We start from the raw sequence: 57671 nt of genomic DNA, 5'->3' as shown, positions 1-57671 counted from the left end.
CGTTCATCCCCGGCACGATCACCGAGGACTGGACCGGCGACGAAGTCACCTGGCAGAAAAACCCGCCGTTCCCGATCAAGCTGTACGGCCAGACCTACACCTCGGCCTGGATCAACTCCAACGGCCTGGTGACCTTCAAGGACCCGCTGTTCTTCGGCTGGATCGGCTCCAACCCCAACGAGGTGCCGACCCAGGCGGCCGAGGGCCTGCCCGACGCGGCCGTCTACGCGCACTGGGACGACTGGGTCCTGGACGCCCAATCACGCATCGCGACGACCACCACCGGCACCGCCCCGAACCGCAAATGGGTCGTGGAATGGCGCAACGTCCACCTCTGGGAGGACGTCAACGCGAGGGCCACCTTCGAGGCGGTGTTCTCCGAGAACGGCGAGATCACCATCGCCTACTCGTCGATCCCCGCCGGCTCCGCCGTCGCGCGCGGCGCCGGAGCCACGGTGGGCATCGAGAACGCATCCGGCACGGTGGGCTTCCAGTACCTGCACAAGCAGGCGCTGCTCGACTCCGGCAAGGGCGTGACCTTCGTACCCGGCCAGCCGGGCGTGGGGACGGTCAGCGGCACGGTGACCTGCCAAGGTGCTCCGGTCGCCGGGGCCGGCGTAGTGGTGGCCGGCAGGTCGGCCACCACGGCTGCCAACGGCACCTACCGGATCACCGACGTCCCTGCCGGCGAATACGCGGTGATCGCCACCCAGACCAGCGGAGGATGCACCGGCTCCGCGGTCGACCAGGTGACAGTCGCCACCAACACCGAACCAACGGCAGACTTCACCACCGGCACCACGGCCACAGCCAGCGGCTACACGGTCACCGAGGAACCCGTGACCTGGACGCCAGCCGACGCCACCGTGCTGCCGCTCACCGGCGACGACGCGTACACCTCGACGAGTCTGCCGTTTCCGGTGACCCACTACGGCAAGACGTACACGAAGGCCTGGGTGGACAACAACGGGCTGCTGGCCTTCACCGACCCGGGGGAGTCGTCCTCGGACGCCTGGCCGATCCCGTCGGTACGTAACCCCGAAGAGCCGAACAACGCCATCTACCCGTTCTGGCACGACTGGGTGGTCGACGCCAACGCGAGCGTCCGCACGGCTACCAGAGGTACCGCATCCCAACGACAGTTCGTCATCGAGTGGCGCAACGTGGCGTCCTACGAGGATCCGAACACCCGCGTCTCGTTCCAGCTGATTCTCGACGAGGCCGGCGGCTACCGGTTCGCGTACAACGAGATCGACGGCACGTTCCTCGAACTGGGTGGGGGCGCCACCATCGGCATCGAGAACGAAGACGGCACCGTCGCAATCCAGTACACCTACCGCGCACCCGTCCTACGTCCGGGCCTCGGCCTGCGCATCTCGCCGCCCGTCTCCTGACCAGCACCTGTGCTCACCACCGAAAGCGGAGGAAACCCGTTGAGCGACCACGAGGTCATCGAGCATTCGTACTCTCGCCGATCGCTCGCTCGTCGGCTGCGCGGCATGCTGGCCGCAGCTGTTGCCACCTCGCTGGTCCTGACGCTGTCCGCACAGGCCTCGGCCGCAGCGCCGGCCCAGCAAGGGTTCAGCCCACCGAAGGCGAAGTCGATCGCCAGCGTTCCGGTCAAGGGCGTACCGCCGGTTGCCGAAGCCCCCGCATTCACCGCCAAGCCTGAAGTCGCTCCGCCGGCCGCGAGCTGGCCGACAGCTGGCACTGCCGACTTCGCAGTAGCGGCGGGTGCGACGCCGGCGCAGTCCCGTCCAGGTGGGCTCCGAGTGCAGGCTCGTCCGTCAGCCGCGGCGAACAAGCGGCCCGCGACGGCGGCCGCGCGCATGCGCGTCACGGTGCTCGACCGGCCCACGACCGAACGGGCACACGTGCGCGGCGTCGTGCTCGACGTCAGCCGCACTGACGGCGTGACCACCGACGCGTCGGTGGATCTCTCCGTCACCTACGCCGGTTTCCGGTCTGCGTACGGCGGCGACTGGGCGTCCCGGCTGCGGCTGGTGTCGCTGCCCCGATGCGCCCTGACCACCCCCGGCAGCGCCGACTGCCGGGGGACGCCCCTGGCGACGCGCAACGACACGTCGACCGGAGTCCTCACCGCCACGGTCGCCGTGCGCAGCACTACGTCGCTGATCGCGGTCGCGGCCGCAGCCTCCGGGCCCTCCGGCAGCTACAGCGCCACCTCCCTGACCGCATCAGCGACCTGGTCCGCGGGCAGTAACTCGGGCAACTTCTCCTGGTCGTACCCGATGCAGGTGCCGCCCCCGCCCGGCGGCCCGTCGCCGACGGTCGGCCTGTCGTATTCGTCGCAGTCGGTCGACGGGCGGCACGCGGCGTCCAACAACCAACCGTCGTGGATCGGCGAAGGATTCGACGCCTGGCCGGGATACATCGAACGTCGCTACCGCAACTGCACCGACGACATGGACGGCACCAACAACAACACCGTCAAGACCGCCGACCAGTGCTGGGCTACTGACAACGCGACGATGTCGCTGGACGGCCACGCCGGAGAACTCATTTACAACGCCACCGAGAACCGGTGGCACCTGCGCAACGACGACGGCAGCTCGATCGAGCGGCGACCCGGCGCCAGCAACGGCGACGACGACGGCGAACACTGGGTGCTCACCACCGTCCAGGGCACGCAGTACTGGTTCGGCCTCAACAAGCTCCCGGGAGCCGGCACACAGCGTACGGAATCGACCTGGACCGCGCCGGTGTTCGGCAACCACCCGGCTGAGCCGTGCCACAAGACCGCGTTCAAGGATTCGTCCTGCACCCAGGCGTACCGGTGGAACCTGGACTACGTCGTCGACCGCCGAGGCAACACCGCGTCGTACTGGTACGACAAGGAAACCAACAAATACGGGCGCAACATCGACCAGAACGACGTCGTCACCTACGACCGTGGGGGATTTCTCACCCGAATCTCCTACGGCACCCGGCAGGACGGCGGCATCGACAGCGTCTTCACCGGCAATGCACCGGCCCAAGTCGTCTTCGGGGTCAAGGACAGGTGCGAGAGCGACTGCGCCACCCACGACGGGGCGCACTGGCTCGACACCCCATGGGATCAGGAGTGCACCAAGGCGCCGTGCATGCAGTTCTCTCCGACGTTCTGGTCCTCGAAGCGACTCGACACCATCCTGACCCAGGTCTGGAGCGGTTCGGCGTATCGCGATGTCGACCGGTGGACGCTGCACCAGAAGTATCCGGACCCGGGCGACGGTACCCGGGCCGGCCTGTGGCTCAGCAGGATTTCCCACGAGGGCCGGGTCGGAATGCGCACCACCGTGCCCGACGTCGAATTCACCGAGGTCCAACTCTCCAACCGCGTGGACACGATCGACCATTCGCCCGCGATGAACTGGATGCGAATCGCGAAGATCCGCAACGAGTCGGGCGGCACGATCAACGTGACCTACTCACCAGAGGAGTGCAGCGCCGATCCGGCCAACCGCAAGATCCCGGCCGATCCGTCGACGAACACCATGCGGTGCTACCCGGTGCGGTGGACGCCCGAGGGATACACCGCCCCCGTCACAGACTGGTTCCACAAGTACGTCGTCACCACCGTGTACGAGATCGACCAGACCGGCGGTGCGCCGCCGAACGGCAGCCCACGGATCGTGCACACGTACGGCTACTCGTCCCCCGCATGGCACTACACCGATGACGACGGCCTGATCGACGCCAAGAACAAAACCTGGTCCGACTGGCGCGGCTACCGGACCGTCACCGAAACCACGGGCGATCTCGGCGAGCAGACATTCACCGAGAGCCGCTTCTTCCAAGGTATGCACGGCGACAAGCTGCCGTCCGGGCGCCGTACCGTCACCCTGCCCGGCGCCGGTGTGCCCACCGTCAACGACGAGGACGAGTTCTCCGGAATGGTCCGGGAAGCAATCACCTACAACGGCCCCGGTGGCGCCGAGATCTCCCGTCAGGTGTCGGAGCCTTGGCGGTCCGCGCCGACCGCGTCGCGGACCATCAACAAGGACACCGCCGAGTCTCGCTTCACTGATGTCCAGGCCAGCCACGAGCGCGAGCAACTGGACGGCGGCCGGGCACCGCGGGTCAGCAGCGTGCGCAAGACCTTCGACGCCTACGGGATGGTCACCGCTACAGACGATGCCGGCGACGTGGCTGTCACGGGCGACGAGACCTGCACTCAGAACACCTTCGAACCGCGCAACATCACGGCCTGGGTGATGGGGGTGACCCACCGCATCCGGACCTTTGCCGCCACGTGCGCCCAGGCGGCCAACCCCGCGGCGCTCACCGAGGCACAGGTGATTTCCGACAACCGAACGTCATACGACGGCCACGACTGGGGCGTCGCCGCCGACGTCGGCGCGGCGACCCGGATCGAGCGGATGGCGGCCTGGAACAACGGCACGCCCACCTTCGAGACGATCGCCCGGTCCGACCACGACATCCACGGCCGGGTCCGCCATCAGTGGGACGCTCTGGACAAGGAGACCGTCACCGAATACACCCCGCCGACCGGCGGACCCGTCACCCAGACCACCGTGACGAACCCGCTCGGGCACGTCACGAAGGTCACAGCTGAACCGGCCTGGGGCGTAGCGCTGACAACGGTGGACGCCAACGACAAGTCCACGACCACGGCCTACGACGGTATGGGCCGGTTGCTGAAGGTGTGGCTGCCCGGCCGCGATGCGTCGTCGCAGACGCCGAACATGACCTACACCTACCTGGTGCGCGACGACGCGGTGAGCGTCGTGACCACCAGTGCCCTGAACGCGAAGGGCGAGTACTCCACCAGCTACGCCATGTACGACGGGCTGCTGCGCCTGCGGCAGACCCAGTCGCCCTCGCCGTCCGGCGGCCGGCTGCTGACCGACAAGTTCTACGACACAGTCGGCCGTCAGGCAAAAACGTACGATGCGTACTACAACGCCAGCGCGCCCGGCACGACGCTGGTCACCGCGACCGACCGCACGTTCGTGCCCAGCCAGACCCGGATCCTGTATGACGGTGCCGGCCGGACGTCGTCGACCATCTTCCAGCCGTACAACGTCGAGCGCTGGCGTACTCGAACGTCCTACGGCGGCGACCGGGTGGATGTCACCCCGCCGGCGGGTGGCACGGCGACGTCCACCGTCGATGACATCCAGGGCCGGGTCCGCACGCTCCGGCAGTTCCACGGCTCCGTTCCCACCGGCGACAGCGACACCAGCACGTTCTTCTACAACCGCAAGGGCCAGCTCGAACGGGTCACCGACCCGGCTGGGAACAAGTGGACGTACGGCTACGACCTGCGCGGCCGCCAAGACTCGGTGACCGATCCCGACCGCGGCACCTCGTCGACGACCTTCGACACAGCTGACCGTCCCGCCACGTCGACCGATGGCCGCGGCGAAACGCTGGCCTTCCAGTACGACGCGCTGGGCCGGAAGACGGCGGTCTTCGACGATGTGATCTCGGCCAGGCCGCGAGCGCGGTGGATCTACGACAGCATCGCGAAGGGCCAGCTCACCCAGTCGATCCGGTACAAGGGCACTACCGCCTACATCACCAAGATCACTGGGTACGACAACCATTACAAGCCGACCGGCATGGACGTCGTCATCCCCACCTCCGAGACCGGGCTCAACGACACGTACCACTTCGACAGCACGTACAAGGTCGACGGGAGTCCCGCTTCGGCGAGCTATCCGGCCAAGGGCGGGCTGGAAGCCGAGACCGTCAGTTACGTGTACGACGAGACCCTCGCTCTCCCGAACCGAATGACCACCATCCTCGGTGCGTCCGAGTTCAGCTACGTTGCCGACACCGACTACAACGCTCTGGGCCAGGTCGACAAGCTCGACTTGTACACCGGTTTGTACAGCAAGACCGGTAAGCACACGTTCGCGTCGTACACCCACGAGCTGGAGACGAGGCGCCTCACCGGCGTCCGGACTGATCGCGAGGCGCTCAGCCCATACACAGTCACCGACATGCAGTACACCTACGACAACGCCGGCAACATCACCCGGGTCAATGACGCGGCTGCCGCCGGTTCGCCGGACTACCAGTGCTTCGGCTACGACGGCCTACGGCGATTGGGTCAGGCGTGGACCCCGGCCAGCGGCGACTGCACCGCCGCGGCCAGCACGTCAACCCTGGGCGGCCCCGCCAAGTACTGGCTTTCCTGGAAGTACGACAGTGTCGGCAACCGCACGGAGGAAGTCGACCGCAGTACGGGCACCTCCCGAACCACCACGTACCGGTATCCGGCTCCGGGCACGCCGCAGCCCCACGCACTGGCCGACACCACCACGACCGTCGGCACCGCACCGGCTAGCACCGTCGCGTACGGCCATGACCTCGCCGGCAACCTGAAGACCCGCCCCACGGCCGGCGGCACCACGCAGACCTTGACGTGGGACTCCGAGGGGCGTGTGGAGACCGTCACGGAGGGCACGGCTACAACGTCATACCTGTACGACGCGGACGGCAACCGGCTGATCAGCTCCGACCCGGCCGGAAAGACCCTCTACCTGCCGGGCCAGGAGATCCGCTTCACGGCCTCCACTGCCGCCCGTACGGGCACCCGCTACTACGCTTTCGCCGGGCAGACCGTGGCCTCCAGGAACAACAGTGGGCTCACCTGGTTGACCGCTGACCGGCAAGGAACGGCGCAAACCTCCCTCGACCCGGTCAGCCAGCAGGCCACCATCCGCCGCCAAACACCCTTCGGGGTGCCACGAGGCGCCGCCACCGTCTGGCCGAACACGAAGGGGTTCGTCGGCGGCACCACCGACAACACCGGCCTTACCCACCTGGGCGCACGGGAGTACGACCCGCAGCTCGGCCGGTTCATCTCCGTCGATCCGATCATGGACCTCGCTGATCCTCAGCAGTGGACCGGTTACAGCTATGCCAGCAATTCCCCCGTCACCCTGAGCGATCCGACAGGTCTGATCGCCGACGACTGCAGTAAGTTCGACTGCTTCGGGTACAACCCGAAGACGGGCTGTAAGCATGGTTGCGGCAGCACCAAGAACGTTGAGTGGGGTCGCAAGACCGGCAAGACGTCGACGGCGCCCAACTCCAAGCGCAAGCACTACAGCGGCCACACACCGGACGGCCGCAGCGTCCCGGACAAGGGCAAGGGCGAACGGTGGACCCTGCAGGACTACGCGGAGTTCCGGTATAACACGTCGTACGCGGACGCCCTGGCCAACCACCTGGTCCAGCAAGACCTGTGTACCGACTTCGGCGAGATGTGCAGCGGCCTGGAGGAGCCCACCGGAATCAGTGTGGCGCGCACGCTGGAAGGCGGCATGGCGCTGCTCGCGATTGCGGCGGGCCCGGAAATCCTTGCGGCGTGTGCGGTCGCGCCTATTACTTGTGCCTATGGCGTGGCCGATGACGCTGCGGCGTTCTACGGTTCGGGCAGTCTGGTCGGCGGTGTCGGCATGGGCCTGGCCGGGAAGACCTCCGCGGCCGGCCGGGCGGGTGGACCCTGCAGCTTCAGCGGTGACACCCGGGTACTGCTCGCCGACGGGACCAGCAAGAAGTTCAAAGACCTGGAAAAGGGCGACCTGGTCCTTGCGACGGACCCGGAAACCGGCAACGAGGGCGGTCGGCTTGTCGATCACGTCTGGGTGCACTTCGACGATCTGTACGAACTGTCGGTCGGCGGCAAACGGCTGGTCACCACGGAGGACCACCCGTACTGGAACGCCACGGACCAGAGCTGGGAACGCGCGGACGAACTGGATGACGGCGACCTTCTGCAGACGCCGGACGGACGCTGGGCTCGCGTCGGTGGCATGATCCCCGGAAGTCACCGGACGGCCCTCGCCTACAATCTCACCGTCCAGGACCTCCACACGTACTATGTGCTCGCCGGCAAAACCCCAGTGCTGGTTCATAACACTCCGTGCGGGCCGTCGTCGTACTACCGTGGCGCCAGAGACGAAGCGCCGAGCTTTGTGCCCCGGCCGAACGATTACAAGGTCGACCCGGCGACTGGATTCGTGAAGGAAACACACGGTGTATCGCTGTTCGATAACGCTGGAAGCATTTCGAGTAAGGGTTTCGAGCCGCATGGCCTCGACATGAATTCGGTGCCCAGCACGCTGCGCATAATCCAGCGGGGAAGGGACTTGAATCATTACGAAATCGTGCCCGCGCCGGGGGCGAATCTAACCCCTGGAAGATATACCGAAGAGCTATCGAAGATCCAATGCATGTGCGGTGGGGGCGGGTGACGTGGCAAAGTCGTACGAGATCAGATTTCCCGAGTACCTCGATGGCTATGAGGCCGAGACTGAGGCGAAAGGATACTTGGTGGGAGTGGCAGTCATCGCGGACGGTCGGACGTTCGACCTAACGGTCTACGACCGATCCCGCTTGGTTCAGGAACTCGATGACGAACTAAACTCGGATCTCGCCTATTTTGCGGTGTCTAATATGCTCGTCGTTGCGTCTGTAACTAAGAATGAGATCTCAATGGCGGTAGAGGCTCTGGCGAAGGGGCAATTTCGAGAGTTGATGCCGAGCCCGCGGAATAGTAACCCGCCGTAGCCGGGCCATCGGCGATCACGCCTCGTAGCGGTTGATCGCCGTGGCCTGTGGCTATCTTTGTGGGTTGCCGTCACGGTTGCCGTCACCGATCGCGCGGTATCGAGGTATCTCGATGAGTTCTGTTGCGCGCTTGTCGGCATCGGCATCCTCCCGCTGGCGTGCCGCGTAGCGGTGCGGCGTCGATCTGTGGAACCAGTTGCCGGGCAGCCGCCGCTCTGGTGGCACTGGTGTGGCTCGGCGCGCACGCCGTCCGATATCTGGTGGCGGACGAGCCGGTTCGCCCGGTGCTGCGGGCGGCGTGGCGGATCAAGTACACGTGGCGGCGTACCGCCCGCCGGGTGGGTTCGGTGCAGGTCGAGCGGCGCCGGCCACCGATCTGGTCGGCGACCCCGTACACGACGGTGATCACCCGGGAGCTGCGTCCGGCGATCACTGTCCACGCCGAGCGGTGGGGCGTGCGTGTCGACGCGTCCACCGTCGGTCGGCTGGGAGTCAAGGAGTTCACCGACGCCGCCGGTATTTGGCCGATGTGGCGGGTGCCGCTGGTCCGGGTCGAGCAGACCCGGCCCGGTCGGGTACCGCTTCGCGCGTTGCTGTCCGACCCGCTCACCGAACTGTCCACGTGGACGGGCCTATCCGGCGGCGACCCGGCGGTTTGGGCAGCGGGGATCGACGCCGACGGGCAGCCGGTCACCATCCGCAGCTCCGGGGTGTCCGGGGTGGTGGTTGCGGGCCTGGCCGGTTACGGCAAGTCCAGCTTCCGCAACGCCCGTTTCTGCCAGCTCGCCCCGTCGTCGGCGGTGCAGTTCGTGCTCATCGACGGCAAGGGCGGCCCGGACTACGACGACCTGTTCACCCGCGCCTGGCTGGCGGCCAAGGACGACCCGCAGCTCGTGCGGGATCACCTTGCGCGGGTGCGGGACCTGATGACCGCTCGGCAGCGTTCGATCCGGGCGGTGCTCGGGGTGAAGAACCTGTGGCACGTCGGCCCGTCCGAGACGTGGCCGCTGGTCGTGGTGGTGGTCGATGAGGCGCACACGTTCCTGAACGAGACCAAGGGCACCGACGCCGACTCCAAGCGCCTCGACGCGCTCGCCCGGAAGACGGATCGGCTGGTGGAGGAGTTGATCCGTAAGGCCGCAACGTCGGTATTCAGGTTGTCCTGGCCACACAGAAGGCGACTGGTGACGCGATCCCTACGAAGATCCGGGACAACTGCCAGGTGGCGGTGTCGTTCGCGCAGCGCACCTCGGAAGCGGCTACGGCGGTGCTCGGCTCGGACATCGGCGGCTACCCGGATGAGCATCCCCGCCGGTTGCAAGACCCGGCCTACGTCGGGGTGGGTTCGGGGTGGCGTCGATGGTCGCCGAGGGCCGGGCGGGGTTCACCCTGGTCCGCACCCCGTACGTGCTGGACGCTGTCGCCGATCGGATCGCTGGCGAGACGGCGGATCTGGTCCGTGACCCGATCGAGCTGTTGACCGCGTGCGAGGTGACGGCCGATGCCTGAACCTGCGCGGATACCCGGGCAGAGCGGCGGCTCATTCCGCCAAGAACACTCCGCCGCGCTGCCCGGGTCCAGTCTCTGTCCCAGCAGTGAGATAGAACCACCCCGGATGATGTCAGCCACCCCCGAGCACGCGGAGGCGGGCTGGCTGGCCCGGCTCGCCGAGTCCGCCGACCTGCTGTCAAGGTTGATGTCACTTGATCAAGTAAACTTGCAGCCTTCGATCGATGCTGTTCGCGTCGCTGAAGGCTTGTGTTGCGTTTCGGAAATGACGGGCGTGCGCGCGGAGCCGTAGGCCTTGAGCGCGTACGCGCGGCCCGGCTTTGGCCGAGCCGCTTCTTGATCCTGTATAGCTTTTTCTTAGTGAGTGTTTGAGAGTGGTGTCGCACGGCGTGTCTCCGCCGGTGGCCGTTACGGCGTGAAGCTGGCGTGGTGGAGCGTGAGCGACGGTATCCCTCGGACCTGACTGATGCGCAGGTGCGAACCGCCCCGGGTTTGGTAGCGGCTATTTGGGTTGGGATGTCGCCTCGGTGAGGCGGGGTTCGGTGGGCTGGTGCAGGCTTTCGAAGTCGGCTGGTGGCAGGTCCGCAGCGCCGCTGCGCAAGCGGCGATGGTTGTACCAGTCGACGTACTCCAGGGTGGCGATCTCGACCTGGTCACAGGTCCGCCACGGCCCGCGCGGTTTGATCAGTTCGGTTTTGAACAGCCCAATTGTGGACTCGGCCAGAGCATTGTCGTAGGCATCCGCGACCGTGCCGACCGACGCGTCGACGCCGGCCGCGGCGAGGCGTTCGGTGAAGGCAATCGAGGTGTATTGACTGCCCGCATCGTGGTGATGGATCAGGCCGGACAGGTCAGTGGCGCCGTGCCGACCGCGGGCCCAGATCGCCATCTCGAGAGCGTCCAGGACCAAGGCGGTCTTCATGCTTGTCGCCGCACGCCAGCCGAGAATGCGCCGGGAGTAGACGTCGATGACGAACGCGACGTAGACCATGCCGGACCAGGTTGGCACGTAGGTGAAGTCCGCTACCCACAACCGGTTTGGCCGGTCCGCGCTGAACCGGCGCTGCACCAGGTCCGCCGGCCGCGAAGCGTGCTGGTCCGCGATCGTGGTGCGGCGGGTCTTGCCCCGCACGACACCGCGAAGGTCAAGCTGGCGCATGAGCCGTTCGACGGTGCACCGGGCCACCTCGACGCCCTCGCGGTTCAAGGCCAGCCACACCTTTCGAGCCCCGTAGACGCTGTAGTTCTCTGCGTGGACGCGGCGGATCTGCCCGGACAACCAGGCATCTCGGCGGGCCCTGGACGAGGGCAATCGCCGACAGGCGGCGCGGTAGGTGCTGGACGCGATCGGCCACCCGAACGAGGTCAGAGCCTGGCAGATCGGCTCGACGCCGAATAGGTGTTTGTGCTCGTCGATGTAGGTCACGAGCGATGTTGTGGCCGGTCGAGCTCGGCCGCGAAGAAAGCCGACGCGCTCTTGAGGATCTCGTTCGCCCGTCGCAGCTCGGCATTCTCCCGCCGCAGCCGTTTCAACTCGGCGGACTCGTCGGTGCTGAACCCGGCCCGCTGACCGCCATCAACCTAGTCCTGACGGACCCATTTACGCAGCGTCTCGGCAGTGCCGATGCCCAGTTTCTGAGCTACCGCGGTGATCGCAGCCCAGTCGGACTCGTAGTTCGGCCGCACCTCAGCGACCATCCGCACCGCCCGCTGACGCAACTCAGCGGGGTACGGGGAAGGGCGTGACATGACTCGATCCTCCACAAGAGGCCGGGCCGATATCAAACCCGGGGCGGTTCAGTGGGAGATCGTGGAGCCGATGCTCCCTCTGATCAAGTCGCCGGGACGGATCCCGAAACATCCCCGCCGAGCGATCGTTGACGCAATCTTGTACGTGGTCCGCAGCGGTTGCTCGTGGCGCCAGTTGCCGGTCGATTTCCCGTCGTGGCAGACGGTGTACTGGCAGTTCCAGCAGTGGGAACAACGCCAGGTCACCGAACGGGTCCTGGAAGAGCTGCGCGAGCAGGTCCGCATCGCTGAAGGCCGTGAACCCGAGCCGTCTGCCGGGATCATCGATTCGCAGTCGGTCAAGGGTGCCGACACGGTCGGGCGGGAATCCCGCGGCTACGACGCGGGCAAGAAAATCAACGGCCGTAAGCGGTTCATCGTCACCGACACCCTCGGCCTGCTGGTCGTGGTCTGCGTGGTGGCCGGGTCGTGGCAGGACCGCGACGGCGCGAAGACGACCCTGCTCAGCACCTACCTGACGACGCCGATCCGGTTCGTCTTCGCCGATCAGGGGTTTGCCGGCCGGCTTGTCGACTGGGCCGCCAGTCGGCTCCGCATGCGCGTGGAGATCGTCCGTAAGCCTGCCGAGCAGCGCGGTTTCGCGGTACACCCGAAACGCTGGGTCGTCGAACGCAGCCTGGCCTGGCTCACTGGGCATCGGCGGCTGGCGCGTGACTACGAACGCGATCCCGCCGTCTCGGAAGCGTTCATCCGCTGGGCCGCGATCAACACCATGATCCGCCGTCTCGCCCGCGGTGGGCCGGCCAAGCGCCAGACCCGACGCCTACAGAACGCGCCCGAATAGAAGCTCTCTCAAACACTCACTTAGCCAATCAGTCGCCACGGCCGCGTTCCCCCATACGGGCAGCGGCTTCACGGGCAAAGACCGCGTCTGCCCCGTCCGAGCTCCACGTCGGAGTGACCTGATAGCTCTTGATGTGCCGCTCAAGCTCATCGTGGAGCTATCCGATCGAGGGAGGCGTGGCGATGAGCGGCGGAGTGTTCAAACGGTGCGGATGTCGATCCTCAGAAACCGGCCGGTCGCTGAGCTCGGCCTGTCCGCAGCTAGCCCAGCGGGGTCATGGGAGCTGGTACTTCGACTGTGCCGTTCCGGTGCTGCCCGGTCGGCGGGAGCGGCTGCGTCGGGGCGGCTACCCGACCCGGCGCGAGGCGATCGCCGTCCGAGATGCGCTACTGGGCGACGGTGACACGGCCACCGCCGAAGGCTGGACGGTGCAGCGCTGGCTGCGCTATGGCTGACGACGCGTACGCAGATCCGGCCGACCACGCTGCGCTCGTATGAGGTGCACATCGAGCGGCATCTGATCCCGCATCTGGGCCGGCTGCGGCTGAGCGAGCTGACCGGCCGGCACCTCACCGACATGATCACGACCATCGCCGTGACCACGGACAGGTACGGGCGCACGCCGACCCCGTCGACGCTGCACCGCATCCGGGCCACCCTGCGCTCGGCATTGAACGCCGCCATTCGTGAAGGCCTGCTGCGGGACAACCCGGCCCGTTAAGTCGAGGTGCCTTCACCGCGGCGCCCGCACGCTATGGTCCGGCCGGCGGTCGCGGTGTGGACCGTTGAGCTGACCGCGACGTTTTTGTCCTTCGTGGCGAAGGACCGGCTGGCGGTGATGTGGTGGCTGATCTCTGCGTGGCTTGCGCCGTGGTGAAGCCGCCGGGCTGCGCTGGGCCGATGTCGACTTGGACGCCGGGGTAGCCCTGATCGAGCAGCAGCGCATCGCGAACGGCCACCTAGTCACGGTCGGTCCGCCGAAGACCGCGAGCCGCCGGCTGGTCGCCCTCGACCGGCACACCGTGCGGCTGCTGCGTGAACACCGCCGTCGGCAACGGGCTGAGCAACGCGCAGCCGGGCAGGCGTGGCAGGACTCCGGCTACGTGTTCGTCACCGAGGACGGCGCTCCGCTGCACCCGGACTATCTGACCCGCCGCTTCCACCACCTCGTGCTGGAGTCCGGGCTGCCGCCGATCCGACTGCACGACCTGCGCCACGGCGCCGCCAGCCTCGCCCACTGCGCCGGCATCGACCTCAAAACCGTGCAGGCCCAGCTCGGGCACAGCAGCATCGTGCTGACCGCCGACACCTACACCAGCGTCCTGACCGACCTGCTCGCGTATGCGGCCGAGGCCACCGCCCGGCTGGTGCTCGCCGCAGCGGCCCGTAACCCCGGCCGTCGGCACCGCCGCAGGGACCATCCGGCGAAATCCGCTGCACCGGCTCAGATCGCCTCCACGGAACGCTCGCTGAGCAGGCCCTCCAACCGTCAGAAGACTCCGAAACGGAGGCGCCCACACACGTCCCACCGACGTCCCACAAAGATCAAGGCCGCATAGCTCGAAAGCTATACGGCCTGGTGAAGCATGGTGCGCCGCGTAGGACTTGAACCTACAACCCGCGGATTAAGAGTCCGCTGCTCTGCCAGTTGAGCTAGCGGCGCTCGCTGACAACGCAGAAACATTAACACGGGCTTCCCGGGAGCCTGAAATCGGCACCCCCGCATGATCGTCTTGGCGAGTCTCACCGTCGGGATGACCCCTCGCGTTGCGCGGGTAGGGCAGGATGTGCCCGCGGAACGTGGGATCGAGGATCAAGGATGGTCAGCATGCGGCGCTCGCTCGTGGCGGTTGTGGCGGTTGTGGTGGTCACGCCGCTGGCGCTGGCTGCTTGCAGTGGTGATGAGGACAAGCCCACCCCGGCTGCCTGGGTCGGCTCCTCGCCCTCTGCCGCCGCCTCCGGTGGGGTGCCCGAGTCCGGTGTCGCCGAGTCCGGCCAGCCCGGCGGCTCCACCGCCGTCTCGCTCACTGTGACTCCTGCCACGGGCAAGAAGGGTGTCCCGGTCGCCACCGAGATCGGTTTCAAGGTCTCCGGCGGCAAGGTGACGACCGTCGCCCTCAAGGACGCTTCCGGCAAGACAGTGGCCGGGTCGCTGCGTGACGACGGCTCGGCCTGGGTGCCGAGCAAGCCCCTCAAGACCAACAAGAAGTACGACGCCACGGTCACCGCCGTCGACTCCGCCGGTGGCACCAAGACCGCCAGCACCTCTTTCACCACGATGGGCAAGCCCGGCAAGAAGACCGGCACCGGCCTCTACCTCTTCGACGACCGCACGTACGGCGTGGCCATGCCGGTCGTGGTCGAGTTCAACCCGGGCGTCAAGAAGAAGGACCGGGCCGCCGTCCAGAAGCGGATGTTCGTCAAGACCACCCCGGAGCAGCCCGGCACCTGGTCGTGGACCGCGAGCGGCACTCAGGCCTACTACCGCGCCCCGAACTACTGGAAGACCGGCACCGAGCTCAAGGTGCGGATCGCCGTCGGTGGTCTGCCGACCGGTGGCGGCCGGTACGGCGACCAGGACCGCGGCGCGACCGCCAAGATCGGCCGCAGCTTCGTCATGAAGGTCGACAACAAGACCAAGAAGATGATCGTGGAGCAGGACGGCAAGACCGTCCGTACGATGCCGGTCAGTCTCGGCAAGAAGAGCACTCCTTCGTCGAGCGGCACGATGGTCGTCATGGAGAAGAAGGCGGCCACCGTCTTCGACACCACGGCCGAGCTGGGCCCGAACGAGGGCTACCGCACCGAGATCGAGTACGCCCAGCGCATCACCTGGAGCGGCCAGTACATCCACTCCGCGCCGTGGTCGGTCGGCTCGCAGGGCCGCCGGAACGTGTCGCACGGCTGTGTCAACGTGTCCCCGTCGAACGCCCGCTGGCTTTTCGACAAGACGCTGATCGGTGATCCGATCACCGTTCGGGGTACTGAGGACAAGCTCGACGCCGGTAACGGCTGGACGGCGTGGGACATGAGCTGGAAGGAATTCATCAAGGGCAGCGCGCTGCCGGTGCCGGCCGAACTGGCCGCCCAGGCAGGCGCCTGAAACTTGAAGCGTAAAGTGGGTCCGGTCGCTTGAACCCGCGTCGCGGCGCCACCCTCCGGGCGCCGCGGCACGAAACCGGGATTGGTGGCCCGGCATTCATGGGGGAAGATGGGCGCCGGGACGACAGCGCGGTGAGAGGGATCATGGGACTTCGTGGAGAACGGTCGACGGGTGCGCGAGCGCTCCGGATGACCAGCCGGGCCGGGCGACGGCCGTGGCAGGTCGCCGTGGCGGCTCTGGCGACCGCGACTGTGCTGGTCACCGCCGGTTGCAGCGGTGACAAGGCCGACACCCCCTCCTGGCAGGGCGGCGCGCCGGGCGACGGCTCCGCGGCCTCGGGTGCCCCCTCGCCGCAGCCCACGCTCAGCACGGTGGCAGTGACCTCGCCCGCGGCGGATGCCAAGGACGTCGAGGCGATCGCCGACATCAAATACGACACCGAGGACGCCGAGAACACGTCCGTCGAGGTCAAGGACGCCGACGGTGCCGAGGTCAAGGGCACCCTCGACAAGGACAAGAAGGTCTTCACGCCGGCCAAGGCGCTCGGCTGGGGCAAGACCTACACGGTGACCGTCAACGGCACCCCTTCGGGCGACAAGGGCGGCTCCACCACCAGCTCGTTCACGGTGATGAAGAAGCCGTCGAAGCTGGTCCGGGTGACGAGTTTCCTCGGTGACGGCAACGTCGTCGGCGTCGGCATGCCGATGATCGTCCGCTTCGGCCGCTCCGTCCCGGAGAAGTACCGCGACGACGTCCAGCGCCGCATGACGGTGACGGCGACGCCGGCCCAGGAGGGCATCTGGCACTGGACCAGCCCCACCGAGGTGCACTACCGCCCGAAGACGTACTGGAAGGCCTACACCAAGATCTTCTACAAGGTGCAGCTCGCCGGGGTGCCGATGGGTGACGGCTGGTACGGCCGCTCCGACCTGACCGTGGACCTCAAGGTCGGCCGCTCGTTCGTGATGACGGTCGACAACAAGTCCAAGAAGATGACCGTCAAGCAGGACGGCAAGGTCGTCAAGACCATCCCGGTCAGCCTGGGCAAGAAGAGCACCCCCTCCTCCAGCGGCACGATGGTCGTGATCGAGAAGAAGGAACACACCGTCTTCGACACGACCGACGAGCTGCCCGAGGGCGAGGGCTACAAGACGAAGATCGACTACGCCCAGCGGATCACCTGGAGCGGCCAGTTCATCCACGCCGCGCCGTGGTCCGAGGGCGTGCAGGGCAAGCGCAACGTCTCGCACGGCTGCGTCAACGTCTCGATGGCCATGGGCAAGTGGCTGTTCTCCCGCACGATGCTCGGCGACCCGATCACGGTCAGCGGCACCGAGGAGAAGCTGAAGAACGGCAACGGCTGGACGGACTGGAACATGAGCTGGGACGAGTACAAGAAGGGCAGCGCCATCTGAGCGCGCCTGACAAAACCGCGTGACGCGGGCCGGTCGGTTTCCGACCGGCCCGCGCGCCGTTTCCCGGGGGTACGCCCCCAGCGGCCTTACCCTGAGCCGATGCCACGATCACTGCCTGCTTTCGCCCGCTCCGTCCTGATCGCCGGCAGCCTGGTCGGCGGCAGCATGATCGCCGCCTGTTCCAGCCCGGCGCCGGAGCCGGCCTCGCCGCCCCCGGCGGGAGCAAGTAGCGCTCCGGCACCCTCGGCTACCCCGGTCGACGAGCCGCCCGGCGCGATCGCCTGCGGCAAGGCCGTCCGCGCGGTCAGCGACGCCTCGCTGATGAACCCAGGCGTGGTAGCCGACATCACCGCCGCCTCAGCAACGGCGGACGCCCCGGTGGCCGACGCGGCCCAGGCCCTGTCGGCGGCGTACACGAATGCGGTGGCCGCCCATGACACCGACGCCGAACCGGACGCGGTGGCAGCGGTCAGCGCAGCGGCCGCGGAACTGGTCAAGATCTGCGGCGACTCAGGCCTGGAAACGGCCGGCTGACCGCCACAAAGGCCGCCGGATACCGTGACGCGGGTGGACGTCGAGCAGACCTGCGCGACCTACCTGGAGCTGGCCGACCGGCATGCCCCCGGCCTGGTCCGCGGGCTCTACCTGCAGGGATCGGTCGCGCTCGGGGACTATCAGCCCGGCGTCAGCGACATCGACTTCGTCGCGGTCGTCTCCGGTACGCCGGACGTGGCGGCCCTGCGAGCCGTGCATGCCGACCTGCGGCGAGCCCACCGCAAGCCGCACTTCGACGGTCTGTACGTGACCGCCGAGGATCTCCGGCGTGATCCCGCCACCTGCCTGCCCGGACCCGCGGTGCACGATTGGCAGGTCGAGCCGGAGTCACGCTTCGAGCGGCATCTCGTGACCTGGCACGTGCTCGCCCAGGGCGGGGTCACCGTCCGGGGTCCCGGCGTGGCCGGGCTCGGCATCCACACCGACTGGCCGGCGCTGGCCGAGAGCACCCGGCAGAACCTCGCCGGCTACTGGACCCGCTGGCGCGACGGCACCGCGCGCGGCCCGGCCGGCTTCAGCGCCCGGGCCACGTGCTGGGGCGTTCTCGGTGCAGCCCGGCTGCGGCACACGCTGGCCGCCGGGCGGGTCACCGCCAAGACGGAGGCCGCCGATTTCGCCCTGCGGACCTACGACGAACGCTGGCACCGGGTGATCCGGGAGGCCCGGCGGATCCGGGTCGGCGGCCCGGCGCTGTACCGCAACCCCATGCGCCGGCGCGCCGACCTGGCCGGCTTTCTGAAGGTCGTGCTCGACGGCGGGTGAGAGCGGCTCAGACGACGCTCGCGTGGGCCGCGATGATCCGCCAGCCGTGCTCGTCGTCGTGCACCCACGTGCGGGTGTAGCGCATCCGGGCCTCGAACGGCGTGCCGTTGATGCTGCCCCGCAGGTCGCCGAGGAACCAGGTGATCCCGGTCCGCCCGGCGACCAGCACGGTCAGCTCCTCCTCGTGCAGGGCGTCGATCACCTGCGTGCCGGTGCGGTGCACGCGCAGGTCGTCCTGCTTGCCGTAGAGCGCGCCGTCGGGCCCGGTGAAGACCAGCCGGTCGTCGAGCAGTTCGTCCAGCGCCGGTACGTCCGACGCCAGCTGGGCCGCCTGCAGGCGGCGTTCGGCCGTGCGCAACTCGTTCTCGTCCACCGGTACCTCCTGCCGCTGACGTTAGGCCATGGCCTGCCTCGCGGCGGCGAAGGGGAGGCGGTCGAAGATGAAGCGGCTGCGGATGATCCGGCCGTCCCGCACGGTCAGGCATTCGGCGCCGGGACCGCTGGCCACGAGCGCGGACCTGGTGTCGTACATGAGCAGGGCTTTGTCCTCGTCGCCGAAGGCGGCGATCAGCGTGGTGCTGATCAGCGACCCCGCGAACGGCGCGAGGAAGGCGCGGTAGGCGTCGCGGCCTTCGATCCGGCCGGCCGGGGCGTCGCAGACGAGATCGTCCGCGACGTCGGTCAGGGCCAGCTCGACGTCCTTGCTCGTCCAGGCCCGGTGGTACGCCAGCGCCACGCGCAGGGCGGCACTCTCTTCTTCCGGCATCGGAGTTCCCCTTCGGTTCGGTGTTCGGTCCCTTGGTGAGACACCGGCGCGGGGACGATCGGAACGGTCCGGGGATGAGATGCTGCGGTCGTGGACGGTACGGACTTCGGTGAGCTGGTCGAGCCGTACCGTGGTGAGCTGCTGGTGCACTGTTACCGGCTGCTCGGGTCGCTGAGCGATGCCGAGGACGCCCTGCAGGAGACGCTGGTCGCGGCCTGGAAGGGGCTGGCCGGCTTCGAGGGCCGCTCCTCGCTGCGCACCTGGCTGTACTCGATCGCGACCAACCGCTGTCTCAACGTCCGGCGCTCGGCCGCTCGGCGTGTCCCGGCGGCGCCGAAACCACCGTTCGAGCCGCCCGAGCCGACCCGGCGCGACGCGGTGACCTGGTTGCAGCCGTGCCCTGACACCCTGCTGGAGCAGCTTCCCGATGCTGCCCCCGGCCCGGAGGCGCGCTACGGCATGAAGGAGGCGGTGGAGCTGGCGTTCATCGCCGCGCTGCAACGGCTCCCACCTCGGCAGGCCGCCGTCCTGATCCTGCGGGACGTCCTCGGGTATTCGGGCGCCGAGGTCGCCGGGATGCTCGCGACGACTCCCACGGTGGTCAAGGGTGTGCTCCAGCGGGCCCGGTCCGCGGCCGGCGACCCGCGGACCACGCCGCATGACGGCCGGCTGGCGCGACGCTTCGCGGACGCGTTCACGGCTGGTGACGTGGACACGGTCGTCGGGCTGCTGGTCGACGACGCCTGGCTGACCATGCCGCCGGCACCGCACGAATATCAGGGTCCGGCCGCGATCGGCGCGTTCCTGCGGGCCAGCGACGCGTGGCGGGGGTCGCGGCAGCTGCTGCTCGTCCCGGCCGAGGTCAACACCCAGCCGGCTTACGCCTGCTATCTGGCGGAGCCCGGCGGGACGGTCGCGCGTCCGGCCGGCCTGCTGGCGCTCACGGTACGCGGGGACCGCATCGCCGGGCTGACCCGCTTCCACGACAACGCCGCGCTGAGCCGCCTCGGACTCCTCGCGGCCGCCGGGGTCACTTCGGCTGGACGAGCCAGTTCCAGGCCCGGCGCAGACCGTCGGTGAACGAGTCGTCCTCGCCGGCCTTGGCCATCGTCTCCTCGGTGGGCTCGTGCAGCTCGGCCGCGGGGACCGCCACGATGACACCGTGTTCGAAGAGGCCGTCGATCTGCGTCGCGGCGGCGTAGCGGTGGCCCTGCGCGGTCTTCACGACCAGGCCCTGGAAGATCTCGTCCCGGTCGTCGGAGAGGACGTGCGCGACCGTACCCACCTTGTCGCCCGCGCGGTCGTAGACCGGCGTGCCGTCGGCGAGGACGAGGAAAGACTGCGGGGCCCCGAGGTCCTCGGGGGCGGTGTTGTCCGACATGGCTCTGCTCGTACCCCGCGGGCCTGCGCGGTAACCGGCGGTCAGTCGCCCGGCGGGAGCAGCGCCACTTCGCGGTAGAAGCGGTCGATCGTCCGGACCGTGGCCTCGAACTCGTCCAGCCCGAACGGCTTGGTCACGTACGCGTTCGCCCGGTGCTGGTAGCTCGACGCGATGTCCGGCGCCGCGCCGGAGGTGGTCAGGATGACCACCGGAATGGTCTTCAGCCGCTCGTCGGTCTTGATCGCCTCGAGCGTCTCGCGGCCGTCCATGCGGGGCATGTTGAGGTCCAGCAGGATCAGATCGGGGCGCTGGGCGTCCTCGTACGGCGCCGTGCGCTGCAGGTAGTCGAGCGCCTCGCGCCCGTCCGCCACCCGGTTGACCGTCGTCTGCCGCTCGGAGCCCTCGAGCGCCTCCGAGATCATGAGGGCGTCGGCATCGTCGTCGTCGACAACGAGGATCTCGAGACTTCGCACCGCTACCCCTTTGTTTGCAGTTCGGCAAGCATAGGGGGTGCCGGGGTTCAGGGCCACCGGCCCACACGACGATTGCCCGGCCGTGCCCGGGAACCGTCGTCCACGAGGGCGCTGACGTGCTGCCCGCCGGTGGCCGGCGTACGGTTCGCAGTGTCCTCAGGGCAGGTCGGTGAACCACGCGGCGACCCGGTCGGGCGCCAGGTCGAAGCCGGTGGCGCGGGCGCCGGCCCAGTTCACCCCGACCAGCAGCCCGTCCTGCCGCAGGCCGGGCAGCCAGCTGTCCAGCCAGTCGTCCATCGGGATCTCCACCACGTCGAAGCCCCGGTACGCCGGCACGGCACCGACCACGCGTTCGGCCCGGGAGGGCTTGGACCAGAACGGCATGGCCCGCCGGCCGGCCCCGTCCTCCGGAGCCGGGTAGCCCGCGGCGTCCCGGATCGACCAGACCCGGCCCTCCCGGGGCAACTCCCGGCGGAACGCCGCCGCATGGGCCGCACTGAGCGACATGCCGTCTCCCTCTGTCGGTAACCACCCCTATCGTCGCTTATCGGGGCTTTACCGGTGATTTGAACAGTCAAATCAAGCGAGCAGGCCCAGCCGGTGCACCAGCTTGTCGATCCGGTTGCGCGGCCCGACCAGGCTGACCGCGTGGTACGCCAGCTCGGCGCCGGAGGTCTCCCCGACCTGGCGCAGGTACTCGTCGTACACGCGGGTGGCCTGGCCCTGGACCGGCATGTCGGCGACGAAGACGCCCAGCGAATCGGCCGCCCGCGTGCGGATCTCGGTGAGCCGGGCGACGGGCGCACCCAGCACCGAGCAGCCCGCCCAGGGGAGGCCGGGGTGCACGGATCCGTCGGCGTCCTTGGCGTCCGGCCCGAGCAGGCCGGTCACCGCCGCGGTCGTGGCCGCCGCGACACAGATGGCCGCGTTGGTGGCCCGTCCGGCGGGCAACGCCTCGTCGACGACGATCACCCACTTGAGCCGGGCGGAGCGGGTGGGCTCGTCGGTACGGATCTCCTCGGGCTCGAAGCCCACCTGATTAACGCCGTTCATAGGGAGAAACGGTAGGCATCCGCACGGCCTTATGACAAGGAATCCGTACTTAATCCGGCTACGCTGGCAGTATGGCGCATCTGGACGAACTTGATACGGCGTTGCTGCGGGAACTGCAGATCGATGCACGGCGTACCAACCGCGACATCGCCGCCGCGGTCGGGGTATCGCCGACCACCGCGCTGGACCGCACCCGGGCGCTGCGTGAGCGTGGCGTGATCCGGGGCGCCAGCCTCACCGTGGATCTCGCCGCGATCGGCCGGCCGGTGCAGGCGCTCATCGCGGTCCGGATCCGGCCCCCGTCGCGGCGGAACATCGAGGCCTTCCGGAACTGGGTGACCGCCCTGCCGGACACGCTCGGCGTCTTCGTCACCACCGGCTCGGAGGACTTCCTGATCCACGTGGCGGTGCCGGACAACGAGAGCCTCTATGCCTTCGTCATCGACCGGCTGACCGAGCACGCGCACGTGGCGGACGTGCGCACCTCCGTGGTCTACGAGCACCTGCGCAACGACCGGATCACGCCTGTGGTGTCCTGAGCCGGGCCAGCTGGCGGTCGTGCCGGCGGGAGAAGAGCAGCTGGCTCACGACCGCACCGCACAGCGCCAGGAACATGTCCCACTGGGTGTCCCACACGTCGCCCTGCGCGCCGAGGAAGTCGTCGGCCGCGCTGCCGCCGATCAGGGCCGACCACCACTCGAAGAATTCCCAGCAGGCGCTCACGCCGAGCACCACGCAGACCACCAGGGCGAAGAGCCAGCCGCCGGGGCGCAGCGGGGTACGGCGCAGCAGGATCTCGCGGGCGATGATCGCCGGGGTGATGCCCTGGAAGAGGTGCCCGAGCCGGTCGTACGGGTTGCGCTCCAGCGAGAGCAGGTCCTGCACCCATTCCCCGGCCGGGACCTGGGCGTACGTCCAGTGGCCGCCGATCATCAGGATCAGCGCCTGGGCCAGGATCAGCCGGTAGGCGAGCGGGGTCAGCGGGAAGCGCCGGTAGGTCAGCACCAGCACCGGGACGGCGATCAGCGCCGGCAGCACCTCGAGCAGCCAGGTGCCGTAGGAGTACGGACGGATCGCGGAGATCGCGAGAGCCAGAATCCCGGCGCCCAGCAGGACGGCCGGCTCGCGGCGTGCCTCAGTCATGCCGGGAATCCTGTCAGCGGGCCCCGCCCCGCCACCTGGGTACGCGAGCTCAACTCGCCCTAGGGTCGACGCATGTGGATCAGAGAGGCGACTGAGCAGGACTGGCCCCGGATCTATCCGTTCTGGTCGCGGATCGTGGAGGCCGGCGAGACGTACGCGTACCCGCTCGGGCTCGGCCCCGACGAGGCGCGGGCGTTGTGGATGGAGCAGCCACCCGGACGCACCGTGGTGGCGGTGGAGGGTGACGAGATCCTCGGCTCGGCGAAGATGGGACCCAACCGGCCGGGCCGCGGCGCGCACGTCGCCACCGGGAGTTTCATGGTCGATCCGAGCCGGCACGGCCAGGGTGTCGGACGGGCGCTGGGTGAGCATGTCGTGGAGTGGGCCCGCGGCAGCGGATATCACAGCATGCAGTTCAACGCGGTGGTGCAGGTCAACGCCGCTGCCGTGCACCTCTGGCAGTCGCTGGGATTCGTGATCATCGGCACCGTCCCGGAAGCATTCGATCATCGGGCGAAAGGACTAGTGGGCCTCCACGTAATGGTCAAGAAGCTATAAATCGTCCCGAAACGCCCTTAAATCCCGTAGCAGCTCGCAAAACGCCCATAACCTCTCTTTCGTCAGGCCAGCCCTCGGCCCGACGACGAACTAGTTTCGGAGGAATGGGATGAACAAGTCTCGGCGTATCGGAGCCCTCGTGGCCGCCACCGTCGCTTCGGTTGGCATGGCGTCGCTGGTGGCCCCCACCGCTGCGGAAGCGGCACCGCGGGGACCGCAGCCCGTCTCCAACTTCGTGCAGCGCGTCCGGGCGCACACCGACACCTGGGTCAGCATCCGCTGGCAGACCGGCCGCCGCATCTGTGACGCCCAGGTCTGGGTGAGCGGCCGGCGCGTCGACGTCGACTACCCGCGCAACGCCCGCTCGACGTCCTTCTCGCGCGGCGACTGGCTGCGTCCGGGCCGCACCGACTTCACGGCCTTCCGCGTGAACGCCGACTTCGACCGCTCCGGCGTGGCGCTGCTGCGCGCGACGATCGTGTACGACCACTGCGGCCGCTTCGACCGCCCCGTGCGCCGCTCCTTCGGGATCGCCATGCCGGTGGTCGCGTACCGCCCGGGCAACGGCGGCCCGATCGGCGGCGGCCCGATCGGTGGCGGCCACGGTAACGGCAACAACGGTGGCGGCAACAACGGTCACCACGGCGGCAACAACGGTGGCGGCGACCACCACGGCGGCGACCACCACGGCAACAACGGTGGCAACAACAACGGCGGCGGCAACAACAACGGCGGCGGCAACAACAACGGCGGCGGCACGAACACCGGTGGCGGCACCAGCACGGGTGGCGGCACCAGCACGGGTGGTGGCACCAGCACGGGTGGTGGCACCAGCACGGGTGGTGGCACCAGCACGGGTGGTGGCACCAGCACGGGTGGTGGCACGAACAACGGCGGTGGCAACAACACCGGTGGAGGCAACAACGGTGGCGGTAACAACACCGGTGGTGGCTCCAACAACGGTGGTGGCACGAACAACGGTGGTGGCACGAACAACGGTGGCGGCAACAACACCGGTGGCGGCAACAACGGTGGCGGCAACAACACCGGCGGCCCGACCCACGGTGGCGGCAACCACGGTGGCGGACAGCGCTGACGTCCGGCTCACTGAAGTGACGCGCGGGTGGCCGGACGGCCACCCGCGCGTTCTTCTCTTCCGGAGCTGATTACGCGCGGCCGGCGGGGGCGGCCGGCCGCGCGTAAGTCCTCATCCCTCAGCGGGTCGCCATGATGAGCGCGGCCGGGTCGGTGCAGACCAGCTCCAGCGCCCGGGCCACCACGGCCGGGTCGTACGTCGAGGCGTGGAACGTCGCCTCCAGGTGCAGCACCCCGCCCATCTCCGACGTGGTGAGCGTGATGCCCTCCGGACCGTTGAGTGTCGGCACGCTCTGGTTGACCCGGCCCGCGGCCTCGACCGCCCACGGCAGATCGGCGAGCACGTCGTGCCGGCCCTGGTTGCTGAACGTCAGCCGGGGCCGCGGCTCGATCGCCACCTCCGACGGATACGCGTCCGGCAGGCCGGGTGCCCCGGCCACCGCGATCTTGCCCTCGCGCAGCAGCATCATGGTCAGGATCCGGCCGGTGGCCAGTTCCGCCTTGAGCGTCGTGTGGATCGCCTGCGGGTCGGTCAGGCTCGGCGGGCTCAGGTACGGGCCCATGCAGAAGTTGCTGTCGATGCTGACGCCCTGGTCCACGTAGCGGCGGGCGTCGGCCAGGAACGTGCCGCCGGACAGGTCCGGGTTCAGGCCCAGCTCCCGCAGCGCCGCCGTGAACGCGGCGAACGTGATCGCCGAGGTGGTGACGCCGGGCGCGTACTGGTCACGCCACGTGCGCATCTTGCCGAGCACCTCCGCCGAGCGGGCGGTCTCCACCGTCAGTCCCGGCGTCCACGGCCGCGTCGGCGACTCCTGCGGGTGCGGCGGCCGGGCGAAGCTCAGCCCGTGCTTCCACCGGCCCGGCTTGGTGCCGAACTGCTTCCACCAGGCCTTCGGCAGCGCCCACCGGTGCCGGACGGACTTCTCGATCCGGGCCGCCCGTTCCTCGCCGGCCGCCCTGATCAGCTCGCGGAGCAGCGTGTTCACCGGACCCGCGTCGCCGTACGCGTGCGCCACCTTCATGGCCACGTACCCGCCGCCGGCCAGGATCCGCACCGGGTGGTGACCGCGCGGCTCGGCCTGCAGCTCGCGGGTCATCGCGTCGAAGTCGGCGGGCCCGTCACCGAGGTCGGTGACCGCTTCCCGCACGTAGGCCGCGAACGCGGCCGCGTCCATGTGCAGCCACTTGGCGCCGGCGCGGTCGAGCCGGGACACCGCCCGGTGGGTCGGGTCGGCGGCGTGCAGGCCGATCAGGGCGGTCCGCAACCGCTCGGCGGTCACCCCGGTCAGCGGGCCGACGGTACGGATGTACTCCAGCGGCAGCCAGGCGCGCTCGCGCAGAGTCAGGCTGGTGGTCGACATGATGTTCTCCTCCAGGAGCGGTCGGGCGAGGACGACCCGCAGCACGGTCGGCGCGACGAGCACCATTTCGATGGCCATCACCACTGCCACCCAGGTGACGAGCTCGGTGAGGCTGCCGCGGCTGCCGCCGTACCAGGCGGCGACGAGCTCGGCGATGCCGGCGAAGACCGAGAAGATGCCGGCGCCCCGGACGCGGCCCTGCACCCGGGAGATCGCCAGGAAGAAGTGGTGGAAGACGAACGGCACGTAGGTCAGCGCCAGGATCATCAGCGCGGTGCCGGCCGACTCGGCGTAGCTCGCCCCGAACAGGCCCATGATCGGCTTGGCGAAGAACACCACGATCAGCGAGACCGGCAGGCCGCCGCCGAGACAGATGAGCAGACCCATCCGCACCTTGGAGCGCAGCGCGGCCTTGTCGCCGCTGGCCACCGCGAACAGCGTCAGCGCCACGTTGCCCGGCACCATCGCCAGGAACGACAGCACCATGAACGCGGTGTAGAAGGACGCGTTCGCCTCGGCCGACAGCACCGCGGTGACGACCAGGGGCAGGGCCGCGCGGGGGAGGTAGGTGGCCAGGTTCAGCAGGTTGTGGTCGAACGTCGCCCGGCCCCGGCCCCGCAGCAGCGACACGCGGGGGCGTACCGAATCGACCATGCCCTTGCGCCGCAGCGTGCGGCCCAGGATCACCACCGACAGCACCATGCCGGCGATCCAGGTGAGCAGCAGTTCGCCGCCGGTCAGGGCGAGCGGCAGCACGGCGAGCACGCCGAGCAGGACCAGCTTCACCACGGAGAACCAGGCGTTGCGCATCAGCTGCAACGGTCCCTGCAGAAGCCCGACCAGGGCCTCGTCCAGGACCAGGGTCATCGCGTTGAGCGCGATGCCGAAGACCAGCAGCACGGTGGCGGCCGTGCTGCCGAGCGCGTTCTGCAGGCCGGGGACGGCCAGGTGGGCGAGCGCGACGTAGATCAGCCCGCCCAGCGTCGCGGCGCTGCCGGCGACCAGCAGGCAGGTGGAGATCAGTTCCCACTTGCGGCCGCGCAGCGCGGGCAGGTCGGAGATCAGCATGGTGCCCATGCCGAACATGCCGATCGTGCCGATCAGCGTCATCGCGGAGACCGCCGCGGAGGCCTGGCCGACGGCCTCGGCCGGTGCGGTACGCGCGGCCAGCCACCAGTACGCGAAGCCGAACAGCGACGTGATCGCCGTCGTGGCCATCAGCGAACCGGCGTTCAGGAACAGGTCCAGATGCCCGCGCAGAACGGTGACCAGGCCACCACGACCCGGGCCCTCAGGTCCGGGATCCAGGCTCTCCGGCACGACCTCGGTGACCGTACTTTCCACTACTACCGCCCCCAGTGCAGTGATCGAAACCAAACGGTAGTTACCCGGAGTATTCGACTGCCACGGCAGAGTGGTGCACACTCCGCACACTGTCCGGAGTGGAGAACCTGCGGACCGGGGGACGGGTCCGGGACCGTTCGGTGGATCTTCACTGCACCGGCAGTCCCAGGCGTTATGCCTGGTCACAGCCGTAACATCCGATGCGGGGAGCGAGCCGGCAGCCGGCCGGGCGGCTATTCCTCCCAGACGGGCACGGACGGTAGGCCCCGCTCGGCCCGGGCCGCGTCGGTGAGCTCCTGTATCAGCGCGGTCTTACCCCGCGTGTACGCGTCCCCCGGCCCGAACTTGTCCATCAGCTCGCGCTTGAGGGCGGCGTACCGGTCCCGGTCGGCCGGATGGGTGAGCAGGTGGTCGCGCAGCAACCGCTCGTTGCGCACCGGCCAGCTCTCCGCCGTGACGACGTGCAGGTGGTACGCCGTGCTGTCGTAGTCCTCGCGCCGGAAGAAGAGGCGCTGCGGCATGTCGGTCGGCATCCGGCGGTAACCGAACGTCCCGAGCGCGCCGGTGTTGACGTCGTCGAGATGCTCGAGGCTGGCCATCAGGTCGATCACCGGCTTGGCCGGCAGCCCGGGCACGGCGGTGCTGCCGACGTGCTCGACCGCCAGGAACAGCGGTGCCAGCACGACACAGGCCTGCCGGCCCAGGTCGGCCCACCGCTCATCCGGTTCCGCGATCGTCACAGCCAACCCACCTTCTTCAAGCGGCGATGCAGCACCACCGCGGCGCCGGCCATCAACAGCAGCACGCCCGCGTAGCCGTATCGCCAGCCCAGTTCGGGCATGAACTCGAAGTTCATCCCGTAGATGCCGGCGATGGCGGTCTGCACGGCGGCGATCGCGGCCCACGACGCGATCTTGCGCATGTCATTGTTCTGGTCGACCGACACCTGCGCCAGCCGGGCCTGCAGGATCGAGTTCAGCAGATCGTCGAAACCGGCGACCCGGTCCACCGCCCGGTTCAGCCGCCCCCGCACATCCACCAGGTACGGGTACAGCCCCGCCGGCACGACGTCGCGGTCGAGCAGCCGCTGCAACGGCTCCTGCAAGGGCAGCACCGCCCGCTTGAACTCCACCATCTCCCGCTTGAGCTGATAGATGTGCGCGATGTCGGGCGGTTTACTGGCGGAGAAGGAGACCGCCTCCAGCGCCTCGAGGTCGTGCTCCACGTGCGCGGCGACCTCCAGGTAGAGGTCGACCATGCGGCTGCTGACCGCGTACGCGACCGCCCACGGACCCTCGGCCAGCAGGGCGGGCCGCTGCTCCAGCTCCTGGCGGACCGGCCGCAGCGCCCCCGCGGCCCCGTGCCGCACGGTGATGACGAAACGGTCCCCGATCAGCACGGTGACATCGCCGGTGTCCACCACCTCGGAGCTCTCGGTCAGCTCCTCGTGCTCGACGTATCGAGCGGTGCGCAGCACGAGCCGGGTGACCTCGCCGATCACCTCGGCGGCGGGCCGGTGCCCGGCCACGGCGGCCTGCCCGGCGGTGAGCTCGTGCAGGCCGAAGACCCGGGCGATCGCGGCCATCGTGGGCTCGTCCGGCTCGTGCAGCCCGAGCCAGACGAACGCGTCCTTCTGCCTTTGCGCCTGGCGGACGGCGTGCGCGTAGTGCAGCTGCCCGGGACGCCGCACACCGTCGTGATAGACGGCACAGTCAACGACGGCGTCGGGGTTGCTGCGCCGCTGCTCCGGCTCGACGGGCACCGGGCGGGCCAGGCTCTCGATGAGCCGGCCGAGCGTACGCGGAAGGGAGCGCGTCTCGCGCCGCCGCAACCCGAACATCCGCGGTTCCCCCATCGATCGCCGGCCGTCCGGGATGACGGTAACGGTTGACCGCCCGCTTGCGCCGCACCGTGTGCCCGTACCGGGTTCGAATCCCTTCACCGGCGCGGGCCGGGCCGGGCCGGGCCGCCCAGCCCGGCCCGGCCGCCCGGATCAGGCCGAGCGACGCATCGCCCGCGTGCCGACCAGCAGGCCGAACGCGCCCACCGCGGCCGCCGCGATCGCGCCGGTCACGGTGGTCGACGCCCACACGTCGCCGTTGAACAGGGCCCGTTCCGCATCCACCACGTAGGTCAGCGGGTTCCACTTCGACAGCGCCTGCAGCCAGCCCGGCCCGGCCTCGACCGGCAGGAGCATGCCCGCGAGCAGCAACAGCGGGAAGAGCAGCGTCTGCTGCACGGTCCAGAACAACCACTCCTGATTCTTCGCCGCCAGCGCCAGTGTGTACGACAGCGACCCGAGCCCCAGGCAGAAGACGGACAGGATGACCAGGCCCAGCAGCGCGCCGCCGAGGTGCAGGTCGAAACCGAACGGCAGGCAGATCGCCACGATGACCGCGGCCTGCACGACCACCGGCACGATCTCCTTGAGCGCGCGGCCGATCAGCAGCGCGGGCCGGCGCAGCGGGGTGACCAGCATCCGCTCGTGGGAGCCGGTCTGGATCTCGAAGAGCAGGTTGGAACCGGTCATCGAGGTGCCGAACAGGCACGACATCACCACGATGCCGGGCACGAACCACTGCAGGCTCAGCTCGTCGGGCAGCAGCGGCGCGAACAGGCCCAGGAAGATCAGCGGCTGGACCAACGCGAAGACGACGGTGAACGGGTTGCGCAGGACCGGCCGCAGCTCGCGGCTGAAGACCACGCCGGTGTCGGTGACGAGATTGGTCATGACTCAGGCCTCCACGAGAGCGGGTGCGGTTTCCTCGGCGTCCCCGGCCGACCGGGCTGCGCCGCCCTCACGCAGGCTGCGGCCGGTCAACTGGAGGAAAACGTCGTCGAGCGTGGCCCGCCTGACCTCCACCTCGGCCGGCGGCAGCCCCCAGGCGCGCAGGTCGTCGAGCAGGCCGGTGACCAGCCGGGGTGCCCCGGGGACGGAGATGGTCACCTCGGTGCCGTGCCGATGGGACTTGTGCGGGACCCGGGCCGCGACCGCCGCCGCGTCGGTCTCGTGCCCGAAGCCGAGCACGATCCGGTCGCCGACGTGCTCGTCCTTGAGCCGGGCCGGGGTGTCGTCGGCGATGATCCGGCCGTGGTCGATCACGATGACCCGTTCCGCCATCGCGTCCGCCTCGTCGAGGTAGTGGGTGGTCAGCACGATCGTGGTGCCGTACCGCTCGCGCAGCTCGACGATGTGCTCCTGCAGGTTGGCCCGGTTCTGCGGGTCCAGCCCGGTCGACGGCTCGTCGAGGAAGAGGAGCTCGGGGGCGTGGATCAGGCCCATCGCGATGTCGAGGCGGCGGCGCTGGCCGCCGGAGAGCGTCGACACGGTCCGGTCGGCGACCTCGCCGAGGTCCAGCGACTCGATCAGCTCGGCGGCGCGCCGCCGGGCGTCGGCGACCTTCATCCCGTACGCGCGACCCTGGCTGATCAGCTCGTCGCGGCCGCGCTGGCTGTGCGCGGCGCCGTTGCCCTGTCCGATGTAGCCGATCCGGTGGCGCACCTCGCGTTGCGCGCGGACCACGTCGTGACCGGCGACCCGGGCGGTGCCGGAGGTCGGCGGGATCAGCGTGGTGAGCATGCGCAGGGTGGTCGACTTGCCGGCGCCGTTCGGGCCGAGCAGCGCGACCAGCTCGCCCGGAGTAACGGTGAGGTTGATCCCGCGTACCGCCTGCACGTCCTTGAAATGCCTGGTCAGCTCGTGTGTCTCAATCATGGGGGCAACGCTAGGAGCCGTTGCGGCCACTTTCTGACCGCAATCGACGGCAAACTGACGGCATGGCGAACACGAGTGCCCGGATGCTGCGTCTGCTCTCCCTGCTGCAGACCCACCGGTACTGGCCCGGCACCGAGCTGGCGGACCGCCTGGAGGTCAGCCCACGGACCCTGCGCCGCGACGTCGACCGGCTGCGCGAGCTCGGCTATCCCGTCGACGCGGCCCGCGGCGTCGCCGGGGGCTATCAGCTGCAGGCGGGCGCCGCGGTGCCACCACTGCTGCTGGACGACGAGGAGGCGGTCGCGATCGCGGTCGGGCTGCACACCGCCGCCGCGGGCGCGGTGGCCGGCCTCGAGGAGACCTCGGTGCGGGCCCTGGCGAAGGTCATCCAGCTGCTCCCGCCCCGGCTGCGCAAGCGCATCGACGCGCTGCAGGCGGCGACCGCGCCCGGGGGCTTCGGCGGTGGCCCCACCCTGGACGCCGCCAGCCTGACCACGATCGCGCTCGCCTGCCGCGGCGAGGAGCGGCTGCGCTTCGCCTACACCCCCCGCGAGGGCGCGGAATCCTCCCGCTTCGTCGAACCACACCGCCTCGTCTCGCTCGGCCGCCGCTGGTATCTGGTCGCGTGGGACCTCGACCGCGGTGACTGGCGCAGCTTCCGGATCGACCGGCTGACCGCGCCCCAGCTGACCGGCGCCCGCTTCCGCCCCCGCGAGATCCCCGGCGGCGACCCGGTGGCCTGGATGCGCTCCCGGCTGGCAGCGGCGCCGAGCCGCTACGACGTGTCGGTCGTCATCGGCCGGCCCGCGCCGGAGGTGCGGAGCTTCGTGGGCCAGTGGGGGACGGTCGAGGCGGTGTCGGCGGCGAGCTGCCGGCTGAAGATGAACGTGGACGACCTCGGCTGGCCGGTCATGGTGCTGGGCATGCTGGGCGCCGACTTCACAGTGGAGTCACCTCCGGAATTACGCGATCAGGCCCGCGCAGCAGGCGAGACCCTGCTGCGCGGAGCCGACCGGTAGCTGGACGGATCGGCGCCCCCGTGGCGCCGATCCGCACGACAAACCTATCGACCGGGTACGACATCTTTTCGCGTCGCCGGCGCCCGGCGCCCCCGCCCGATCCGGTGAAACCCGGCTGAGAATGTCGGTGGTGACCGGCATACTTCCGGTCGTGAACGAGGTGCCGGAAACTGTCGACGACGTCATCGAGCTGGCCCGCTCCGGCCGGCCGCTGAAATATGTCTTCTTCTGGGGCCACCGGCCGCAGCGCGACGGCAGCATCGGCACCGGCTGCCTGAGCCAGTGGTGGCCGTCGGCGTTCACTGTGGACGGTGTCCGGTTCAGCACGGCGGAGCACTACATGATGTGGCGCAAGGCGCTGCTCTTCGGCGACGAGGAGACCGCCCGGCTCATCGTCGCGGCGAGCCACCCCCGCCAGGCCAAGATGCTGGGCCGCCGGGTCCGCGGCTTCGACGAGCAGACCTGGGTCCAGCACCGCTGGTCCATCGTCACGCAGGCCGGTGTGGCGAAGTTCGGCCAGCGCCCCGAGCTGCGCGACTTCCTGATCGGCACGGGGGAGCGCATCCTGGTCGAGGCCAGTCCCACGGACCGGATCTGGGGCATCGGGCTGGCCGCCACCGACGAGCGGACCGCCGATCCGGCCCAGTGGCAGGGGCTCAATCTGCTCGGCTTCTCCTTGATGGCGGCCCGCGAGCAGCTCAGGGGATGAGCTTGCGCATCCGCCAGGTCCACACGTCGTCCTCCGGTCCGGCGCCGTAGGCCTTGCGTTTGTCCAGCTGTTCGAAGCCGCGCGCCCGGTAGAACGGGATGCCCTTGTTGTTGTCCACGACCACGGAGGCCCACAGCTCCCCGGCGCCGACCTCGGTCACCTGCTCGACGATCCGGTCCAGCAGCAGGGTGCCGAGCCCGCGCCCGCGTTCGGCCGGGTCCAGATAGATGACGAAGAGCTCACCGACGCCGGGCCCGGTCGTGCCACCACCGGCTGCGCCGAGGACCCGGCCGTCCTCCTCGACGACCTGGTAGCCGAGCCAGCCGGGCGGGCTCGCGGCGATCTCCCCGGCCACCCGTTCCGGGTTGTAGAACTCGGCGATGACCCGTTCGACGTAGTCGCCGGGCAACAAGCCGGCGTAGGTGTCACGGTAGGCGTCGGTGCAGATCCGGCAGATGGTCGCCACGTCGCCGGGGGTGGCGGCCCGGACGCTCGCGTTCATGCGAGGCAGATTATCCCGGCCGGGAGCGGCCCGCCGGTCACCACCGGCGGCGGTGACCCGCGCGGTCCCGGACCGTGGCCCAGACCATCTTGCCGCCCGCGGTCGGAATGGCACCCCAGGCCACCGAGTCGGCGTGCACCACCCGCAGACCGTGCCCGCGCTCGTTCAGCGGCAGCCCCGGCTCCACCGGGCAGGGGTCGATGATCCGCGGCAGCGTGGGGTCACGGTCCCGGACGGCCAGGTGCAAAGCGCTGCCACGACGCGAGATCGAGACCTCCATCTCCGTACGGGCGTGCTCGACCGCGTTGGCGACCAGCTCGGAGAGCACGGCCCGGCCGGGATGCAGCAACGGAGCGAGGTTCCAGGCGTGGCAGGCGCCGCCGACGAGGTTGCGCGCGACGCCGGGAGAGACGGGCGAGGGTGGCAGGCGCATCCGGACCACGTCGGTCAGCGGGCGGCTGCCGGTCAGCGACTCGCGGGCCTCCGCGACCGAGGTGAAGACGGGCAGGTAGCGCCGGGCGCCGATCTGGTCCAGCCGGTGCCCGAGCGGCGACCCGGCGGGCAGGCAGAGCGCGAGCCGGGCGGGCGGATCGGCGGCCGCGGCGGCCTGGGTGGCGGACAACCACACCGGCACGCTGTCGGCGGCCGGGTCCGTCACGCCGGCCGCGTCGATGAGGATGGCGGCAGGACTCTCGGCCAGGCAACGGCCGATCTCCAGGGCCACCGTGGCGCCGAGCTGCGGATGCCAGTCGCCGCGTACCGCGATGTCGATGACCGCCCCGTCCACGTCCGCGGTGACCGAGACTTGGGCGCGGGTCCCGTCGAGCGCGGGCAGGAACAGGTACGGAGGGTTCTCCTCCATGGACGCGGCTCCTCAGTCGACACGTCGGTCCGGGTATCAGGCAGTCTCGGCCGCTGCTGGGTGCCGGTCAACGAAGCTCACCCGTACGGGTGCAATCGGCCGGCCCGGCCGGGAGGATGGGCGGGTGACCGGACTAGGTGCCATCTTCCTGCCCAGCAATCCTCCCGAACAGCTGCGGAGCATCGCATGCGCCGCTGACGAGGCCGGCCTCGAGCAGCTCTGGCTGTGGGAGGACTGCTTCCTCAACAGCGGTATCGCGGCTGCCGCGGCCGCGCTGGCCTGGACGACGAGGCTGCGGGTGGGCATCGGCATCCTGCCGGCGCCGCTGCGCAATGTGGCCCTGACCGCGATGGAGGTCGCCACCCTGCACCGGATGTTCGGCGACCGCGCGATCGTCGGCCTGGGGCACGGTGTGCAGGACTGGATGGCCCAGGTCGGCGTCAAGGCCGCGTCGCCGATGACCATGCTGCGCGAGCAGGCCACGGCCCTGCGCGCACTGCTGCACGGCGAGACCGTGACCACCGAGGGCCGTTACGTACGGCTGGCCGAGGTCAAGCTCGACTGGCCGCCGGAGCAGCCGCCGGCCCTGTTCATCGGCGCGACCGGTCCCAAGACCCTGCAGCTCTCGGGCGAACTGGCCGACGGCACGATCCTGACCGGCGGCACCTCACCGGAAGGCGTCCGAGCGGCCCGGGAGCACATCGGCGCGGCGGACGGCCACCAGCTCGTCGTCTTCCTGCCGGCGGCGATGGGCCCGACGGCAGGCGACCGCATCGCCCGCCAGCAGGAGCGCCACGGCATGGACTTCCCGGGAGTGGCGGGCGACAGCCAGGCGGTGGCGGCGACGGTCGAACGTTTCGCCGAGGCCGGTGCCACCACGGTGGTCCTCCAGCCGACGGCGGACGACCCGGACCCGGAAGCCTTCGTCCGGGCCGTGGCGAAGGAGGTACGCCCGCTGGTCGGCTGACCCTGCACTATCTTGTCCGACATGCCCATTTCGCCATACCTGCACAGCCTGCGCGAAGTCGTCGGCCACCGGATGCTCCTGCTGCCGGGCGTCACCGCGGTCGTCTTCGACGACGCGGGCCGGCTGCTGCTGGGCCGGCGCACGGACAACGGCACCTGGGCGCTCATCGCGGGCTCGATGGACCCGGGAGAGCAGCCGGCGGAGACGGTCGTCCGAGAGGTGTACGAGGAGACGGCCGTCCACGTGGTCCCGGAACGGATCACGAGCGTGCTGACCCAGCCACCGAACACGTACCCGAACGGCGACGAGACGGAATTCGTCGACATCACGTTCCGCTGCCGGGCGATCGGCGGCGAGGCCCGGGTGAACGACGACGAGTCGCTGGCGGTGGGCTGGTTCGAGCTGGGTGACCTGCCCCCGATCAGCGACCTGAACCGCCGGCGCATCGAATACGCCCTGAACCCCGGCGCGGACGCGTGGTTCAGCGCCCCGGCCGTCCACCAGCCCTGACCGACGGCGCTGCGGCCGTTCGCCCCGCGCGCGGTTACCGGAGCGGGCGGGCGCGCACGTGGTCGTCGTGCCAGACGTCGCCGACCAGGAACTTCTTGGTGCCGATGATCTCGAAGCCGTGCTTCGCGTAGAACTTGGCCGCCCGCTCGTTGCGCTGGTTGACACCCAGCCAGCAGAGCCGCGCCCCGGTCGCCGCCGCGGCCTCGAGCGTCGCCGTCATCAGCGTCGCGGCGATGCCGGAGCCGTGGTTCCGCGCGGCGACATAGAACTTGCTGAGCTCGATCGCCGGCGCCGCGGTCGCGTCGCCGGCGGAACCGACCACAGCGGCCAGTTCCGGATCGTGGATCGGGCCGCCGATCAGCATCGCGTACCCGACCGCCTCGCCGGCGTCCTCGGCCAGCAGCAGGATCCGCGCCGGATCGGCCAGATACTTCTCGAAGCTCGCCAGAGCGAGATGTTCGGCGATGAAAGCGTCGATGTCGGTCTGAAGCGTGCCCGGCGGGGTAGCCAGACCGAAGGTGTCGGCCGCAAGCCGGTGCAGCTCAGCCGCGTCCGCCGGGACCGCGCGCCGGATGGTGATCGCCATGGCGTCACGATAACGGCGGCGTGACGGTGGCCATCGGGGCGTCCCGAAACTGGAAAGAGGGTTTAGAGTCGTGCCGACCGACCGATCGACGGTCCGGAACGGGAGGATGAAGCGGTGAGCGAACCGGCATTCCAGCGCAGAGGCCTCGGCGACGTGATCCCGGTGCCGGCCGAGGTGCGGCCCGACCCGGCCGCCGACTTCACGATCGGCGAGGGTACGGCGATCCGCACGGCGCCCGGTTCGGCCGAGGCCCGCCGGATCGGTGAGTACCTCGCCGCGCTGCTGCGCCCGGCTACCGGGTACGCCCTGCCGGTCGGCGAGGACTCCGGTGAGATCGCCCTGCTGCTCGATCCCGACCCCGTCACGGACGGCGACGTTGCCGGCGCCTCGGGCGGTGTCTCCGGCGGCGGCTTCGCAGCCGCTTCGGGCGGTGTCTCGGGTGGCGGCTTGGACGGCGCCTCGGGCGGTGACTCGGGCGATTTCGATGGCGCCTCGGGCGGTGACTCGGGTGACTTCGACGGCGCTTCGGGCGGCGACGAGGGTTACCGGCTCGAGGTCAGTGCGTCCGGTGTCACGGTGCGGGCCGCCTCGGCGGCTGGGTTGTTCGCCGCCGTGCAGACGCTGCGGCAGCTGCTGCCCGCCGCGATCGACGCGGCCGGCCCGCAGCAGGGCACGTGGGTGGTGCCCGGCGGCGAGATCGTCGACCGCCCCCGGTTCCCGTACCGCGGCGCGATGCTCGACATCGCCCGGCACTTCTTCACCGTCGCCGAGATCAAGGCGTACATCGACTCGCTCGTCCAGTTCAAGATCAATCACCTGCATCTGCACCTGACCGACGACCAGGGCTGGCGGCTGGAGATCGACGGCTGGCCGAGGCTCACCGAGGTCAGCGGCGGCGCCGGCACAGGCGTGGACGGCACCGGGCCGGGCTTCCTGACCCGCGCGGACTACACCGAACTGGTCGGCTACGCGGCCGAACGGTTCGTGACGATCGTGCCGGAGATCGACATGCCGGGACACGTGAACGCGGCGCAGGTCGCGTACCCGGAGCTGACCGCCGACGGCGTGGCGGTGGCGCCGCGTACCGACATGGAGGTCGGCTACAGCTCCCTGGTCGCGGACAAGGAGGAGACGTACGCGTTCGTCGAGGACGTCGTCCGCGAGGTCGCGGCGCTGACCCCGGGCCCGTACCTGCACATCGGCGGCGACGAGGCCCAGGCCACGACGGCGGAGGACTACCGCACGTTCATCCAGCGGGTGCTGCCGCTGGTCGCCAAGTACGGCAAGCGCGTTGTCGGCTGGCACGAGATGGCGGGCGTGGAGCTCCCGGAAACGGCGATCGCCCAGTACTGGCGAATCGAAGCAACGGACGAGGGCACGGCCCGCGCAGCCGCCAACGGCAGCAAGGTGATCATGTCCCCGGCGGACCGCACCTACCTGGACATGAAGTACACCCCGGACACCAAGCCGGGCCTGGACTGGGCCGGCGTGATCGACGTCGAACGGTCCTACGACTGGGACCCGGCAGACCGCCTCCCGGGCGTAACAGAAGAACACCTCCTCGGCGTCGAGGCGCCGCTGTGGTCGGAAACGCTGCGCAGCCTCGCCGACGTGCAGACAATGACCTTCCCGCGCCTGCCGGCCGTCGCGGAGATCGGCTGGTCCCCGCGCGCCACGCACGACTGGGAGTCGTTCCGGCAGCGGCTGGCGGCCTTCGGTCCCCGCTGGCGAAACCAGGGCATCGCCTTCCACGCGGCTCCGGAGATTCCCTGGAACTAGGCCGACCGCATCGCGGACCACGGCGTTCGGAGCAAGTCCGGAGGTCAGGGTCCGTGAGCGGCAGTAGTGGGCGGCCATCGGGACAGGTCCCGCTCAGCGGCGGACCCGGCTTGGGCCCGGACCTGGCTTGCGCCGGGCCTGGCTTGGGCCGGACCTGGCTTGCGGGCGGATCCGGCTTGGGCCGGACCTGGCTTGCGCCGGGCCTGGCTTGGGTCGGGCCTGGCTTGGGTCGGGCCTGGCTTGCGCCGGACCTGGCTTGCGCCGGACCTGGCTTGCGCCGGACCTGGCTTGCGCCGGACCTGGCTTGCGCCGGACCTGGCCTGCGGCGTACCTGGCCTGCGGCGGCGGCGGACCGGCCGGCGGCGGACCCGGCCCGCTCCCTGCGGGAGGGCCCGGCAGGCCGCCGCTGGGCAATCACCACCCAGCTGCGATGCGCCCGCTCACCAGCCGCCGGCCGAGCACCCGATCCAAGCCACCCGAGCCACCCGAGCCACCCGAAGCGTCAGCCGATCCGTTCGACCAGGGCGACGTGATCCTTCGCCGGATCCGCGACCGTACCGACTCCCCAGAACGCCGACGTCCCGGGAATGTTCTCCACCGCCGACAGGAACGGGTCTGCCGCCGAGAACGGATTGTCGGCCCGGACCTTCGGCCCGTAGACCACACTCCACTTCTTGCCCTGGTAGCGCAGGAACAGCGACCCCGGGTACGACACCCCGTACGGCTCGCTCGGGTTACTTCCGGTCACCCACAGGTTGCCCGCGGCGTCGCCGCCGATGGCCCACAGATTTGCCGACTCGGTCGGTGCGGCCACGCGCTGCCACGAGATGCCGTCCCAGTGCATGATCAGCGGCTTCGGCCGGGACGTGTCGTACTCGACGGTCCCGACCGCCCACGCGTCAGTGGCCGAGCGCGCGTGCACGCCGGTCAACCGCGCACTGAGCACCTTCGGCAGCGCCGCCACCCTCCAGATGTTGCCGGTGCGCTGCACGATCAAGGGTTCCGGATAACCAGCGTCGTCGACGTGCCAGGAGCCGACCGCGAACGCGGCACCGCCCGGTGCGGTCGCTACCGCCTGCAGGCTTCCGCTCCACGCGTCACTGCCCGGTACGACGACTTCCTGGAGCGCTGGCCGTCCCACTCCATGACGAGGGCGCCACCCGCACGCCGCGCGCCGACGATCAGCGGCTTGCCGTTGCGGGCCGCCACGTCGCTGAACCGGCCTTGGTCGGCCACCGGATAGCCCTGCCAGGCCGCGCCATCCCAATGAGCCGCGTACGGCAGCTGCCTGTCGTCCTGCCCGGCCGCCCACACGTTCGACGGATCCACAGCGCTCACCGCTTCCGGTGAGTCGAACGGCGCGGGCAGGAGGCTCTCCGACCACATCCTGCCGTTCCATCGCACCAGTGCGGCCGGCTGGACCGGAATGCGCCCGTACGCATTGTCCTGATATCCCACCGCCCAGGCGTCAGCCGCCCCGGTCGCGCTCACGTCGACCAGCCGGCTCGCCGGTTTCAGCGGTGGTTCCGCCGTGATCCGCCACGTCGCCGCCGCCTCGGCCGGCACCGCACCGGCCAGGGTGACCGCGATCGCCGCGACCGCTGCCACCACCGGCGCACGCCTCATCGCCCCCATGGACATCTCCCTCGATAGGTGGAATGCCCATCAGCGTCACAGCTGTCGATGGCCGGCGCGAGGTGCGCGGCCTGACCGTAAGGACCTCGTAAGAGGTCCCTCGTCGCTCACGGAACTACGATTTCCACGTCGCTGGCCGGCCGGGCCGGGATGCGGCTCAGGTCGATGCTCAGGTTCTGCGGGGGCAGGTGGTAATCGAGCCGGGCCAGCCTTTGCACCAGGGTGCCGAGCAGGGCGACCGTGATCTGCTCGCCGGGGCAGCGGTGACCCGTGCGGGGATCGCCGCCACCCTGCGGGATCAGGTCGAAGTCGCCGATCGGCCGGTCCACGAAACGCTCCGGACGGAATTCGTACGGCCGGGGAAAGAGGAGGGGGTCGTGGTTCTGACCGTAGACATCGAGCAGCACCAGCGCGCCCTTCGGGATGTGCTGGCCGGCGAAGCTCAGGTCGGCGATCGCCCGCCCGCCGAGGAACGGGGCGAACGGGTAGAAGCGGCGCACCTCGTGCACGAAGGCCGCGGTGAACTCCTCGTCACCGTCCCGCAACGGGCGGCGGTGCTGCGGCCACCGGTCCAAGGCGTGCGCGCTGAACGCGACGAACCACGCCACCGCGGTCGCCGGGCGGATGATGTTGATCAGTTCCACGGCCGCCGTACGGGGATCGAGCGGCTCGCCGTCCTCGCGGAAGTACGCGATCGTGGTGATCGCCGCATCGGCCGGTGCGATGACGTCGCCGCTGCGTACCCCCTCGATCTTCTTGGCCAGCCAGCGCTCGCGCCGGCGGCGGGCCGCCAGGGCGCGCCAGTGCCGTGGGCCCGGGCTGGCGAAGCCGTCCACCATCGCCATCAGGTCGGCGGCCAGTTCCGGCAGCTCGTCGTCGGTCGCCGGGATGCCGGCCCACCGGGTCACCGCACGAGCGATGACCAGGGCGGACTCGTCGAAGAGAGTCACCGACGGCCGACCGCGCCAGCTCTCCGCGGCCTCGTCGAACGACTCACCGACCAACTTGGCGAGCACATCGATGCCGTCGTTCATCAGCAGCGCGACGAACAGCGCCTTGCGGTGCCGGTGCGCCTGTCCGTCGAGCGTGTGCACCGCACCCTTGCCGAAGAGCGTGGCCACGATCGGATGTGGCAGAGCGGAGTGCCGCTCGAGGTGGCTCTCGTCGTAGAAGAACCGCACGGCCTCCGGTCCGCAGATCGCCACCGCCCGCCGGCCCAGCACCCGCAGCGGCACGGGCCGGTCGTGATGCCGGCGACGAAGATCGGGCAGCCAGGCGTAGCCCATGATGCCGGCCACGAGAGTCTGATCGAGGTCAGTCATGCGGTCGTGCATCCCCGCGACGCCGCCGCCGAAACGGCGGCGTTGTGTCGCCGGCGTGAACGTCCCGAAATCTTCCTTAAATCTTCCTACCGGTACGGGGTGACGACACGTCGGATCCGCGCACGTCACCGCCCTTGTTCGGGGCTCAATCGTGACCGTCCGGCGGAGCGGCGGCCATGGCGTTGTCGTAAGCCGGCCCTAGGCTAGCCGCGTGCAGAAGAGGGTGCTGGCATCGGCGACCGCGCTGGCCGGGTTCCTGCTCGTCGCGGCACTGCAGCTCGCGCTGGTCGTGGTGCCGGTCCTGCTGCTGCTGTCGATGCTGCCGGGCGCGGCTGCCCTGCGCCTGGGCGTCCCCGTCTGCATCGCTACGGTCGGCGTGATGGCGTACGCGACGTGGCGCGCCCTGCACACGCGCCGCCCCGAGCCGGTCGGCATTCCGGTGACCCGCGCGGACGCCCCGCGCCTGTGGGAGCTGCTCGACGGCGCCGCGGTGGCCGCCGGCACCCGCACACCCGACCGGGTGACGATCGTCGCCGACGCGGCCGCGAAGATCATCGAGCGCACCCGCCTGCTCGGCCTGCTCGGCGGCCGCCGCGACCTCTACCTCGGCCTGCCCCTGCTCCAGGCGTGGGACGAGGCGCACCTGCGCGCGGTCGCAGCCCACGAGCTTGGCCACTTCTCGCCGCGACTGGGCCGGCTAGCGCCGCTGGCCTACCGCGGCCGGGTAGCGGTCGGCCGGACGGTGCCGCGCATCCCGCCGCGCAATCCCGCCGGGCCACTGCTACGGACGTACGCGAAGTGGTACCGACGGATCGACGCACCGTTCAGCCGGGCCCAGGAGCTGACCGCCGACCAGATCGCCGCCGAGTACGCCGGCCGTCCTGCCGCCACCGCAGTGCTCCGCGACCTGCCGGCCTTGGACGCTCTGCAACGAATCTTCCACGCTGAGTATCTGGGGCCGGGCTGGCAGGCGGGACACGTGCCGGACGACCTGTTCGGCGGGTTCCTGCGCGTGCTGGCGGCCCGGGCGGACGACGTGGCGGTGCTGCGAGCCCGAGACCCGGGGGCTCCGTCCACTTGGGACACGCATCCACCGGTGGCCGAGCGGCTCGCGGCACTGAGTGCGTCCCAGGTCGTCACGCCGCGAGCGCCTGTCGCGGACGAACGCGGGTCGTCCTCCGAGCGAGAGCCGGAGCTGGTCGGGGCGGCGGCCTCGGCATCCAGCGCCTCGATGACCAGTCCTGGGCTGAGCACGACCGGGCCGGTTGCTGCGGGCGAGCCCAGCAGCAGTGGGCCGGACGCTGAGGTCGGGTTTGGCGCCGGCAAGCGGTCTCCTGCGGGTGGGCTGGCCAGTGGCGGGCCGACCACTGAAGGACCGGATGCTGGAGGCGGGGCCGGCGCCAGCGGACTGGCTACCGCAGAGCGGCCGAGCATTGGCGGGCCCATCGCTGAAGGGAAACCGAGCACTCAGGGCCGGCCGAGCGCCGGCGGCTCGAAGACCGACGAAGCCGGGAAGCCGGTGGAATCGCCCGGCGCGGCAGTGTGTGGCGACTCATCGCCGAATCAGACATCCAGCCGTTTGTCTTTCGCACCGAGCCGACCGGATTCGTCGGCGGGGGCTTCGGTCGCCGCTGCCCAGCCCCATGAGGGAGCCGCGGCCCAATTTGGTGAGAGGGCTGCGACTCAGCCCGATGTGGCAGCTGCGGCTCAGCCTGGTGAGAGGGCTGCGGCTCAACCCGATGGGCGAGCTACGGCCCAACCCGATGGGCGAGCCGCCGCCAAGCTCGATGAAGACGAGAGCGATCCGCAACCGGCCGGGTTCGATCTCGGCGCCCCGGCCGGAGATCTGGTGCCCGACCTCCCCGGACTCGGACGGGCGCTGCAGGGAGTCGCCTTCCCCGCCCAAGGCCGCACCACCGTCGACTGGGACTCCTTCTTCGGCGCCGCCCGGACGGTCGAGATGCAGCGCGAGGCCGATGCCGCCCTGGCCACCATCTCCCGCGCCGCCGCCGTGCCGGTCGTGACCGCCGCCGACGTCCTCGACCTGGCCGCCGACGGCCGGCTGCACAAGGCCGCCGAGTCAGTTTTCGCCGGCCTCCCCGCCGATGAGACCGCAGCCCGCGTCGCCGAGCTCGTCACCCTGCTGCTCGCCCTGGCCGCCTTGCGCAGCGGGGCCGCCCGCTGGCGGCACAGCTGGACCGGCAACGCCGAGCTCATCGCCGCCGATGGAGCCCATCTCGACCTCGGTGGCCTCGCCGCACTGGCCAGCGACCCCGCCACGGTCGCCACCGCCCGGGAGCGGCTCGCCGAGTTGCGCATCGATCCCGCTGCCGTGGCCGGCGCGGACACCGCACAGACCCGGCCCGAGGTGGTCGGCGGCGTGGTCAACCTGATCATCGACGGCGCCCGGACCGACCTGCTGATCGTCGACACCGGATTGTTCCTCGTGCCCGGTCTGCCCCGTTCGCAGAACGGCTCGGCCAAGCGCCGGCTCGCCCGGTTCGCGGCCGCCGATGTGCCGCAGCGCGACGAGGCCGCGCCCGGCAGCCGGTTCGTGCCGTTCGCCGAGGTGGCCGGCGCGACCCGGCTCCGGCGCCGGAGCTGGGATCTGAGCCTGCGCGACGGCGGGACGCTCAGTGTGCGGACGGCGCTGGATTCCGACGAGTTGCCGGGTGGCTGGGCCGCGCTCGACGACGCCGTAGCGTTCCTGTCCCGTACCAGATAGTTGCCGAGCCGGCTGAACCGTTGGCCGGCGCCGTCCGTGGTGAAGAAGAGACGTCATTCCGACGGGGTGAGTCACGAGCTTGTCACCAGGGGTCATCATGGGTGCCATGTTCGTTCGCTTACCCTTCGCCGAATTGGGTAGATGAAGGCCACTCGAAGCGGCGATGATCGTCACTGACAGGGGGGAGGGGCGCTATGGAACGGGGACCGATGGCGCTCTTCGGGGCCATCGTCGCGATCGGCCTCGGACCGGCAATGTGGCTCGGCGTCCAGTTCGGTCAGGTGACGTTGTCGCCTGAGCGTCCGCCCGCCGTGACAACCGTGCAGAACGACGTGGAGGCGCCCCGCGGAGGTTCCGGTGCGGGCGACGCACCGACCGAGGCCGAGGCGATCCAGCCCGAACCGAAGTCGAACACCCAACCGCTCACCCGGACCAAGAACGCCCGCCCGGCCACGACCAGGTCGCCGTCGCCGTCGCCGTCCGATTCGGAGAAGCCGCCGACGTCACCGACCGACCCGGCCTCCTCGGAGACGCCGGATCCCGGTGACCACGAGACGACACCGCCGACGGAGTCGACGACCCCGCCGGACGATCCGCCGCCGGATGACGAAGACCCGGCCGTGCCGCCACAGCCGCCGACCGACCCGAAGACCGAGCAGACCGCGAACGACACCTCACTCGTCTGACGATTGATCCACCCGGAGCCCGGGCCCGAGCGGCCCGGGCTCCGTGCTTTCCGAAGAAGCAATGGGGAGACAGTCCGGGGAAGCGGCGGAAAGAGGAGCGGAGGAAAGAGGAGCAGCGGAGAGATAGGTGCGGCTCAGGCCGCGGGCCGTCTCCGCGAAGCATTCCCGCAGCTCCGGCGGATCCAGCACCTCCGCGTCCGCCCCCAGCTTCAACAGCTCGATGTGCCCGTGCCGCACCGATTCGATCGGCACCGTCGTGGTCAGCCACCCGTCGTCCCCGGTCGGCCCCGCGCAGGCCCGGGCCGACCGCGCCATCTCCGGCGGGAAGACGTACGCCATCCGGTCGAGGGCCTCGGTCGTCATCCGTACGGTCGCCTGCGCCCGGTAGACCCCGCGCTCGTACTGCTCCGTCCACTCCTGCCAGAACCGCGCCAGATCAAAACCGGCCGGTCGGTGCGCGGGCTCGTCGAGCAGTCCGGCGTCGAGGATGTTCACCACCCGGTACGCCGTGACCCGCTCCTCGAACCCGGCCACCAGATACCAGCGTCCCGCCTTCAGGACGACGCCCAGCGGGGACAACGTCCGGGTCACCTCGCGGGGTGCCTTCCAGCGCCGATAGCGGACCTCGATCTTGCGCGCCCGCCACACCGCGTCCGCCACCGTGGCCAGGTGCGGGGTGGGCTCGTCGGCGCGGAACCAGCCCGGCGCGTCCAGGTGGAAGCGTTCGCGTACCCGGTCCGCCCGGTCCGCCAGCTCACCCGGCAGCGCCGCCCGCAGCTTGAGCTCCGCGGCCGCCAGCACCGAGCCGAGGCCGAGTTCCGCGGCCGGGCCCGGCATCCCGGCGAGGAAGAGCGTGCCGGCCTCGTCGCCGGTGAGGCCGGTCAGCCGGGTGCGGTAGCCGTCGAGCAGCTGGTAGCCGCCGGCCGGGCCGCGGTCGGCGTAGACCGGCACGCCGGACGCGCCGAGCGACTCGACGTCGCGGTAGACCGTCCGGACCGACACCTCGAGCTCGTCGGCGAGTTCCTGGGCGGTCATCCGCCCACGGTTCTGCAGCAACAGCAGCAGGGAGAGCAGCCGGGACGCGCGCATCCGCCCAGCATGGCACCGGCCGCGTGCGGTGGGCACGCGGCCGGGAGGCGGGACGGGGTCAGAGGCTGAGGATGCGGTTCAGCATGTCCCGGTATCCGCGCAGCTGCACCCGCAGCTGCTCGGTGTCCTCGGTGTCGTTGTTCAGGCCTTCGCGCTGCGAGCGCAGGCTGGCGGAAAGCTTCTCGACGGCCTCGTCGACCAGCTTGGCGGCGTCGCCGGCGGCGTCCTTGGGGCTGTCGACGAAGCGCAGCTGCACGTCCCGCCACCGCTCCTGGAACGTCCGGGCATCTTCCTGGTCGAACAGGCTGCCGGGCTTCTCCGCCGTGCTGCCGGAGGCCGTGGCGGTGCCCGTGGTCGTGGCAGCGGCAGCGGCCGCGGCAACCGGGACGGCCGCTTCGGCGGGCGGCGTGCTGTCGATGGGCGTGCCCGTGGCCGGGTCGACGGCCTTGGGGTCGTCGAAGCCACCGTCGTCCTTGAGCGGGGCGCCGTCCGAGGCGGTGCTGTCGAGGGGAGTCTCGGTGGCCGGGTCGACAGCCTTGGGGTCGTCGAAGCCACCGTCGTCCTTGAGCGCGGTGGACGTCACCGGGACCTGGTCGTCGAAGGTGGTGACCGAGTCGTCCCGGTTGCCGTCCCTGTCCTGGTCGGGGAGGGTGTCGGACCGGGCGGCGACCGCGCCGGGGCCCGTGCTGGTCGTGTCGTCGAGCGGAACGTCCACCACGTCGTCGGGGTCGGTGCGGTCACGCCCGTCGCGGGTGTCCTCGGCGGTCCAGGTGGCGGGGACGGTGTCGGGTGCGGTGACCGTGCCGTGGCCGGGGTGCGTATCGGCGGCCGAGCTGACCACGCCGTCGCCCGGAGCGACGTTGGCGTCGTCGCCGACCCCGGTGTCGGCGGCCGAGTCGCGGTCGGTCGCGTCCCACCGGTCGTTGGTCGGGTTGGCCATGGCCGACGCCGCCACCGCGCCGCCGACGGTCGACGCGCCGAAAGCGGTCGGCTGCGGGCTCGGCTCGTGGAACGGCGGCGGGTCGGTGTCCTCGCGGCGGGTCACGTCGTCCTCCTGGTCCACGACACCGTCCCGGTCGGTGTCGGCGGCGTCGGTGCGGTCGTCGGCTGTGGGCGGAGTGTTCGACCAGGGCGACGGCGGCCGCTGGTTCGGTACGGCCACCGGCTCGGACCGTACCCGCTCGGTCCCGTCGTCCTGGGCCTGGTCATCGCTGGACTCGCGCGCGTCGTTGGAGAAGAAACGCATGGTCGGCTCCTCAGCGGCTCGTGGCGTCGGGACGGGAGCCCGCGACGTCGCTGTCGTGGTTGTTGATCTGCTGGTTGGGGACCTTGGGCTCGTCCGCCGGGGTGCTCGCGCCCTCGCTGCGGACCGGGTTCTCGCCGAGCAGGTCGGCGAAGAGGGCACGGTAGTGGACCAGCGCCTGCCGCAGGTCCTCGGTGTCCGCCTGGCCGTTCTTGCTGCGCTCGCTGATGGCGTGGGCGTCACGGTAGTGCTCGAGCGTGCGGGCGTGCTCGACGGAGAGGGTGGCGAGCTGGTCGTCGTAGTCGCCGGTCGGGTAGCCGCGCTCGGCGATGAGCCGGGTGGTCAGCTCGTCCGCGGTCGACACGGCGGTCTCGGGCGCGTCCACGAACTGGATCTGCACCTCTTCCCAGGCCACCGAGTACTTCGCCTTGGACTCGGCGGACAGCGGCTTGAGCTCGAGCTCGGCATGCCGCTTCTCGCGCTCGCGCAGCTCACGCTCGGCATCGGTACGGCTGTCGGCGTCGGCGACGACACGGTCGTACTCGGGGCCGAAGGTCTGCTGCAGCTTCTTGCGGCGGCCGGCCCGCACCGCGAGCAGAATCGCGGCGACGATCACCAGCACGACGATGATCAGGACGATGGTGAGCCAAGCGGACATGGCGTTCCTCCTTCTTCACCCGGAGGTATGCCCACTCAACCAGGGTCATCAATCCGATTCCAGGTGCCGGGGTGAAATGCTCTTCGCCTGGGCCGCGAGCGCGGGCCCGGACCGCTTCGACCGCTTCCCGGGTGCTTTGTGGAGATCCATGGCACACCGGTGAGGTGGCTGGGAGCGCATCCATTCCGTATTCTGCCGGAGGCGCACGCAGCACCGATGTCAACGGCCGTCAATCCCTCGTCCGTGGTCACCCGGTCCTGCGTGCCGACGGTCCTGTAATCCCCTCGGGCGGAGTCTGATGCGAACCCGCAACTGGTCGATCCGTTCGAAGATCATCGCGCTGGCCGCGGTCCCGCTGACCGCCCTGCTGGCGCTGTGGGTCTTCGCCACGGGCGTGACCGCCGGCCCGGCGATGAAGCTGCTCTCGGCGCAGACCCTGGTCGACAAGGTCGGCTCACCCGGCGAGCGGCTGGTCGGTCAGCTCCAGCTGGAACGCCGGCTCTCCGTCGCGTACCTGGCGGACGACCAGGCCGTCCCGCCCGCGCTGGTCGCCCAGCGGGCCTCGACCGACCGCGCGGCCGCGGATTTCCGCCGCTCGGCCGGCAGCGCCGACGCCCAGGACGCCGCCGACGACGTGCTGCGCACCCGCATCCGGCAGCTCTTCTCCGACCTCGACGGCCTGAACGAGAACAGGCAGCACATCGACCGCCGCGAGGTCGACGCGCTCGGCGCGCAGAACCTCTACAACAGCATGGTGGAGTCCGGCTTCCGGATGTTCATCGCCACCGCGGCCTTCGGCGACGAGCGGATCGACCGCAAGATCCGCGCGGTGGTCACCATCGCCCGCGGCCAGGACTACCTGAGCCGCACGAACTCCCTGGTCGGCGGCGCGCTGGCGGCCGGCGAGCTCAGCGCGCCCGCCCGCAACGACCTGGTGCAGGCGATCAGCCTGTCCCGCTTCCTGCTCGCCGAGGGCGTCACCGACCTGCCCGCGCAGGACCGGACGGCATACCAGAAGCTCAGCACCGGCGCGTCGTTCAGCCGGCTCAGCGAGCTGCAGGACGAGCTGCTCAGTGACAGCCGGCCCGGCACCGCGCTGCCGATCACCGCGGCGCAATGGCGGCCGACGTTCGACACGGCGACCCAGCAGCTGACCGCGTTCGAGGTCAACGCCGTCGCGGCGCTGCCCGGCGACGCCCGGCCGGTCGCCGTGGACGTGCTGGTCCGCCTCGGCCTGGCCGGCCTGCTCGGCCTGATCGCCTTCATCATCTCGATCATCGTGTCGGTGCGGGTCGGCCGGTCCATGGTCGGCCGGCTGACCCGGCTGCGCGGCGAGGCCCTGGAGATGGCCGGCGAGCGACTGCCGACGGTGGTCAAGCGCCTGCAACGCGGCGAGGCCGTCGACGTCGAGGTCGAGACGCCACCCCTGGAGTACGGCCGGGACGAGATCGGTCAGCTGGGCCGCGCGTTCAACGAGGTCCAGCGCACGGCCGTGCAGTCAGCGGTCGAGGAGGCGAACGTCCGCCGCGGCATCAACGAGGTGTTCCTCAACATCGCCCGGCGCAGCCAGACCCTGCTGCACCGCCAGCTGGCCCTGCTGGACAAGATGGAACGGCGCGAGACCGAGCCGGACGAGCTCGAGGACCTGTACCGCGTCGACCACCTCGCCACCCGCATGCGCCGGCACGCCGAGGACCTGGTGATCCTGGCCGGCGCCGCCCCGGGCCGCGGCTGGCGCAACCCGGTGCCGGTGATCGACGTCGTCCGCGGCGCGATCAGTGAGGTCGAGGACTACAAGCGGGTCGACATCGTCTCGGTCGAGTCGTCGGCGGTGCTGGGCCGGGCCGTGGGTGACGTCATCCACCTGCTGGCCGAGCTGCTGGAGAACGCGGCGTCGTTCTCACCGCCGCAGACCCGGGTCCAGGTGGTCGGTCAGGTCCTGCCCAACGGGTACGCGCTGGAGATCGAGGACCGCGGCCTGGGTATGTCGCCCGAGGCGCTCGCCGAGGCCAACCGCAAGCTGCTCGAACCGCCGGACTTCGACCCCGCCGACAGTGCCCGGCTGGGCCTGTTCGTGGTGGCCCAGCTCGCCGACCGGCACGGCATCCGGGTCTCGCTGCGCCCCAGCGGCTACGGCGGCGTGACAGCGGTCGTGCTGGTCCCCGGCGAGCTGGTCACGACCGGCCAGGCCCAGGTCGCGTTGCCGGCCGGCCCCACCCCGCCCGACAAGTCCTGGGACAGGCCGCTGGTCGGCACGGGCACCGAGGACCCGGCCCGCAGCTCCCTCGGCGCACTGCAATGGCAGGGCACCGAGCAGGTCCGCTCGATCGCGATGACCGGCCGCCCGGTGACCATCAACGGCACGGCGACCGTCGGCCCCGAGCTGACCGACGACACCGTGCGCCCCGGTTCGGACCGGCATGAGCCTGCCACCGCGAAGGGCGCCGATGTGGGCGATCCGACCCGGCCGCTGAGCAGGCACACCCTCGGCCTGTCCGACACCCCGGTGGTCGAGCCGGCCGAGCCTGCCGCAACGTTCGGCGGCCCGGCGCCCAGCGCGGTCGTGGACGGACTGACCGAGGACGGGCTGGTGCAGCGGCGCCGCACGAAGCCGCGGCGGGGGAGCGGTCAGCGGGCGGCCCCGCCGGCCCTGCTGCCACCCAACCTCACCTCACCGGACGGACTCTCCACGGCGCCTGGTTCTTCCGCGCCCGGATCGGCTGTCCCTGGTTCCGCTGCGGCTGGCTTCCCCGCCCCTGGTTCGCCTGCGCCGGTCGCCCCGGCGGGGCCGGCGTCGCTGAGCTCGGACTTCCCGTCCGCCGGCAACGGCCGGACGACGACGAACGGCAACGGCCTGACCGGCGCCGGCCTCAACGTGCCGGGCGTGGGTGGCCCGGCCCTCGACGGTCCCGGCGTGGGCGGCTCACGCTCGGACAGCCCTGACGCGGGCGGTCCCGCTCTGGACAGTCCCGCTCTGGACAGTCCTGGCCTGAACGGCCCCGGTCTGAACGGCCCCGGTCTGAACGGCCCCGGTCTGAACGGCCCCGGACTGACCGGGCCCGGTCAGGACGGGCAGAGTCTCGACGGCCCGCTACGGCACGGCGAGGGCCCGGCGATGCTGGGCACTCCGCCGCAGGTGCCGCCGCGGATCCCGGCACCCCGGACCGCCCCGGACGCGATGCCGGCGATCCCGAAGGCGATGCCCCCGGTCGCCCCGGCGATGCCCAGGGATGTGCCGGCCGACGATCCGTCGGCTGACGAGGCCGACGAGCCCCTGCTGCCGCGCCGCGTCCGTCAGGCCAGCCTCGCCCCGCAGCTGCGGGGACCGGTCGCCGAGCAGACCGCGGCCCCGTCGCGTTCGCCGGACCAGGTCCGGTCCTTGATGAGCGCCCTGCAGCAAGGCACCACCCGAGGCCGGCGTGAAGCGGCCGGACTGGCCGCCGCGGCGACCGGCGGTGCCCGGGACGACAGGGCAAGCAATGGTCCGGAAACTGACAAACAGCGGACGGTTGGGGAGCCGATGTGGTCCGAGGCGGCTACCGTCATTTTCCCGGCAGTGCAGGACCCGGTGGCGGCCGGATCCGACAACAGCACAGACAACGCGCCCGAAAATCACGAGAACCGGCCGGATAAGGACGCATAAGTGGGATACACGACAAACCAGAGTGCCAACCTCACCTGGCTGCTCGACGACCTGATCGAGCGAGTGCCCTCGGCGCAGCAGGCTGTGGTGCTGTCCGCGGACGGGCTCATGATGGGCGCCTCGGCGGCCCTGAGCCGGGAGGACGCCGAGCACCTGTCGGCGATGGCAGCGGGCTTCCAGAGCCTGGCCAAGGGCGCGAGCCGGCACTTCCGGGCCGGCCCGGTGCGCCAGACCGTGGTCGAGATGGAGGACGCGTTCCTCTTCGTCACGGCCGCCGGGCTGGGCGCGTGCCTGGCGGTGCTGGCGGCCAGCGACGCGGACCTGGGCCTGATCGCGTACGAGATGGCCATGCTCGTCACCCGGGTCGGGCAGACGATGGATGCGCCGGAACGGCCCGCCGGGTCCGATGCCCGCTGACCGACGGCCCTCGCACGAGTGGGGCCCGACGCCGGCGCAACCGCGGGCATCGCACACCTGGGAAGGCGGGCACCGGGCCGACCCGCTGCGGGCCCCGCACGACTGGATGGACCAGGACGCGGGCCCGGTGGTCCGGCCGTATGCGGTCACGCAGGGCCGGGTCGCCCCTTCCGGCGGCGAGTTCGACCTGGTCGCCTTCGTGGTGGCGACCGTGCCCGACGCGCCGCCGGCACCGTCGCTGCAGCCGGAGCATCATGCTCTGGTCGGCGCGGCGTGGGAGCCCACGTCCGTCGTGGAACTAGCCTCCAAACTGGACCTCTCCATCGGGGTCGTCCGGGTCTTGCTGGGTGATCTACGCTCGGCGGGATTGATTTCGCTCTACGAACCCCCCGCGGCCTCTCAGCCGCACGACGTCGACGTACTCAAGGCGGTTGTCAATGGACTCCGTGCGCTCTGACCGAGACGGCACGCGTTCGCGTATCCCGGTCGCGCTCAAGATCCTCATCGCCGGCGGGTTCGGTGCGGGCAAGACCACCATGGTCGGCTCGGTCAGCGAGATCCGGCCGTTGCAGACCGAGGAGGTGCTGACCGGTGTCGAGGGCGCCGACGACACCTCGGGTGTCGAGGGCAAGCGGACGACGACCGTCACCATGGACTTCGGTCGCATCACGATCACCGAGGATCTCCAGCTCTACCTCTTCGGCACGCCCGGGCAGGACCGGTTCTGGTTCCTCTGGGACGAGTTGTCGCAGGGCGCGCTCGGTGCTGTCGTGCTGGCCGACACCCGGCGGCTGGCGGACTGCTTCCCGTCGATCGACTATTTCGAACAGCGCGGCACGCCGTTCGTCGTGGCGGTGAACTGTTTCGACTCCGACCGTCGCTTCGGCGCGAAGGCGGTCGCCAAGGCGCTCGATCTCGACCCCGATGTGCCGGTGGTGGAGTTCGACGCCCGCGAGCCACTGGCCGCCCGCAACGTGCTGATCGAGCTGGTCGAGTACGTCGCGCGCCGGCAACTGCTGGCGGCTGGCGCCCGCTGAGGGCTCCGGCGCGGGGTCAGCCGTAGTGCGCTGAGGGGTACGTCGACGGCCAGCCGCCGGGCGGCGTGCCCTGCTGCGCGACCGGCAGGCAGATCAGCTTCGAGGAGAGCCGGTTCACCGCGCGCATCGGCAGCACGCCGCGGATGACGAGGTCCTCCGGCTGGGCGTAGGGGCCGCGGTTGAGCCGGTCGATCACGATTCCGTGGGCCTGCTCCGAGCTGATCCCGGGCAGCCGGGCCAGTTCGTTGCCGGGCACGTGGTTGACGTCGACCAGGCCGCCGTCGTCGAACGCGCGCATCAGGTCGGGCCGGCCGATGCCCAGGGCGCGGGCCCGTTCCGGGTCGAAGGTGGCGAACTGGCGGGCCTGGTCGCGCAGGGTGCGGCTGCGCGGGCTGTCGCCGGGGTGTGACGCCAGCACCGCGCCGTGCACCGCCGAGGTGATGGCGATGGCAGCGAACATGGTGAAGGCGATCCACTCGGTCGGGTTGAGGTCGGGACTGTCGACCGGGCTCGGGTTCGATGCGGCGATGACGAAGGCCACCACGAACAGCACCGCATAGCCCAGGGCGAAGAGGAACTGGCGTCGTTCCTGGCGGCGGAAGCCCGCGTACACGAAGTAGATCCAGCTGCCGAACGAGCAGATGATGATCGGCAGCGCGGCGGCCATGATCACCTCGCCGACCGGGAACCGTTTGCGGGGCGGCGCGTACGCGGGCGGCGCCGGCGGCGCCAGTCCCCAGGCCGCTGCACCGATCGGGTACCGCGCCGGGCCGGGCGCCGGCCGCCGGTCCGGCACCACCTCGGTGACATCCGGCGGCACGTACTGCTGCACGTAGCCACCCGGTGGCGCGACCACGGCCGAGGCCGCGGGCCGGGCGTTCTCCGGCGAGGCGCGCGGCGCCGGGATGTCGTCGCTGTCGGCCCACGGGTCGACCGGCTCGGAGTAGAACGGCTCACCGCGCAGGATCTTGCGGTGCGTCTCCTGCATCCGTTCGCCCGGCTCGACGCCGAACTCCTCGAGGAAGTAGGCGCGGGCGTCGCGGAACGCGGCCAGCGCCTCGGCCTGCCGGCCGCCCTGGTGCAGCGCGATCATCAGCTGCGCGCGCAGCCCCTCGCGCAGCGGGAACTGCTCGACCAGCCGCACGAGGTCCGGCATCAGTCCGGTGTGGTTGCCCCGGGCCAGCTCGATGTCGGCCCACTTCTCCCACGCGGTGGCCCGCGCCTCGGTGAGCCTGGCGCGGGCGGAGTCGAAGGCGGGCCCGGTCAGCCCGGCCAGCGCTTCGCCCTGCCACAGCTGCAAGGCGCGGCGCAGGGTGTCGGCCGCCTCGGCGAGCTGTCCGGCCTTGCGTTCGGCGGTGGCCTGGGCCAGGCCGGCCTGGAACCGGTCGGCGTCCAGGGCGCCCGCGTCGGCGCGCAGGACGTACCCGCCGTTGGCCAGAGCGATCAGCTCACCCGGGGTCCGCGGTGAGCGGTCCGGCTCCAGCACCCGGCGCAGCCCGGCCACGTATTTCTGGACCACATTGGAGCCGTTCTCCGGTGGCTCGTCACCCCAGACGGCGTCGACGATCTGGTGGGTCGGCACCGGCCGTCCGGCGTTCAGCAGCAGCACGGCGAGCACCGCACGCTGCTTCGCCGGCCCGAGGTCGACCTCCTCGGCGCCCCGCAGAGCGCGTACGTCACCGAGGATCTCGAACCGCAGCGCGGGGTCCGACGGTGTCCCGGTCACCGCGATACCCCCCTTGAGCAGCCCGTATGGGAAACGGCAGCGGAACGGCAGCCGGCAGCAGCATAGCGGCAGCCCGGCGGCAGCACTGTCACCCAGGCTTCACTGCGTCAACTCGACATGGCGGACCGGCCGGGCCGGCCGCCGCGGGAGAGAAAGCGATGACGTGATGAATGTTTCTGAGGCTCGGCTGGCCGGTCTGGGTGTCCTGCTCGCGGTGAGTGTCGCGGCCGGTGGCTGTGGTGTCGCGGACGCCGTCGGGGACGCGGCGGCGCCCGCCTCGGCCAAGCCGCTCGCCCCGCGGGACGCGCTGCTGAAGTCCCTGCCGGACGCCTCGACCGGCAGCTTCCGGTTCGAGGTCGAGGACGGCGAGACCCCGACCGCCGGGGAGTTCGACGCGAGCAAGCAGAGCTACCGGGTCGGCTTCCGCTACCGGGAGCCGTCCGCGGGCTTCACGCTGCACTCGGACTACCTGGTGGTGAAGAAGCAGTCCTGGATCAAGATCCGCTTCACCGGTACGGAGGGCCTGAGCGGTCTGCCCAAGCTGCCCAAGAAATGGATGCTGCTCGACCCGGCCAAGGTCAAGTCCAAGGACGTCCCGGTGGCCTACGACAACGAGACCGATCCGGGCGAGGCCGGTGTGGTGCTGCGCGCCGCCGTCGACGTCCAGCAGACCAGCGCCGGGCACTTCGCCGGCACGACCGACATGACCCAGTTCGGCGATTCCTCGGTGGTCGAGCCCGCCCGGCTGAAGGCGCTGGGGGACAAGGCCAAGGCGGTGCCGTTCGAGGCGACGGTGGACGGCGAGGGGCGGCTGACCTCGACGGTCGTGCGGATCCCGGCCGCGGGCAAGACCAAGGCCGGCAGCTACGAGATCACCTATGCCGATTACGGCAAGACCCCCACGCCGGCCCCGCCGGCGGCGGACGAGCAGCAGCCGGCGACCAAGGCCGCCTACGAGCTGATCAACGCCTGAGGTACGGGGGACAGTGGCGGTCGCGCGGGTCTGACGGGGGTCCGCGCGCCCGCCGCCCGCCCGTGATTGGATCTGGGGCATGGGCGCGAATCACGAGTACGTCTTCCTCGGCTGCTACACCGGTGAGAGCGGCGGCGAGGGGGAGGGCATCGCGCTGTTGCGGCGGGACCCGGCCACCGGTGACCTGACCCGGCTGGGCGTCGTCGCCCGTACGCCGTCGCCGTCCTTCCTGGCCCAGCACCCGCGGCTGCCGGTGCTGTACGCGGTCAACGAGCTGGTCGCGGGCACGGTGAGCGCGTTCGCGATCGCGGAGGACGCGTCACTGACCCCGCTCGCCGTACGGTCCACCGGCGGCTCGGCCCCGTGTCACCTCGCGGTCTCGGCCGACGCCCGCCACCTGCTGGTGGCCAACTACCTCAGCGGCGACGTGTCCGTGCATCCGCTGGACGCCGACGGAGTGCCGGCGGAGCGTTCCGATCTGCTCCGGTTCGAGGGGCAGGGTCCGGTCGCGGACCGTCAGGAGGCGCCGCACGCGCACATGGTCGCGCCGGATCCGAACGGCCCCGACGTGCTGATCACCGACCTGGGCTCCGATCGGGTGTGGCGGGCCCGCCTCGACCCGGTGTCCGGCCGCTTGACGCTGGTCGGTGCCGCGATCGTCGCCGCGCCCGGCACCGGTCCGCGCCATCTGCGGTATGCGATCGACGGGGCGCTGCTGCTGGTGGGCGAGCTGACCGGCGATCTGACCTGGTACCGACCGGACACTTCGGACGGCAGCCTGCGGCCGGCCGGCGGGGTGGCGAGCAGCTCCGACAAGTCGAACTATCCTTCGGAGCTGGCGACCGGCCGCGACGGCCGTTTCGTGTACGTGGGCAACCGCGGCCCCGACACGGTCTCGGTGTTCGCCTGGGAGCCCGCGGGCGGCACTCTGATCGCCGAGGTGGCGACCGGCGGGCAGTGGCCGCGGCACCTGGCCCTGCTGGGGGATCACCTGTACGTAGCCAACGAGCGTTCACATAACGTCACGATCTTCCGGATCGACCCGGATACCGGCATCCCGCAGTCCCAGGGCGAGCCGGTGGCCGAGGGAAGTCCGACGTGCGTGCTGCGCTGGAATGCGATCACCGGCTAGCTTGCACGGCCCGGATTGGCTTCATCACGGAACGTGAATTAAGTACGGGAAAACCCCAATCCGAGTAACTTTCGTCCGAACGTATATGGCATTCGCGTCTTCTACTGCGCAGTATGGAGCGCGTGTCAGGCCGCCATCGCAGAAACTTCAATCTCAGAGGAGCCGGCGTCGTCGCATCAGCGATGGCGATCGTTGTCGTCCTCGCTGGTTCCTGGCTCGGCTATCAGAGTCTCGCCGCGGACAAGTGCTCCGGTCAGATCAAGCTGACCGTCGCTGCCGCCCCCGAGATCGCCCCCGCCGTGGACCGCGCTGCTCAGCAGTGGAGTTCCGGCGGTGCCAGTGTCAACGGAACCTGTGTCGCTGTGAACGTGACCGGCGTCAACCCCGCGACCACGGCCTCGGCCCTGGCGCTCAAGCACGGTGTCACGCTCACCGGTCTTCCTCCGGCGGGTAAGTCGTCGCTGGTCCCGGACGTGTGGCTGCCGGACTCGTCGACCTGGCTGCTGCGGCTGCGCTCCCAAGCCTCCGGCTTCGTGCCGACCGACGGCAAGTCGATCGCCCGCAGCCCGGTCGTGGTCGCCATGCCGGAGCCCGTCGCCCAGCAGGTCGGCTGGCCCGACAAGAAGCTCGCCTGGTCCGACCTGCTGGCCAAGATCACCACCGGCAACTCGCTGCGCACCGGCATCGTGGACCCGACCCGTGACGCGGCCGGGCTGGCCGGTCTGCTGGCCCTGGGCAGCGCCACCGGCACCGACCCGGCGGCCAAGGCCACCCAGGTCGGCGCCCTGCGCGCGCTCGCCGCCGGCAGCTCCTCGCTGCGCGACGACCTGCTGCAGAAGTTCCCCCGCTCGCTCGACGCGGCCGACCTGGCCAGCAGCATCAGCGCCGCCCCGCTCTCCGAGGAGGACGTGGTCGCGTACAACGCGGAACGCCCCGAGGTGAAGCTCGCCGCGCTCTACCTGGAGCCGACGCCGCCGGCCCTCGACTACCCGTACGCGGTCATGCCCGAGGTCGACCTGACCAAGGCCGCGGCCGCGACCGGTCTGCGGCAGGCGCTGGAGCAGCCCAGCTTCAA

Annotated in this window: 51 protein-coding genes, 1 tRNA gene and 2 pseudogenes (2 of these 54 cut by a window edge); 30 read left to right on the top strand and 24 right to left on the bottom strand. The window is 70.3% G+C overall.

From position 1 onward, the window contains the following. The 4 genes and pseudogenes from ACWEOZ_RS28450 to ACWEOZ_RS28435 all read left to right on the top strand — a co-directional run. Positions 1–1394 carry the final stretch of a carboxypeptidase regulatory-like domain-containing protein gene (locus tag ACWEOZ_RS28450; RefSeq protein ID WP_451913719.1) on the top strand. The gene continues 5158 nt to the left of window position 1, outside the view, so 1394 of the gene's 6552 nt are visible here — the last part of the coding sequence; its start codon lies beyond the left edge, outside the window; it ends in the stop codon at positions 1392–1394. Positions 1395–1433: 39 nt separating this feature from the next. Then, positions 1434–8234 carry an RHS repeat-associated core domain-containing protein gene (locus tag ACWEOZ_RS28445; protein ID WP_451913718.1) on the top strand — a complete coding sequence of 2267 codons (6801 nt, stop codon included), beginning with the start codon at positions 1434–1436 and terminating at the stop codon, positions 8232–8234. 1 nt (position 8235) lies between these two features. Continuing rightward, entirely contained in the window at positions 8236–8550 is a 315-nt protein-coding gene (locus ACWEOZ_RS28440) for a hypothetical protein (RefSeq protein WP_451913717.1), read from the top strand. 182 nt (positions 8551–8732) lie between these two features. Next, a pseudogene (locus tag ACWEOZ_RS28435) lies at positions 8733–10056 on the top strand (FtsK/SpoIIIE domain-containing protein); the annotation flags it as partial. Between the two features lie 505 nt (positions 10057–10561). Here ACWEOZ_RS28435 and ACWEOZ_RS28430 read toward each other — a convergent pair. Next, positions 10562–11808 (bottom strand): annotated as a pseudogene (locus ACWEOZ_RS28430) (IS3 family transposase). On the opposite strand from ACWEOZ_RS28430, the gene ACWEOZ_RS28425 reads away from it, so the two are divergent. The 4 genes from ACWEOZ_RS28425 to ACWEOZ_RS28410 all read left to right on the top strand — a co-directional run bounded on the left by ACWEOZ_RS28425 (position 11807) and on the right by ACWEOZ_RS28410 (position 14211). Beyond that, positions 11807–12652, top strand: coding sequence for an IS5 family transposase (locus ACWEOZ_RS28425; protein ID WP_451913716.1), 846 nt, complete (start codon positions 11807–11809; stop codon positions 12650–12652). The pseudogene ACWEOZ_RS28430 and the gene ACWEOZ_RS28425 overlap by 2 nt on opposite strands. A gap of 308 nt (positions 12653–12960) precedes the next feature. Continuing rightward, positions 12961–13107: a hypothetical protein gene (locus tag ACWEOZ_RS28420; RefSeq protein WP_451913715.1), complete on the top strand. Its 147-nt coding sequence runs from the start codon at positions 12961–12963 to the stop codon at positions 13105–13107. Next, entirely contained in the window at positions 13074–13373 is a 300-nt protein-coding gene (locus ACWEOZ_RS28415) for a tyrosine-type recombinase/integrase (protein WP_451913721.1), read from the top strand. The genes ACWEOZ_RS28420 and ACWEOZ_RS28415 overlap by 34 nt, the downstream gene beginning before the upstream one ends. 142 nt (positions 13374–13515) lie before the next feature. Next, on the top strand, positions 13516–14211 hold the full coding sequence (locus ACWEOZ_RS28410) for a site-specific integrase (protein ID WP_451913714.1): 696 nt from the start codon (positions 13516–13518) through the stop codon (positions 14209–14211). A gap of 28 nt (positions 14212–14239) precedes the next feature. Here ACWEOZ_RS28410 and ACWEOZ_RS28405 read toward each other — a convergent pair. Continuing rightward, a tRNA-Lys gene (locus ACWEOZ_RS28405) sits at positions 14240–14315 on the bottom strand. 156 nt (positions 14316–14471) lie between these two features. Between ACWEOZ_RS28405 and ACWEOZ_RS28400 the strand changes: the two genes are divergently transcribed. From ACWEOZ_RS28400 to ACWEOZ_RS28385, 4 genes are all read left to right on the top strand, one after another. Continuing rightward, complete coding sequence (locus tag ACWEOZ_RS28400; protein ID WP_451913713.1) at positions 14472–15755, top strand: Ig-like domain-containing protein; 1284 nt, start codon at positions 14472–14474, stop codon at positions 15753–15755. A 188-nt stretch (positions 15756–15943) separates the two neighbouring features. Beyond that, positions 15944–17170 (top strand): Ig-like domain-containing protein, encoded by a 1227-nt coding sequence (locus ACWEOZ_RS28395; protein ID WP_451913712.1) that lies wholly within the window; start codon positions 15944–15946, stop codon positions 17168–17170. Between the two features lie 99 nt (positions 17171–17269). Then, the gene (locus ACWEOZ_RS28390) at positions 17270–17704 is read left to right on the top strand and encodes a hypothetical protein (protein WP_451913711.1); all 435 of its coding nucleotides are present in this window, start codon (positions 17270–17272) and stop codon (positions 17702–17704) included. Between the two features lie 33 nt (positions 17705–17737). Then, complete coding sequence (locus ACWEOZ_RS28385; RefSeq protein ID WP_451913710.1) at positions 17738–18487, top strand: aminoglycoside adenylyltransferase domain-containing protein; 750 nt, start codon at positions 17738–17740, stop codon at positions 18485–18487. A gap of 7 nt (positions 18488–18494) precedes the next feature. Here ACWEOZ_RS28385 and ACWEOZ_RS28380 read toward each other — a convergent pair whose 3' ends face one another. Both ACWEOZ_RS28380 and ACWEOZ_RS28375 read right to left on the bottom strand, forming a co-directional pair. Next, positions 18495–18860 (bottom strand): nuclear transport factor 2 family protein, encoded by a 366-nt coding sequence (locus ACWEOZ_RS28380; RefSeq protein ID WP_433725598.1) that lies wholly within the window; start codon positions 18858–18860, stop codon positions 18495–18497. Between the two features lie 21 nt (positions 18861–18881). Continuing rightward, positions 18882–19253, bottom strand: a complete 372-nt coding sequence (locus ACWEOZ_RS28375; protein WP_451913709.1) for a nuclear transport factor 2 family protein — start codon at positions 19251–19253, stop codon at positions 18882–18884. 90 nt (positions 19254–19343) lie between these two features. On the opposite strand from ACWEOZ_RS28375, the gene ACWEOZ_RS28370 reads away from it, so the two are divergent. Then, the gene (locus tag ACWEOZ_RS28370) at positions 19344–20333 is read left to right on the top strand and encodes an RNA polymerase subunit sigma-70 (RefSeq protein WP_451913708.1); all 990 of its coding nucleotides are present in this window, start codon (positions 19344–19346) and stop codon (positions 20331–20333) included. Here ACWEOZ_RS28370 and ACWEOZ_RS28365 read toward each other — a convergent pair. The 4 genes from ACWEOZ_RS28365 to ACWEOZ_RS28350 form a co-directional block, all read right to left on the bottom strand. After that, the gene (locus ACWEOZ_RS28365) at positions 20284–20634 is read right to left on the bottom strand and encodes a PRC-barrel domain-containing protein (protein WP_360555053.1); all 351 of its coding nucleotides are present in this window, start codon (positions 20632–20634) and stop codon (positions 20284–20286) included. The genes ACWEOZ_RS28370 and ACWEOZ_RS28365 overlap by 50 nt on opposite strands. Positions 20635–20675: 41 nt before the next feature. After that, positions 20676–21107 (bottom strand): response regulator, encoded by a 432-nt coding sequence (locus ACWEOZ_RS28360; RefSeq protein WP_451913707.1) that lies wholly within the window; start codon positions 21105–21107, stop codon positions 20676–20678. Between the two features lie 156 nt (positions 21108–21263). Further along, the gene (locus ACWEOZ_RS28355; protein ID WP_451913706.1) at positions 21264–21614 is read right to left on the bottom strand and encodes a DUF2750 domain-containing protein; all 351 of its coding nucleotides are present in this window, start codon (positions 21612–21614) and stop codon (positions 21264–21266) included. A gap of 72 nt (positions 21615–21686) precedes the next feature. After that, positions 21687–22160, bottom strand: a complete 474-nt coding sequence (locus ACWEOZ_RS28350) for a DUF2000 domain-containing protein (protein ID WP_451913705.1) — start codon at positions 22158–22160, stop codon at positions 21687–21689. Between the two features lie 71 nt (positions 22161–22231). Here ACWEOZ_RS28350 and ACWEOZ_RS28345 point away from each other — a divergent pair, with 71 nt between their 5' ends. After that, complete coding sequence (locus ACWEOZ_RS28345; protein WP_433725610.1) at positions 22232–22699, top strand: Lrp/AsnC ligand binding domain-containing protein; 468 nt, start codon at positions 22232–22234, stop codon at positions 22697–22699. Here the strand turns inward: ACWEOZ_RS28345 and ACWEOZ_RS28340 are convergent. Further along, entirely contained in the window at positions 22680–23303 is a 624-nt protein-coding gene (locus ACWEOZ_RS28340; RefSeq protein WP_451913704.1) for a DUF2238 domain-containing protein, read from the bottom strand. The genes ACWEOZ_RS28345 and ACWEOZ_RS28340 overlap by 20 nt on opposite strands. Before the next feature lie 72 nt (positions 23304–23375). Between ACWEOZ_RS28340 and ACWEOZ_RS28335 the strand changes: the two genes are divergently transcribed. Further along, positions 23376–23861 (top strand): N-acetyltransferase family protein, encoded by a 486-nt coding sequence (locus tag ACWEOZ_RS28335; protein WP_451913703.1) that lies wholly within the window; start codon positions 23376–23378, stop codon positions 23859–23861. A gap of 166 nt (positions 23862–24027) precedes the next feature. Then, a complete protein-coding gene (locus tag ACWEOZ_RS28330) occupies positions 24028–24957 on the top strand; it encodes a hypothetical protein (protein WP_451913702.1) in 930 nt (309 codons plus the stop codon). A 118-nt stretch (positions 24958–25075) separates the two neighbouring features. On the opposite strand, the gene ACWEOZ_RS28325 is transcribed toward ACWEOZ_RS28330, so the two are convergent. The 5 genes from ACWEOZ_RS28325 to ACWEOZ_RS28305 form a co-directional block, all read right to left on the bottom strand. Next, positions 25076–27661, bottom strand: coding sequence for a lipopolysaccharide biosynthesis protein (locus ACWEOZ_RS28325; RefSeq protein WP_451913701.1), 2586 nt, complete (start codon positions 27659–27661; stop codon positions 25076–25078). Between the two features lie 233 nt (positions 27662–27894). Continuing rightward, positions 27895–28401 carry a GrpB family protein gene (locus ACWEOZ_RS28320; protein ID WP_451913700.1) on the bottom strand — a complete coding sequence of 169 codons (507 nt, stop codon included), beginning with the start codon at positions 28399–28401 and terminating at the stop codon, positions 27895–27897. Then, complete coding sequence (locus tag ACWEOZ_RS28315) at positions 28398–29501, bottom strand: magnesium and cobalt transport protein CorA (RefSeq protein WP_451913699.1); 1104 nt, start codon at positions 29499–29501, stop codon at positions 28398–28400. The genes ACWEOZ_RS28320 and ACWEOZ_RS28315 overlap by 4 nt, the downstream gene beginning before the upstream one ends. Positions 29502–29654: 153 nt before the next feature. Continuing rightward, positions 29655–30392, bottom strand: a complete 738-nt coding sequence (locus tag ACWEOZ_RS28310) for an ABC transporter permease (protein ID WP_451913698.1) — start codon at positions 30390–30392, stop codon at positions 29655–29657. A gap of 3 nt (positions 30393–30395) precedes the next feature. Continuing rightward, positions 30396–31376 carry an ABC transporter ATP-binding protein gene (locus ACWEOZ_RS28305; protein ID WP_451913697.1) on the bottom strand — a complete coding sequence of 327 codons (981 nt, stop codon included), beginning with the start codon at positions 31374–31376 and terminating at the stop codon, positions 30396–30398. 62 nt (positions 31377–31438) lie between these two features. On the opposite strand from ACWEOZ_RS28305, the gene ACWEOZ_RS28300 reads away from it, so the two are divergent. Further along, a complete protein-coding gene (locus ACWEOZ_RS28300; RefSeq protein WP_451913696.1) occupies positions 31439–32395 on the top strand; it encodes a helix-turn-helix transcriptional regulator in 957 nt (318 codons plus the stop codon). 151 nt (positions 32396–32546) lie between these two features. Next, entirely contained in the window at positions 32547–33104 is a 558-nt protein-coding gene (locus tag ACWEOZ_RS28295; RefSeq protein WP_451913695.1) for an NADAR family protein, read from the top strand. On the opposite strand, the gene ACWEOZ_RS28290 is transcribed toward ACWEOZ_RS28295, so the two are convergent. Then, positions 33094–33606 carry an N-acetyltransferase family protein gene (locus tag ACWEOZ_RS28290; protein ID WP_451913694.1) on the bottom strand — a complete coding sequence of 171 codons (513 nt, stop codon included), beginning with the start codon at positions 33604–33606 and terminating at the stop codon, positions 33094–33096. The genes ACWEOZ_RS28295 and ACWEOZ_RS28290 overlap by 11 nt on opposite strands. A 37-nt stretch (positions 33607–33643) precedes the next feature. After that, positions 33644–34468, bottom strand: a complete 825-nt coding sequence (locus ACWEOZ_RS28285) for an ATP-binding protein (protein ID WP_451913693.1) — start codon at positions 34466–34468, stop codon at positions 33644–33646. Between the two features lie 124 nt (positions 34469–34592). On the opposite strand from ACWEOZ_RS28285, the gene ACWEOZ_RS28280 reads away from it, so the two are divergent. Both ACWEOZ_RS28280 and ACWEOZ_RS28275 read left to right on the top strand, forming a co-directional pair. Next, positions 34593–35435 carry an LLM class flavin-dependent oxidoreductase gene (locus ACWEOZ_RS28280; RefSeq protein ID WP_451913692.1) on the top strand — a complete coding sequence of 281 codons (843 nt, stop codon included), beginning with the start codon at positions 34593–34595 and terminating at the stop codon, positions 35433–35435. 21 nt (positions 35436–35456) lie between these two features. Further along, a complete protein-coding gene (locus ACWEOZ_RS28275) occupies positions 35457–35945 on the top strand; it encodes an NUDIX hydrolase (protein WP_451913691.1) in 489 nt (162 codons plus the stop codon). A 34-nt stretch (positions 35946–35979) separates the two neighbouring features. On the opposite strand, the gene ACWEOZ_RS28270 is transcribed toward ACWEOZ_RS28275, so the two are convergent. Continuing rightward, positions 35980–36531 carry an N-acetyltransferase family protein gene (locus ACWEOZ_RS28270; protein WP_451913690.1) on the bottom strand — a complete coding sequence of 184 codons (552 nt, stop codon included), beginning with the start codon at positions 36529–36531 and terminating at the stop codon, positions 35980–35982. Between the two features lie 114 nt (positions 36532–36645). Between ACWEOZ_RS28270 and ACWEOZ_RS28265 the strand changes: the two genes are divergently transcribed. Next, a complete protein-coding gene (locus ACWEOZ_RS28265) occupies positions 36646–38310 on the top strand; it encodes a family 20 glycosylhydrolase (protein WP_451913689.1) in 1665 nt (554 codons plus the stop codon). Between the two features lie 502 nt (positions 38311–38812). Here ACWEOZ_RS28265 and ACWEOZ_RS28260 read toward each other — a convergent pair. From ACWEOZ_RS28260 to ACWEOZ_RS28250, 3 genes are all read right to left on the bottom strand, one after another. Further along, entirely contained in the window at positions 38813–39307 is a 495-nt protein-coding gene (locus tag ACWEOZ_RS28260) for a hypothetical protein (protein WP_451913688.1), read from the bottom strand. Between the two features lie 71 nt (positions 39308–39378). After that, positions 39379–39945 (bottom strand): hypothetical protein, encoded by a 567-nt coding sequence (locus tag ACWEOZ_RS28255; RefSeq protein WP_451913687.1) that lies wholly within the window; start codon positions 39943–39945, stop codon positions 39379–39381. Between the two features lie 107 nt (positions 39946–40052). Then, entirely contained in the window at positions 40053–41267 is a 1215-nt protein-coding gene (locus ACWEOZ_RS28250; protein ID WP_451913686.1) for a cytochrome P450, read from the bottom strand. Between the two features lie 211 nt (positions 41268–41478). On the opposite strand from ACWEOZ_RS28250, the gene ACWEOZ_RS28245 reads away from it, so the two are divergent. Together ACWEOZ_RS28245 and ACWEOZ_RS28240 are read left to right on the top strand one after the other, a co-directional pair. Continuing rightward, entirely contained in the window at positions 41479–43992 is a 2514-nt protein-coding gene (locus tag ACWEOZ_RS28245; protein ID WP_451913685.1) for a M48 family metalloprotease, read from the top strand. 194 nt (positions 43993–44186) lie between these two features. Next, positions 44187–44678: a hypothetical protein gene (locus ACWEOZ_RS28240; protein WP_451913684.1), complete on the top strand. Its 492-nt coding sequence runs from the start codon at positions 44187–44189 to the stop codon at positions 44676–44678. On the opposite strand, the gene ACWEOZ_RS28235 is transcribed toward ACWEOZ_RS28240, so the two are convergent. From ACWEOZ_RS28235 to ACWEOZ_RS28225, 3 genes are read right to left on the bottom strand one after another with little or no spacing between them, the layout of a single operon-like run. Further along, on the bottom strand, positions 44667–45767 hold the full coding sequence (locus ACWEOZ_RS28235) for a helix-turn-helix transcriptional regulator (RefSeq protein ID WP_451913683.1): 1101 nt from the start codon (positions 45765–45767) through the stop codon (positions 44667–44669). The two genes, ACWEOZ_RS28240 and ACWEOZ_RS28235, sit on opposite strands and share 12 nt — an antisense overlap. A gap of 58 nt (positions 45768–45825) precedes the next feature. Next, entirely contained in the window at positions 45826–47013 is a 1188-nt protein-coding gene (locus ACWEOZ_RS28230; RefSeq protein WP_451913682.1) for a hypothetical protein, read from the bottom strand. Between the two features lie 10 nt (positions 47014–47023). Next, entirely contained in the window at positions 47024–47668 is a 645-nt protein-coding gene (locus tag ACWEOZ_RS28225) for a hypothetical protein (protein WP_360555013.1), read from the bottom strand. A 298-nt stretch (positions 47669–47966) separates the two neighbouring features. On the opposite strand from ACWEOZ_RS28225, the gene ACWEOZ_RS28220 reads away from it, so the two are divergent. The 4 genes from ACWEOZ_RS28220 to ACWEOZ_RS28205 all read left to right on the top strand — a co-directional run bounded on the left by ACWEOZ_RS28220 (position 47967) and on the right by ACWEOZ_RS28205 (position 52765). After that, positions 47967–51311, top strand: a complete 3345-nt coding sequence (locus ACWEOZ_RS28220; RefSeq protein WP_451913681.1) for a nitrate- and nitrite sensing domain-containing protein — start codon at positions 47967–47969, stop codon at positions 51309–51311. Next, positions 51312–51728: a roadblock/LC7 domain-containing protein gene (locus ACWEOZ_RS28215; RefSeq protein ID WP_212989688.1), complete on the top strand. Its 417-nt coding sequence runs from the start codon at positions 51312–51314 to the stop codon at positions 51726–51728. It abuts the gene before it with no gap. A gap of 106 nt (positions 51729–51834) precedes the next feature. Then, on the top strand, positions 51835–52185 hold the full coding sequence (locus ACWEOZ_RS28210; RefSeq protein ID WP_360555403.1) for a DUF742 domain-containing protein: 351 nt from the start codon (positions 51835–51837) through the stop codon (positions 52183–52185). After that, positions 52166–52765 (top strand): GTP-binding protein, encoded by a 600-nt coding sequence (locus tag ACWEOZ_RS28205; RefSeq protein WP_360555009.1) that lies wholly within the window; start codon positions 52166–52168, stop codon positions 52763–52765. The genes ACWEOZ_RS28210 and ACWEOZ_RS28205 overlap by 20 nt, the downstream gene beginning before the upstream one ends. 16 nt (positions 52766–52781) lie before the next feature. On the opposite strand, the gene ACWEOZ_RS28200 is transcribed toward ACWEOZ_RS28205, so the two are convergent. After that, positions 52782–54491, bottom strand: a complete 1710-nt coding sequence (locus ACWEOZ_RS28200; protein WP_451913680.1) for a BTAD domain-containing putative transcriptional regulator — start codon at positions 54489–54491, stop codon at positions 52782–52784. Between the two features lie 166 nt (positions 54492–54657). Between ACWEOZ_RS28200 and ACWEOZ_RS28195 the strand changes: the two genes are divergently transcribed. From ACWEOZ_RS28195 to ACWEOZ_RS28185, 3 genes are all read left to right on the top strand, one after another. After that, complete coding sequence (locus ACWEOZ_RS28195) at positions 54658–55464, top strand: hypothetical protein (protein ID WP_451913679.1); 807 nt, start codon at positions 54658–54660, stop codon at positions 55462–55464. Between the two features lie 79 nt (positions 55465–55543). After that, the gene (locus ACWEOZ_RS28190) at positions 55544–56596 is read left to right on the top strand and encodes a lactonase family protein (RefSeq protein WP_451913678.1); all 1053 of its coding nucleotides are present in this window, start codon (positions 55544–55546) and stop codon (positions 56594–56596) included. A gap of 182 nt (positions 56597–56778) precedes the next feature. Continuing rightward, on the top strand, positions 56779–57671 hold the 5' portion of the coding sequence (locus tag ACWEOZ_RS28185) for a VWA domain-containing protein (protein WP_451913677.1). 808 nt of this gene lie beyond the right edge of the window; the window shows 893 of its 1701 coding nt (coding positions 1–893); it begins with the start codon at positions 56779–56781; its stop codon lies off the right edge, out of view.

It is taken from the genome of Actinoplanes sp. NPDC004185 (assembly GCF_053603475.1).
The sequence above is the reverse complement of the archived record's forward strand: the minus strand, read 5'-3'. Positions and strand labels throughout refer to the sequence as shown.

Bases quoted from the DNA above. Each gene is read 5' to 3' on its own strand.
- ACWEOZ_RS28425 (WP_451913716.1), top strand. From the start codon at position 11,807: ATGACTCGATCCTCCACAAGAGGCCGGGCCGATATCAAACCCGGGGCG.
- ACWEOZ_RS28400 (WP_451913713.1), top strand. From the start codon at position 14,472: ATGGTCAGCATGCGGCGCTCGCTCGTGGCGGTTGTGGCGGTTGTGGTG.
- ACWEOZ_RS28395 (WP_451913712.1), top strand. From the start codon at position 15,944: ATGACCAGCCGGGCCGGGCGACGGCCGTGGCAGGTCGCCGTGGCGGCT.
- ACWEOZ_RS28390 (WP_451913711.1), top strand. From the start codon at position 17,270: ATGCCACGATCACTGCCTGCTTTCGCCCGCTCCGTCCTGATCGCCGGC.
- ACWEOZ_RS28375 (WP_451913709.1), bottom strand. From the start codon at position 19,253: ATGCCGGAAGAAGAGAGTGCCGCCCTGCGCGTGGCGCTGGCGTACCAC.
- ACWEOZ_RS28365 (WP_360555053.1), bottom strand. From the start codon at position 20,634: ATGTCGGACAACACCGCCCCCGAGGACCTCGGGGCCCCGCAGTCTTTC.
- ACWEOZ_RS28355 (WP_451913706.1), bottom strand. From the start codon at position 21,614: ATGTCGCTCAGTGCGGCCCATGCGGCGGCGTTCCGCCGGGAGTTGCCC.
- ACWEOZ_RS28350 (WP_451913705.1), bottom strand. From the start codon at position 22,160: ATGAACGGCGTTAATCAGGTGGGCTTCGAGCCCGAGGAGATCCGTACC.
- ACWEOZ_RS28345 (WP_433725610.1), top strand. From the start codon at position 22,232: ATGGCGCATCTGGACGAACTTGATACGGCGTTGCTGCGGGAACTGCAG.
- ACWEOZ_RS28340 (WP_451913704.1), bottom strand. From the start codon at position 23,303: ATGACTGAGGCACGCCGCGAGCCGGCCGTCCTGCTGGGCGCCGGGATT.
- ACWEOZ_RS28335 (WP_451913703.1), top strand. From the start codon at position 23,376: ATGTGGATCAGAGAGGCGACTGAGCAGGACTGGCCCCGGATCTATCCG.
- ACWEOZ_RS28330 (WP_451913702.1), top strand. From the start codon at position 24,028: ATGGCGTCGCTGGTGGCCCCCACCGCTGCGGAAGCGGCACCGCGGGGA.
- ACWEOZ_RS28315 (WP_451913699.1), bottom strand. From the start codon at position 29,501: ATGTTCGGGTTGCGGCGGCGCGAGACGCGCTCCCTTCCGCGTACGCTC.
- ACWEOZ_RS28310 (WP_451913698.1), bottom strand. From the start codon at position 30,392: ATGACCAATCTCGTCACCGACACCGGCGTGGTCTTCAGCCGCGAGCTG.
- ACWEOZ_RS28305 (WP_451913697.1), bottom strand. From the start codon at position 31,376: ATGATTGAGACACACGAGCTGACCAGGCATTTCAAGGACGTGCAGGCG.
- ACWEOZ_RS28300 (WP_451913696.1), top strand. From the start codon at position 31,439: ATGGCGAACACGAGTGCCCGGATGCTGCGTCTGCTCTCCCTGCTGCAG.
- ACWEOZ_RS28290 (WP_451913694.1), bottom strand. From the start codon at position 33,606: ATGAACGCGAGCGTCCGGGCCGCCACCCCCGGCGACGTGGCGACCATC.
- ACWEOZ_RS28285 (WP_451913693.1), bottom strand. From the start codon at position 34,468: ATGGAGGAGAACCCTCCGTACCTGTTCCTGCCCGCGCTCGACGGGACC.
- ACWEOZ_RS28275 (WP_451913691.1), top strand. From the start codon at position 35,457: ATGCCCATTTCGCCATACCTGCACAGCCTGCGCGAAGTCGTCGGCCAC.
- ACWEOZ_RS28270 (WP_451913690.1), bottom strand. From the start codon at position 36,531: ATGGCGATCACCATCCGGCGCGCGGTCCCGGCGGACGCGGCTGAGCTG.
- ACWEOZ_RS28255 (WP_451913687.1), bottom strand. From the start codon at position 39,945: ATGGGGGCGATGAGGCGTGCGCCGGTGGTGGCAGCGGTCGCGGCGATC.
- ACWEOZ_RS28250 (WP_451913686.1), bottom strand. From the start codon at position 41,267: ATGACTGACCTCGATCAGACTCTCGTGGCCGGCATCATGGGCTACGCC.
- ACWEOZ_RS28240 (WP_451913684.1), top strand. From the start codon at position 44,187: ATGGAACGGGGACCGATGGCGCTCTTCGGGGCCATCGTCGCGATCGGC.
- ACWEOZ_RS28235 (WP_451913683.1), bottom strand. From the start codon at position 45,767: ATGCGCGCGTCCCGGCTGCTCTCCCTGCTGCTGTTGCTGCAGAACCGT.
- ACWEOZ_RS28230 (WP_451913682.1), bottom strand. From the start codon at position 47,013: ATGCGTTTCTTCTCCAACGACGCGCGCGAGTCCAGCGATGACCAGGCC.
- ACWEOZ_RS28225 (WP_360555013.1), bottom strand. From the start codon at position 47,668: ATGTCCGCTTGGCTCACCATCGTCCTGATCATCGTCGTGCTGGTGATC.
- ACWEOZ_RS28220 (WP_451913681.1), top strand. From the start codon at position 47,967: ATGCGAACCCGCAACTGGTCGATCCGTTCGAAGATCATCGCGCTGGCC.
- ACWEOZ_RS28210 (WP_360555403.1), top strand. From the start codon at position 51,835: ATGGACCAGGACGCGGGCCCGGTGGTCCGGCCGTATGCGGTCACGCAG.
- ACWEOZ_RS28205 (WP_360555009.1), top strand. From the start codon at position 52,166: ATGGACTCCGTGCGCTCTGACCGAGACGGCACGCGTTCGCGTATCCCG.
- ACWEOZ_RS28195 (WP_451913679.1), top strand. From the start codon at position 54,658: ATGAATGTTTCTGAGGCTCGGCTGGCCGGTCTGGGTGTCCTGCTCGCG.
- ACWEOZ_RS28190 (WP_451913678.1), top strand. From the start codon at position 55,544: ATGGGCGCGAATCACGAGTACGTCTTCCTCGGCTGCTACACCGGTGAG.